The organism is Stenotrophomonas sp. YJH_SMC_123 (assembly GCF_059368215.1).
The window spans coordinates 55,639-111,941 of record NZ_JCAFRM010000009.1 but is presented as its reverse complement, the minus strand read 5'-3'; the positions used below and the strand labels follow the sequence as shown (position 1 = coordinate 111,941).

Annotated in this window: 49 protein-coding genes (2 of these 49 only partly in view); 14 read left to right on the top strand and 35 right to left on the bottom strand. The window is 67.5% G+C overall.

The window, feature by feature from the left end; genetic code table 11:
* Positions 1-269, bottom strand: partial view of a hypothetical protein gene (locus tag AC5P5W_RS18530; protein WP_014648413.1) — the 5' portion only. 67 nt of this gene lie to the left of the window's left edge; only the first 269 of its 336 coding nucleotides appear in the window; it begins with the start codon at positions 267-269; its stop codon lies beyond the left edge, outside the window.
* Positions 266-1,309, bottom strand: coding sequence for a S41 family peptidase (locus tag AC5P5W_RS18525; protein WP_014648414.1), 1,044 nt, complete (start codon positions 1,307-1,309; stop codon positions 266-268). The genes AC5P5W_RS18530 and AC5P5W_RS18525 overlap by 4 nt, the downstream gene beginning before the upstream one ends.
* Positions 1,310-1,717: 408 nt before the next feature.
* Here AC5P5W_RS18525 and AC5P5W_RS18520 point away from each other — a divergent pair, with 408 nt between their 5' ends.
* Together AC5P5W_RS18520 and AC5P5W_RS18515 are read left to right on the top strand one after the other, a co-directional pair.
* Positions 1,718-2,152 (top strand): hypothetical protein, encoded by a 435-nt coding sequence (locus AC5P5W_RS18520; protein WP_164077488.1) that lies wholly within the window; start codon positions 1,718-1,720, stop codon positions 2,150-2,152.
* 31 nt (positions 2,153-2,183) lie between these two features.
* The gene (locus tag AC5P5W_RS18515; RefSeq protein ID WP_197574727.1) at positions 2,184-2,606 is read left to right on the top strand and encodes a hypothetical protein; all 423 of its coding nucleotides are present in this window, start codon (positions 2,184-2,186) and stop codon (positions 2,604-2,606) included.
* Here AC5P5W_RS18515 and AC5P5W_RS18510 read toward each other — a convergent pair.
* The 6 genes from AC5P5W_RS18510 to AC5P5W_RS18485 all read right to left on the bottom strand — a co-directional run bounded on the left by AC5P5W_RS18510 (position 2,525) and on the right by AC5P5W_RS18485 (position 11,456).
* Positions 2,525-5,551 (bottom strand): autotransporter family protein, encoded by a 3,027-nt coding sequence (locus tag AC5P5W_RS18510; RefSeq protein WP_495221355.1) that lies wholly within the window; start codon positions 5,549-5,551, stop codon positions 2,525-2,527. The genes AC5P5W_RS18515 and AC5P5W_RS18510 overlap by 82 nt on opposite strands.
* Positions 5,552-5,808: 257 nt before the next feature.
* Positions 5,809-6,876 carry an acyltransferase family protein gene (locus AC5P5W_RS18505; protein ID WP_111205670.1) on the bottom strand — a complete coding sequence of 356 codons (1,068 nt, stop codon included), beginning with the start codon at positions 6,874-6,876 and terminating at the stop codon, positions 5,809-5,811.
* On the bottom strand, positions 6,876-8,024 hold the full coding sequence (nagA, locus tag AC5P5W_RS18500; protein ID WP_049439947.1) for an N-acetylglucosamine-6-phosphate deacetylase: 1,149 nt from the start codon (positions 8,022-8,024) through the stop codon (positions 6,876-6,878). Before nagA ends, AC5P5W_RS18505 begins: the two co-directional genes overlap by 1 nt.
* The gene (locus AC5P5W_RS18495; protein ID WP_049439950.1) at positions 8,024-9,052 is read right to left on the bottom strand and encodes an SIS domain-containing protein; all 1,029 of its coding nucleotides are present in this window, start codon (positions 9,050-9,052) and stop codon (positions 8,024-8,026) included. The genes nagA and AC5P5W_RS18495 overlap by 1 nt, the downstream gene beginning before the upstream one ends.
* 7 nt (positions 9,053-9,059) lie before the next feature.
* Positions 9,060-10,127, bottom strand: coding sequence for a LacI family DNA-binding transcriptional regulator (locus AC5P5W_RS18490; RefSeq protein WP_005411045.1), 1,068 nt, complete (start codon positions 10,125-10,127; stop codon positions 9,060-9,062).
* Positions 10,128-10,166: 39 nt separating this feature from the next.
* On the bottom strand, positions 10,167-11,456 hold the full coding sequence (locus AC5P5W_RS18485; protein ID WP_014648421.1) for a sugar MFS transporter: 1,290 nt from the start codon (positions 11,454-11,456) through the stop codon (positions 10,167-10,169).
* 376 nt (positions 11,457-11,832) lie between these two features.
* On the opposite strand from AC5P5W_RS18485, the gene AC5P5W_RS18480 reads away from it, so the two are divergent.
* The 3 genes from AC5P5W_RS18480 (at position 11,833) to AC5P5W_RS18470 (ending at position 18,128) form a co-directional block, all read left to right on the top strand.
* Entirely contained in the window at positions 11,833-12,852 is a 1,020-nt protein-coding gene (locus tag AC5P5W_RS18480; RefSeq protein ID WP_049439954.1) for a glucokinase family protein, read from the top strand.
* A 143-nt stretch (positions 12,853-12,995) separates the two neighbouring features.
* On the top strand, positions 12,996-15,659 hold the full coding sequence (locus AC5P5W_RS18475) for a TonB-dependent receptor (protein ID WP_046432541.1): 2,664 nt from the start codon (positions 12,996-12,998) through the stop codon (positions 15,657-15,659).
* Positions 15,660-15,770: 111 nt separating this feature from the next.
* Positions 15,771-18,128: a family 20 glycosylhydrolase gene (locus tag AC5P5W_RS18470; RefSeq protein WP_197574730.1), complete on the top strand. Its 2,358-nt coding sequence runs from the start codon at positions 15,771-15,773 to the stop codon at positions 18,126-18,128.
* Positions 18,129-18,245: 117 nt separating this feature from the next.
* On the opposite strand, the gene AC5P5W_RS18465 is transcribed toward AC5P5W_RS18470, so the two are convergent.
* Complete coding sequence (locus tag AC5P5W_RS18465; protein ID WP_197574731.1) at positions 18,246-18,638, bottom strand: VanZ family protein; 393 nt, start codon at positions 18,636-18,638, stop codon at positions 18,246-18,248.
* The gene (locus AC5P5W_RS18460) at positions 18,635-19,819 is read right to left on the bottom strand and encodes a class I SAM-dependent methyltransferase (RefSeq protein ID WP_014648426.1); all 1,185 of its coding nucleotides are present in this window, start codon (positions 19,817-19,819) and stop codon (positions 18,635-18,637) included. The genes AC5P5W_RS18465 and AC5P5W_RS18460 overlap by 4 nt, the downstream gene beginning before the upstream one ends.
* Before the next feature lie 59 nt (positions 19,820-19,878).
* Between AC5P5W_RS18460 and AC5P5W_RS18455 the strand changes: the two genes are divergently transcribed.
* The gene (locus AC5P5W_RS18455) at positions 19,879-20,616 is read left to right on the top strand and encodes a pteridine reductase (protein WP_014648427.1); all 738 of its coding nucleotides are present in this window, start codon (positions 19,879-19,881) and stop codon (positions 20,614-20,616) included.
* A gap of 65 nt (positions 20,617-20,681) precedes the next feature.
* Here AC5P5W_RS18455 and folK read toward each other — a convergent pair whose 3' ends face one another.
* On the bottom strand, positions 20,682-21,167 hold the full coding sequence (gene folK, locus AC5P5W_RS18450; RefSeq protein WP_014648428.1) for a 2-amino-4-hydroxy-6-hydroxymethyldihydropteridine diphosphokinase: 486 nt from the start codon (positions 21,165-21,167) through the stop codon (positions 20,682-20,684).
* Positions 21,168-21,256: 89 nt separating this feature from the next.
* Here folK and AC5P5W_RS18445 point away from each other — a divergent pair, with 89 nt between their 5' ends.
* The gene (locus AC5P5W_RS18445) at positions 21,257-22,000 is read left to right on the top strand and encodes a proteasome-type protease (protein WP_014648429.1); all 744 of its coding nucleotides are present in this window, start codon (positions 21,257-21,259) and stop codon (positions 21,998-22,000) included.
* 75 nt (positions 22,001-22,075) lie between these two features.
* Here AC5P5W_RS18445 and AC5P5W_RS18440 read toward each other — a convergent pair whose 3' ends face one another.
* From AC5P5W_RS18440 to AC5P5W_RS18425, 4 genes are all read right to left on the bottom strand, one after another.
* Positions 22,076-23,587, bottom strand: coding sequence for an ATP-binding response regulator (locus AC5P5W_RS18440; RefSeq protein ID WP_046432552.1), 1,512 nt, complete (start codon positions 23,585-23,587; stop codon positions 22,076-22,078).
* A 4-nt stretch (positions 23,588-23,591) separates the two neighbouring features.
* On the bottom strand, positions 23,592-24,032 hold the full coding sequence (locus AC5P5W_RS18435; RefSeq protein ID WP_005411057.1) for a response regulator: 441 nt from the start codon (positions 24,030-24,032) through the stop codon (positions 23,592-23,594).
* Positions 24,029-25,846 (bottom strand): sensor histidine kinase, encoded by a 1,818-nt coding sequence (locus AC5P5W_RS18430; RefSeq protein ID WP_046432554.1) that lies wholly within the window; start codon positions 25,844-25,846, stop codon positions 24,029-24,031. The genes AC5P5W_RS18435 and AC5P5W_RS18430 overlap by 4 nt, the downstream gene beginning before the upstream one ends.
* 192 nt (positions 25,847-26,038) lie before the next feature.
* Positions 26,039-26,422 carry a BON domain-containing protein gene (locus AC5P5W_RS18425; RefSeq protein ID WP_014648433.1) on the bottom strand — a complete coding sequence of 128 codons (384 nt, stop codon included), beginning with the start codon at positions 26,420-26,422 and terminating at the stop codon, positions 26,039-26,041.
* Positions 26,423-26,592: 170 nt separating this feature from the next.
* Here AC5P5W_RS18425 and AC5P5W_RS18420 point away from each other — a divergent pair, with 170 nt between their 5' ends.
* Positions 26,593-27,636 carry an oxidoreductase gene (locus tag AC5P5W_RS18420; protein WP_049439961.1) on the top strand — a complete coding sequence of 348 codons (1,044 nt, stop codon included), beginning with the start codon at positions 26,593-26,595 and terminating at the stop codon, positions 27,634-27,636.
* Positions 27,637-27,955: 319 nt separating this feature from the next.
* On the opposite strand, the gene gnd is transcribed toward AC5P5W_RS18420, so the two are convergent.
* From gnd to AC5P5W_RS18385, 7 genes are all read right to left on the bottom strand, one after another.
* Positions 27,956-28,861, bottom strand: coding sequence for a phosphogluconate dehydrogenase (NAD(+)-dependent, decarboxylating) (gnd, locus tag AC5P5W_RS18415; RefSeq protein ID WP_197574936.1), 906 nt, complete (start codon positions 28,859-28,861; stop codon positions 27,956-27,958).
* Between the two features lie 10 nt (positions 28,862-28,871).
* Positions 28,872-30,125, bottom strand: coding sequence for a hypothetical protein (locus AC5P5W_RS18410; RefSeq protein WP_495221352.1), 1,254 nt, complete (start codon positions 30,123-30,125; stop codon positions 28,872-28,874).
* Positions 30,126-30,127: 2 nt separating this feature from the next.
* Complete coding sequence (locus tag AC5P5W_RS18405) at positions 30,128-30,724, bottom strand: DUF2242 domain-containing protein (protein WP_032960208.1); 597 nt, start codon at positions 30,722-30,724, stop codon at positions 30,128-30,130.
* 213 nt (positions 30,725-30,937) lie between these two features.
* The gene (locus AC5P5W_RS18400; RefSeq protein ID WP_014648438.1) at positions 30,938-33,115 is read right to left on the bottom strand and encodes a carboxy terminal-processing peptidase; all 2,178 of its coding nucleotides are present in this window, start codon (positions 33,113-33,115) and stop codon (positions 30,938-30,940) included.
* A gap of 247 nt (positions 33,116-33,362) precedes the next feature.
* Positions 33,363-34,373, bottom strand: a complete 1,011-nt coding sequence (gene lipA, locus AC5P5W_RS18395; RefSeq protein WP_032960206.1) for a lipoyl synthase — start codon at positions 34,371-34,373, stop codon at positions 33,363-33,365.
* Positions 34,374-34,391: 18 nt separating this feature from the next.
* A complete protein-coding gene (lipB, locus tag AC5P5W_RS18390) occupies positions 34,392-35,102 on the bottom strand; it encodes a lipoyl(octanoyl) transferase LipB (protein WP_014648440.1) in 711 nt (236 codons plus the stop codon).
* The gene (locus AC5P5W_RS18385; RefSeq protein WP_005411067.1) at positions 35,090-35,368 is read right to left on the bottom strand and encodes a YbeD family protein; all 279 of its coding nucleotides are present in this window, start codon (positions 35,366-35,368) and stop codon (positions 35,090-35,092) included. The genes lipB and AC5P5W_RS18385 overlap by 13 nt, the downstream gene beginning before the upstream one ends.
* A 352-nt stretch (positions 35,369-35,720) precedes the next feature.
* Between AC5P5W_RS18385 and AC5P5W_RS18380 the strand changes: the two genes are divergently transcribed.
* Complete coding sequence (locus AC5P5W_RS18380; RefSeq protein ID WP_080281880.1) at positions 35,721-36,779, top strand: lipid A deacylase LpxR family protein; 1,059 nt, start codon at positions 35,721-35,723, stop codon at positions 36,777-36,779.
* Positions 36,780-37,026: 247 nt separating this feature from the next.
* Here AC5P5W_RS18380 and AC5P5W_RS18375 read toward each other — a convergent pair whose 3' ends face one another.
* From AC5P5W_RS18375 to mltB, 3 genes are all read right to left on the bottom strand, one after another.
* Positions 37,027-38,247 (bottom strand): D-alanyl-D-alanine carboxypeptidase family protein, encoded by a 1,221-nt coding sequence (locus tag AC5P5W_RS18375; protein WP_014648443.1) that lies wholly within the window; start codon positions 38,245-38,247, stop codon positions 37,027-37,029.
* A 100-nt stretch (positions 38,248-38,347) separates the two neighbouring features.
* The gene (locus AC5P5W_RS18370; protein WP_014648444.1) at positions 38,348-39,616 is read right to left on the bottom strand and encodes a septal ring lytic transglycosylase RlpA family protein; all 1,269 of its coding nucleotides are present in this window, start codon (positions 39,614-39,616) and stop codon (positions 38,348-38,350) included.
* Complete coding sequence (gene mltB / locus AC5P5W_RS18365; protein ID WP_032957863.1) at positions 39,613-40,758, bottom strand: lytic murein transglycosylase B; 1,146 nt, start codon at positions 40,756-40,758, stop codon at positions 39,613-39,615. The genes AC5P5W_RS18370 and mltB overlap by 4 nt, the downstream gene beginning before the upstream one ends.
* 45 nt (positions 40,759-40,803) lie before the next feature.
* On the opposite strand from mltB, the gene AC5P5W_RS18360 reads away from it, so the two are divergent.
* On the top strand, positions 40,804-41,124 hold the full coding sequence (locus tag AC5P5W_RS18360) for a DUF8588 domain-containing protein (RefSeq protein ID WP_401730966.1): 321 nt from the start codon (positions 40,804-40,806) through the stop codon (positions 41,122-41,124).
* 621 nt (positions 41,125-41,745) lie between these two features.
* On the opposite strand, the gene rodA (AC5P5W_RS18355) is transcribed toward AC5P5W_RS18360, so the two are convergent.
* From rodA (AC5P5W_RS18355) to AC5P5W_RS18330, 6 genes are all read right to left on the bottom strand, one after another.
* Positions 41,746-42,840 (bottom strand): rod shape-determining protein RodA, encoded by a 1,095-nt coding sequence (gene rodA / locus AC5P5W_RS18355; protein ID WP_197574935.1) that lies wholly within the window; start codon positions 42,838-42,840, stop codon positions 41,746-41,748.
* Positions 42,841-42,963: 123 nt separating this feature from the next.
* Complete coding sequence (gene rodA / locus AC5P5W_RS18350) at positions 42,964-44,076, bottom strand: rod shape-determining protein RodA (RefSeq protein ID WP_014648447.1); 1,113 nt, start codon at positions 44,074-44,076, stop codon at positions 42,964-42,966.
* Positions 44,073-46,148, bottom strand: coding sequence for a penicillin-binding protein 2 (mrdA, locus tag AC5P5W_RS18345; protein ID WP_053496216.1), 2,076 nt, complete (start codon positions 46,146-46,148; stop codon positions 44,073-44,075). Before mrdA ends, rodA (AC5P5W_RS18350) begins: the two co-directional genes overlap by 4 nt.
* Before the next feature lie 3 nt (positions 46,149-46,151).
* A complete protein-coding gene (gene mreD / locus AC5P5W_RS18340) occupies positions 46,152-46,637 on the bottom strand; it encodes a rod shape-determining protein MreD (RefSeq protein WP_005419400.1) in 486 nt (161 codons plus the stop codon).
* Complete coding sequence (gene mreC / locus AC5P5W_RS18335) at positions 46,634-47,923, bottom strand: rod shape-determining protein MreC (RefSeq protein WP_049439972.1); 1,290 nt, start codon at positions 47,921-47,923, stop codon at positions 46,634-46,636. Before mreC ends, mreD begins: the two co-directional genes overlap by 4 nt.
* A gap of 121 nt (positions 47,924-48,044) precedes the next feature.
* The gene (locus AC5P5W_RS18330; RefSeq protein WP_005419402.1) at positions 48,045-49,091 is read right to left on the bottom strand and encodes a rod shape-determining protein; all 1,047 of its coding nucleotides are present in this window, start codon (positions 49,089-49,091) and stop codon (positions 48,045-48,047) included.
* Between the two features lie 283 nt (positions 49,092-49,374).
* Here AC5P5W_RS18330 and AC5P5W_RS18325 point away from each other — a divergent pair, with 283 nt between their 5' ends.
* Positions 49,375-50,313: a PfkB family carbohydrate kinase gene (locus AC5P5W_RS18325; protein WP_197575551.1), complete on the top strand. Its 939-nt coding sequence runs from the start codon at positions 49,375-49,377 to the stop codon at positions 50,311-50,313.
* A gap of 187 nt (positions 50,314-50,500) precedes the next feature.
* Here the strand turns inward: AC5P5W_RS18325 and AC5P5W_RS18320 are convergent, their stop codons facing one another.
* The 4 genes from AC5P5W_RS18320 to ubiE all read right to left on the bottom strand — a co-directional run bounded on the left by AC5P5W_RS18320 (position 50,501) and on the right by ubiE (position 54,970).
* Positions 50,501-51,121, bottom strand: a complete 621-nt coding sequence (locus AC5P5W_RS18320; protein ID WP_197575553.1) for an HAD family hydrolase — start codon at positions 51,119-51,121, stop codon at positions 50,501-50,503.
* Positions 51,121-51,852 (bottom strand): hypothetical protein, encoded by a 732-nt coding sequence (locus AC5P5W_RS18315; RefSeq protein ID WP_008265071.1) that lies wholly within the window; start codon positions 51,850-51,852, stop codon positions 51,121-51,123. Before AC5P5W_RS18315 ends, AC5P5W_RS18320 begins: the two co-directional genes overlap by 1 nt.
* 127 nt (positions 51,853-51,979) lie before the next feature.
* Entirely contained in the window at positions 51,980-53,908 is a 1,929-nt protein-coding gene (locus AC5P5W_RS18310; protein WP_041863838.1) for a M1 family metallopeptidase, read from the bottom strand.
* 300 nt (positions 53,909-54,208) lie between these two features.
* Positions 54,209-54,970 carry a bifunctional demethylmenaquinone methyltransferase/2-methoxy-6-polyprenyl-1,4-benzoquinol methylase UbiE gene (gene ubiE / locus AC5P5W_RS18305; protein WP_005411082.1) on the bottom strand — a complete coding sequence of 254 codons (762 nt, stop codon included), beginning with the start codon at positions 54,968-54,970 and terminating at the stop codon, positions 54,209-54,211.
* A gap of 80 nt (positions 54,971-55,050) precedes the next feature.
* Between ubiE and AC5P5W_RS18300 the strand changes: the two genes are divergently transcribed.
* From AC5P5W_RS18300 to AC5P5W_RS18290, 3 genes are all read left to right on the top strand, one after another.
* The gene (locus AC5P5W_RS18300) at positions 55,051-55,503 is read left to right on the top strand and encodes a nucleoside deaminase (RefSeq protein ID WP_005419409.1); all 453 of its coding nucleotides are present in this window, start codon (positions 55,051-55,053) and stop codon (positions 55,501-55,503) included.
* 199 nt (positions 55,504-55,702) lie between these two features.
* Positions 55,703-55,963 (top strand): hypothetical protein, encoded by a 261-nt coding sequence (locus AC5P5W_RS18295; protein WP_014648454.1) that lies wholly within the window; start codon positions 55,703-55,705, stop codon positions 55,961-55,963.
* A gap of 75 nt (positions 55,964-56,038) precedes the next feature.
* Positions 56,039-56,303 carry the 5' portion of a hypothetical protein gene (locus AC5P5W_RS18290; protein ID WP_005411085.1) on the top strand. The gene runs 71 nt beyond the window's last position, so only the first 265 of its 336 coding nucleotides appear in the window; it begins with the start codon at positions 56,039-56,041; its stop codon lies beyond the right edge, outside the window.

Here is a 56,303-nt window from a genome sequence, read left to right as displayed (position 1 = left end):
AACGGCAGGCCGAAGCGGTGCCGCCACGGGATCGGCACCCCGCCCAGCTGCTGGTCCATGGTCTCGGTATCGAGCACCCAGCCGTGCTCGCACCGGGTGCAGGCCAGCTCGTAGCGGCGCTGGTAGGTGAAGCCGAACAGCAGGTCGATGCGCGCCATCTTGTAGCGCAGCTGCGGCGCGAACTCGGTTTCCGTCTGGCAGCGCAGGCAGTGGTGCGCTTCGGTGGGGCCGACGATCAGCACCCGTTCCTGTTGGCCGATCAGGATCATGTCCGGTTGCCCTGGCAGGCGGGCTGGGCCAGCAGCCAGGCCTGGGCGGCGGCCACAGTGGCGGCATCACCCTCGACGCGCTGGTCGGGTTCGATCTTCAAGCCATCGCCACGATCATTGCGGTCCCGCATCACGCTGGTGGTCAGCAGCAGGCGACTTCCATCGGCAAGGGTGTGCACGACATTGCCGGTGGAGACACCCGCGGTCGGCTGGCCGAAACTCCGCGCCTGCGGGCGGCCACGCCACGCCAGCACCGAGGCCTCGCCCGAACTGCCGGTGCGGGGCCCGAACAGCACCGCCACCGGTGCGCCAGGCTGCCGCACTACATGGCCGGACTGGCCGAAGTCCAGCAGCGGCCTGCCCGCCAGCTGCACCGCAGTCGCCGTCAACGTCCAGCGCTGCGGCCCTTGCGCGGTTTCGAACGCGCCGACGTCCTCGTTGTTCACCACCGAGGTGCGCAACAGCGGGGCCATGCCCAGCAGCATCGGCCACATGGAGCCGCCACCGTTGTCCCGCAGGTCGACGATCCAGCCACAGCGCGCGCCGTCGTCCTTGCTGCGGATGACCTGCTGCCATCGCGCGGCACGCTGGATGTCCTGGCGGAATTTTTCCTGCGGCGTCGCGCCCGGCGAGGAGGCATAGCCCTCGATGACCACCCAGCCGATGCGCGCATCCACCGCATCAGCGGCCTTGGCCCGGTCCACGGCGGCGGCACCGGCCTGCTGCGCACGCGCGAGGGATTCGCGCTGACGCTGGGTCGTGGTCCACGCACCATGGTGGCCGGTGCTGAGCGCAATGGCTTCGCGCAGAACGGCCAGCCGTTGCGCGGGATCCCCCTGCGCCGATTGCAGGCGGATGCGGATGGCGGGCCAGTCCACCCGGTCGCGATACAGCGCCTGGCGTTCAAGCAGGTTGAGGATCTCAGCCTGGGCCTCCGGCGAGGGCATCTCGACCGCGCCTGGCGTATCGGCCATGGCGCCGGTCGCCAGCAACACGAGCATCAGCGCGCCGATGCGACGCACTCCCTTGCGAACCTGCATGCGACGCTTCCTTGTCGTTGAATCAGGACCGCAGCATAACCGGGGCATGATCGCTTGCGCCACGCGCGAACTGTCGTATCCGGCCCGGTCGCGGGTTGCAGCAAGGCGGCTTGCGTGCGGTCACCACATTGCAACTTTGCCCATGCCATCGCGGCGCACAACGCGCCAAGGTGGCCCCGTCGGCGCTTCCTGCGCTGACCGGGATTGGCGTCCTGAATCAAACATCGAAGCGATCGATTTGCCGCATCAACGGCAATCGCGACAATGCACCGGCTTGCCCATGGTGGGCGGTGCGTGGGGATCCTCGTGATCCGTCGGCTTTTTCGCTTTGATTTTGACCGGCACGCCAACCCGCACCGCCCGCCACCTTGCGCTTCGCAGGTGGCCTTGCCTCGTGAGGTTGCCGCCATGAACACGCCCTACCCCGCCTATCCACGCCTGCAGGCACTGCTCGGCGCTGCACTGCCCGGCCTGCAGCTGTCCAACGCCGCAGCCGAAGCGTTGGAAGATGCGCTCACCGAAGTCGACGAACAGGCGCCGCCCTCCGCATTCTTCGCGCGGCTGCGCGGCATCGCTCACAGCCACGCGGCCGACGGCCAGGCGTGGCGCGAACGGCAACTCAGCGAGGCGCGCGGCCGGCACCTGGCCGAGGCGACGCGCTGCCTGGCGGCGGTGTCTGCGTGTGGGGGCATCTTGTTGGCGGCGCAGTCGGCACGCGAGATGGATGATGCGCAGGCGCAGTGTCCGCCGCAGGTGGAGGAAGGCCTGCTGCATGCGGTGGTGGTGCTGGCCGATCATGCCGGGGCGCTGGTGGAACCGGATGCGTGCGCACCGCTGCTGTAGAGCCGAGCCTATGCTCAGCTGCGCGGAGGTCATGGCGCCGGTGGGATTCGTGCCGACCAAGGTCGGCACCTACCAGAGCAGTGTCATGGCGCCGGTGGGATTCGTGCCGACCAAGGTCGGCACCTACCTGAGCAACGTCATGGCGCCGGTGGGATTCGTGCCGACCAAGGTCGGCACCTACCAGAGCAGCGTCATGGCGCCGGTGGGATTCGTGCCGACCAAGGTCGGCACCTACCAGAGCAGCGTCATGGCGCCGGCGGGATTCGTGCCGACCAAGATCGGCACCTACCTGAGCAACGTCATGGCGCCGGTGGGATTCGTGCCGACCAAGGTCGGCACCTACCAGAGCGGGTCGGACATCTGCACCGGGCGCTACCAGTCCGCGCGCAGGCCGATGTTGCCTTCGATGATGCGGCGCTTCTCGTTGCGGTCGCCGCCCAGTTCGCGCGTGTAGTCGGCCACGGCATAGGCGCTGATCGTTCGGTTGAAACGCCCGACCACACCCACGCCGGCTTCCAGCGCGCGTGAGCGCTGCGAATTGATGATCACGTCGTCGTCGAAACGGATGCGGTCTTCACCAGAACGGCCATGCCAGTAATTGAGCTTGAAATACGGCTGCCAGCCGTTGTCGGCCAACTGGTAATCGCCCGCCAAGCGCAGGCCGATGCGGCCGGTCCAGGCGTTGTCGTTGTCGAAGCGCACGCTCGATACTTCATCGCGACGGTCATCCAGCGAAGTGCGCTGCCAGATCACCTGCACCTGCGGTTCCAGCCACCATGCGGACTGCCCGAAGTGCAGCAGCGGCTTGCCCGCCTCCACCGACACGCTGGTACCGTCGCCGCTCAGGCCGAAGCCGAGCCCACGCGAGGAACGCACGCGGCCGTCGTAGCGGCTCTGCATCGCCACGGCGTCGATGTAACCCCCACTGCTATCGGTGAAGGTCCAGTACAGGCCCACGTGCTTGTCATCCAGGCGGTTCTGGCCTACCTGCACGTTCTCCCAGCCCAGTGCCAGACCCGTGGTCTTGCCCTGCGCGCGGGTGCGGCCAACGAATACGCCGATCTGGTTGCGGTGGTTGTCAGACGCCGCAGCCCACACGTCGAGACCGGCCTGCAGGCCCATCACATCGCCATCGAAGCCCGGCTGCGTATCACCCTTCCAGTGGATCTCGCTGCTCTGCCCCACCAACCGGCCCCAGGCGGTGCGGACTGTGCCCTGGTTGTACAGCAGGCGCTGTTCGCCCTGCCGCTCGTGGAAGGTACCGAGGCTGGCCAGCGAGGTCTCGCGCAGCAGCGGTGGCACCACGGCGTAGGCGGCGGTCTCCACGCGGTACAGCGGCACCACCGCGCCTTCGGCCGGGCGTGCACCCGGCGTTGGCGGGGTGCCGGTACCGGGCAACGCACCGCCGGCCACCGGCACGTCCGGCACCGCCGGGTCGCTGGGCGGCGCCACCGGCGCCGGTTCCGGTGGCGGCGGTGGCGGCGCGGCCTCGCCGGCGGTCAGGTTCGGATCGGTAGCGCCTTCAGGCGGCGGCGGCGGTGCCGGGGTGATCGCCGGCGGCGGTGCGACCGGCGGCGTCAGGGGCGGTGGCGTGGCAGTGCCGCCGCCGTTGGGTGCCGGCGTTGGTCCGGTCACCAGCGTCGATCGCAGGTACCAGTTCTCGCTGGTGCCGGCGCTGACACCACCCTTGAACAGGAAGTACTCGTAGGCACCGGCTGCAACCGGTGCGAACAGCGAGAACGCGCCCGGCGCAGTACGGCCACCATTCAAGGCCTGCACCACCAGGATGCCATCGGCCAGCGTGGCGGCGCCGCTGCCGCCGGCATTGAGCACGCCGATGCCGGTGGTACCGGTGGCGGTTCCGCCATCGATCACCAGGCGGTCGCTGCTGGAATTGTCCGCACCCAGCACGGTACGCAGGTACAGGCCACCGCCGTCACCACGGTAGTTGCCACGCACGGTGAACACGTCGCCTGCGCCGGTGCCGGTCAGGTCGATGCGCCCGGCATTGGCCATCTCCACCAGTGCACCACTGTTGAACGGACGGACTGCATGGCCGCCACTGCCCGCGTAGACGGTGCTGGTGTCGTCCACGGTGAGCGTGCCGGTGCCGGTTCCGCTGTCGCCCAGCACCAGGTCGCCATCAAAGGTCAGCTCGGTGCTGTTGGCCAGGCTGATCGCCTCCCAGTTCTGGAAGCGGCCCACGCCGGCAGTCTTGACGTTGTGGAAGTTGAGCTGGTCGATGCCACCGCCACCGTCGAACAGCGGCACCGCCCCCAGGTTGCCCTGGTTGAGGTTGCCGAGGTTGGCGACGTCGCTGTCCGGCCCCATGTCGATCGCGCCGTAGACGATGCCGCCGCCATTCCAGTTGAAGGTGTCGTTGCCGGTACTGAGCAGTACCTGCCCGCGCACGGTGCCGTCGGTGATGGTCACGCTGTCGTTGCCGCCGCTGACGCTGATGTTGCCGCCGATGTAGGCGGTACCCGAGATGATGATGGTGTCGGTATCGAAGCCGGTCACCACGTTGCCGTCCACGGTGCCGCCGGACTGGTCCCACAGGTTCTTGTCCAGCTTCATGTTGACCCGGCCGATGCGGCCAGCGGTCATCCACGCCTGGTCACCATCCTCGAACGCACCGATGATGCGGCCACCGCTCATGCGGAAGGTATCGATGTTGTCGCCCTGCTGCAGCGCGCCGACCGTGCCGCCACTCATGACGAAATCATCGCGGCCACTGCCCTGCGCCACCACGCCGGTGACGGTGCCGCCGGTGACGGTCATCTGGTCATCGCCACTGCCCTGGTCGACGCTGTCGATCGTACCGTTGTCCAGCAGCAGCGCATCATTGCCATCGCCCTGCAGCACACTGCCGCTGATGCTGCCAGCCTGCATGTCCAGGCGATCATTGCCGGCACCGAACTGCACGCCGGTGCGCCCGCTGATCGTTCCGCGGTTGACCAGCACGCTGTCGCCCGCGCCGACGAACTGCAGGGCGGTGTTGTTGCCGGTGCTGATGCTGCCCGAGTTCTCGACGCGGCTGCCGCCACCGAGCTGCACCGCCACGCCGCCCACCGAACTGATCGTGCCCAGGTTGGACAACAGGTGCCCACCGGCCCCGACAAGCGAAATCGCGCTGCTGCCACCGCTTTGCTGCAGCTGCGCCGTGCTGGCGACAGTGACGGTGATGCCGGCGGCGCCATTGGCGGTGACGGGAACGGTCTGCGGGTTCGGCGCATTGGCATCGCAGGTGACCGTCTGGCCGGCGACGGGGGCGACGCTGTCACAGCCGGCCCAGGCGGCGCTGGCGGTCAACAGCATGACGGAGGGAACAGCCAGGGCCTGCAGTACGGAAACAGTGAGGCGGCGCATACGCACTGCGCGCGGGACGGCACGGGACATACAGCACTCCTGGACAGGGGATCAGGAACTGCGGATATGCGGTACTGTGGGCTCAGTCTGCGCCATGGTGAACCGTTTCGACAGGTGAATTTGCGTGCCGATCATCACAGTTCAGATGCGAACTTGATCGGGCATCACCCCACCTCTACGTGCCTGAAATCGTTCATCTTTGCGGGGTCATGCCCATGCCTGGATGAGGTGGCCTCCCGGGTTGGGTCAGAGCCCTTTCCTGCGGAAAGGGATCCGACCCGGAGCCGTCAGATCTTCAGATAGATCTTCCGCCGGTCCAGCCACCACGCCACGCCCCACCACAGCGCGACGAACGCCAGCGCCTGCAGCATCGACGCCAGCTCGAGCGCGTGCGGCATCGCGGCGGCCAGTTGCTGCCAGATCCAGCCCCACGCGCCGGTCGCCATCAGCGCCACCGACATCACCGACGCGCCAAGATAGGCGGTAATTGCGTTGACCCCGAAACGGCGGCCCAGCGGCGGCCATCGCTTCTGGTCGATCAACACGTGGCCCAGCCACAGCGCCAGCGCGGCCAGGCCGCCGGTCCACAGCACATAGCTGGGCGTCCACAGCTGCTTGTTCAACGGCAGCACCGTGGCCAGCAGCAGCCCCAGCACGGCGGTTGCCACACCCAGGCCAGCCAATGCCGCCGCACGACCGTTGCGCAGCAGGCCACCGGCAATCAGGCCGAGCACGGTACTGGCCAGCGCACCCAGCGTGCTCAGCAATCCTTCCGGGTCATGGCCCAGTCCGGTATCGGCGTGCCACTGGTAGATCCACGGTGCGAACAGCGTGGTGTCCAGGCGGCTGGCCGGGTTGGTCCATGGCGCCAGATCACCGATGCCCAGCAGCAGCACGGTGTAGCCCACCAGCAGCGTGACCAGCACGCCAGCCTGCACGCGCGGCCGCGCATACACCGCCAGAACACCCACCAACGCTGCGCATACCGCAATCCGCTGCAGCACGCCCCAGATGCGGAAGTGATGGGTATGCAGCGCCCACCAGATCAACAGGTGCAGCAACGCGCCGGCGAGCAGGATGCGCAGTGCACGCTCCAGCACCCCGCGCGCCAATGCTGGCCGTGCAGCGGCATCCAGCGCGCGCGGTGCCACGCTGAAGGCCATCGACATACCCACCAGGAACAGGAAGAACGGGAACACCAGGTCGGTGGGCGTGCAGCCATGCCATTCCGAGTGACGCAGCGGCGCGAACACCGCACTCCAGTCGCCCGGATTGTTGACCAGCAGCATCGCCGCCACGGTGATGCCGCGCAGGGCATCGATCGAGCCCAGACGGCGTGGCGGCGTACTGTTCATCAGGCGGCCTCGTACTGTCCGGCAATCCAGGTACCACGCACCTGCAGGGCGTCATCCAGCAGCACCAGGTCGGCCTGGTAGCCCTCGGCGATGTGGCCAAGGCGGTCGTCGACGTTGAGGAACTGCGCCGGATAGGTCGACGCCATGCGCGCCGCTTCGGCCAGCGGTTGGCCGAGCAGCTGCACGGTATTGCGCACGGCGGTGGCCATGTCCAGCGCCGAGCCGGCCAACGAACCGGCGGCATTGCGCACCACGCCATCGATGGCGGTGATGGTTTCGCCATACAGCACGTAGCTGGGATCGTCGGCTCCAACCGGCGGCATCGCATCGGTCACCAGCAGCAGGCGACCGCGCGGCTTGGCCGCCAACGCCACGCGCAGGCTGGCCGGGTGCACATGCACGCCATCGACGATGATGCCGATCCAGCTGTCGCGGTCTTCCAGCGCAGCGCCCACCGCGCCGGGCTCACGCCCTTGCAGCGGCGACATTGCGTTGTACAGATGGGTGAAGCCGCGCACGCCGGCATCCAGGCCGGCGCGGATCTCTTCGTAGGTGCCTGCAGTGTGCCCAGCAGCGACGATCACGCCACGCTCGACCAGCGCACGGATGGTCTCCAGCGGCACGCGCTCCGGCGCCAGCGTCAGCAGGGTCACGCCGTTATCCAGCGACGCGGCCAATGCGATCTCTTCTTCATCCGGCACGCGGAACTTGCTGGCATCGTGCGTACCCTTGCGTGCCGGCGCGATGTACGGGCCTTCCAGGTGGATGCCGATCACGCCCGGCACGCCCTGCGTGATGGCCTCGCGCATCGCACCGATGGCTTCGCGCATCACCGCCACGTCATCGCTGATCAGCGTCGGCAGCATCGCGGTGGTACCGAAGCGGCGGTGCGCCTGCGCGATGGTGCGCAGTGCCGCCACGTCCGGCGTGTTGTTGAACAGCGCGCCGCCGCCGCCATTGACCTGCACATCGATGAAGCCGGGCAGCAGCCAGCCGCCCCCCAGGTCCACCTGCTCGGCCGCGTGGCCCAGCTGCGGTGCTGCGTCGGGCAGCAGCGCGCTGATGCGACCGTCCTCGATCACCACCGCCAGGTCGTCGCGGAACTCATCGCCGGCCAGGATGCGGGCATTGCGCAGCACCGTCACCATCACACCGTCTCCGTAACCTTGTTCAGATGCGGCGGCAGGTCCGGGTTGAAGCCACGGCGTAGCGCCAGCGCATTGATGGCGCGATAGAAGCTCTGCACGGTCAATAGCGGTGCGCACAGCGGATGCGGTGCGGCCGCCACCGGCAGGTTGCCGCCAGCACCGGCCAACCATACCTGCGCGCCGCGTGCGGTGAACTCATCGACCACCGCACGGGTACCGGCGCCGGTTTCGTCCGGCTGGGCGAAGGCCAGCACCGGGAAACCACGATCAACCAGCGCCATCGGGCCGTGCTTCACTTCAGCCGAGCTGTAGGCTTCGGCGTGCAGGCTGCAGGTTTCCTTGAACTTCAGCGCCGCTTCCTGCGCCGCACCCAGGCCCAGGCCGCGGCCGAGCACGAACAGGTTGGTGGCCTCGACCAGGCCCTCGGTCACCGCGCTCCAGTCGCACTGCCAGGCTTCACGCATCGCGTCCGGCAGCAGGTCCAGCGCCGCACGCAGGCTGCTGTCCTGCTTCCAGTACGCGGCCAGCTGCAGCAATGCGGCCAGCGAGGCCAGGTAGCTCTTGGTCGCTGCAACGCTCTTCTCGGGGCCGGCATGCAGCGGGATGACCGTGTCGGCCAACTGCGCCAGCGGTGAATCCTCGACGTTGACCAGCGCGATCACGCGCGCGCCGGCGGCCTTGGCCGCCTCGGCGTTGCGCAGCAGGTCCGGGCTCTTGCCCGACTGCGAAATGACGATGAACAGTGCGCCGCGCAGCTGCAATGGTGCGGCGTAGACCGAGCCCACCGATGGCGAGGCCGACGCGACCACCAGCCCCAGCTGGGTTTCCAGCAGGTACTTGCCATAGGTGGCGGCGTGGTCGGAGCTGCCGCGTGCACAGGTGACCACGAACGGCGGCGGCGCGGCACGCAGGCTGGCGGCCAGGGTTTCCAGGGTGGCGTGGTTTCGCGAGAACTGGCGGGCAACCACGTCGGCCGCTTCAGCGGCCTCGGCGAACATCAGGGTAGCGGTGGGGTCTGACAGCGACATGGCAGGCTCAGGCAGGATCGGAAGGAAGGGGGCGTGCGCCGGCCGGGCGCATCGGCGCGGTCGAACCGCGCACCACCAGCTGCGGCACGAAGCCCTGGTTGTGCAGCGGTGCCGGCGCATCGTCGTAGGCGTCGCTGCGCAGCTGCGCGATCAGCAGGCGCGCGGCATGGCGGGCGATGTCTTCGGTGGCCTGCTTGGCGGTGGTCAGCGGCGGCCACGACTGGCGCGAGAACGGGCTGTCCTCGAAACCGGCAATGGACAGGTCGTAGGGCACGTTCATGCCGGCCGACTTGGCGGCGGCCAGCACGCCGGCAGCGATTTCGTCGTTGGAACCGAAGATGGCGGTAGGCGGTTCGCGCAGCGCCAGCAGGCGGCGCGCGCCACGGAAACCGTCGTCGAAGGTGTAGTCGCCCTGCACCACCAGGTGCTTGTCCACGGTCATGCCGTAGTCCTTCAACGCGGCCTCATAACCGGCATAGCGTTCGCCCGAGGAGCGGTGCGAGCTGCCGCCCCAGAGGAAGCCGATGCGCTGGTGCCCCAGCTGGATCAGGTGTTCGGTGATCTCGTAGGCGGCCTCGCGGTCGTCGACGAACACGCAGGCACCGTCGGCCGGATCTTCGGTGGCCGCAATGATGCGCACCAGCTTGATGCCACGCGCGGTCAGCGCCTGGATCAGGTCGCGGCGCTCGGACATCGGTGCGGTCAGCACCAGCCCGGCCAGGCGCGAACGCTGCACCCAGTCAGCCAGTTCATCGGCCAGCAGCGGCGAACTGGAATCGCAGGGATGGATCTGCAGGCCGAACCCGGTCTCGCGGCAGGCGGCGAGCACGCCGTTCTGCACGCCGATGATGTGGTACGGGTTCGGGTTGTCGTAGACCAGCCCGATCACGAAGGTGGTGCCGCTGCGCAGGTTGCGCGCGGACGGATCGGGTTCGTAATCGAGCTCGGCGATGGCACGCAGCACCCGCGCGCGGGTGGCCTGCATCACCGAGGGCTCGTTGTTGATCACCCGCGAGACCGTCTTCAGCGAGACCTTGGCCTTTTCGGCAACGTCCTTGATGGTCGCTCTGCGCATCGGTTTTTCCTGGGGTTGGCTGCCGTCCATCATCGCCGATCAGCTCCGGTCCTGCGGCAGGCCCACGCGGTGGCCCACCACCGAATAGAACAGGATGTACAGGTAGCAGGGCACCATCAGCAGCACGAAGGTCAGCTGGAAATCGATGTGCTGCTTGAGCAGGGCGAACAGCTGCGGAATGATCGCGCCACCGGCGATGCCCATCACCAGCAGGGCCGAACCGGTTTCGGTGAAGCGCCCCAGGCCGCGGATGGCCAGCGGGAAGATGGCCGGCCACATCATGGCGTTGGCAAAGCCCAGCAGGGCCACGAAGGCCACCGACACATAGCCGTGCGTTGCCCACGCGCCCAGGCAGAACACCACGCCCAGCACCGCCGAAATGGTCAGGTAGCGCGACTGCGACACCACCCGCGGAATCACCAGCAGGCCGACCACGTAACCGACCAGCATCGCGCCCAGGGTGAAGGCGGTGAACATCTTGGTCTCGTCCAGCGGCAGGTTGAAGCCATGGCCGTAGGTGCCGATGGCATCACCGGCCATCACTTCCACGCCCACGTACACGAACAGGCACAGCACGCCCAGCCACAGGTGCGGGAACTGGAAGATGCTGCGGCGCTCGACCGCACCGGCGGCCACCGGCGTAGCGTTGGCTTCGGACGATTTGATTTCCGGCAGCGGCGAGAACAGGATCGCCACCGCCAACACCACCAGCAGCGCCGCCATGGCCAGGTACGGGGCATGGATCTTGGCGGCGAACTGGTTCAGCAGCACGGCTTTGGTCGCGGCATCGGCCGCCTGCACCTGCACGTCCAGATCGCCAATGCCATGCAGCACCACCGTGCCGATCAGGATCGGCGCCAGGATGCCGGCGATCTTGTTGCAGATGCCCATCAACGCGATGCGCCGCGCCGCCGTTTCGATCGGCCCAAGGATCGAGATGTACGGGTTGATGGCCGTCTGCAGCAGGGCCAGGCCGCTGCCAATCACGAACAGGCCGCCCAGTGCGCCGGGGTACCAGCGCTGGGTGGCGAATTCGCCGAACAGTGCCGCGCCACCGGCCATCACCAGCAGGCTCAGGCTCAGGCCCTTCTTCATGCCGGTACGGCGCAGGATCCACGACGAGGGCAGCGCCAGGAAGAAGTAGGACAGGTAGAACACCATCAGCACCAGGAAGGCGCCGACCTCGCTGAGCTCGAAGGCGAGCTTGACGAAGGTGATCAACGGGCCGTTGAGCCAGGTGAAGAAGCCGATCAGGAAGAACAACACGCCGACGATGGCGATGGAGGTGGCCACGTTCGGGCGCGCGCTTGCAGCGGGGACGGCGGACATCAGGAGGGCTCCTGCGGCGACAGCCGCAGAACGCGGCGTCGGAGAGTGGCTGGGAACAACGTTGTCACATTCTTTCGATGGACAACGGCGGTTTGTCAACTTCCGTCCGACGCCCCCTGCGCCTCATGTTGCACTGCGCAAGGCAGTCGTCGTGCATCACGCTGAATGCGCTGAGCGGTTTGAGCCCCATGGCACAACGGTTCCCGCGTGAATCCCGCATTCACGCCATGTAAACGTTTACCACGTGGCGCATTCGTTGCGGCGCAGCAACGAAAGTGTCACGAACTCGTTGACATCGTTGTCAGCGCGGTTACAGACTCCGGCCCAATCGCCGCTCCCGATCCCGGGGCCGGCCCCACCTGCAGCAGGAGCCCGCGTGACCGCCAGCCACCCCGCCCCGGCCCATGTCCTGTCCCGCGTCGCGCCCTCGTTCCTGGCCGCCGACGTCGGTGGCACCCATGTGCGCGTGGCCCGGGTCCAGGCCAGCGGCGATGCCGCCCATCCGGTGCAGGTGCTGGAATACCGCAAGTACCGCAACGCCGACCACGCCGGTCTCAGCGCGATCCTGTCCGACTTCCTGGGCGAAGGCCCACGCCCCACGCACTGCGTGGTTGCCAGCGCCGGCTACGCCCGCGAGGACGGCACGGTGATCACCGCCAACCTGCCGTGGCCACTGTCGGCGCGCCAGGTGGAGGCCGATGTCGGCCTGCAGCGGGTCTACATCGTCAACGACTTCGAAGCGGTGGCCTATGCCGCTGCGCAGGTGGACGCCAGCGGCGTGCTGCACCTGTGCGGGCCGGACACCGGCACGCGTGGCCCGACCCTGGTGGTCGGCCCCGGCACCGGCCTCGGCGCCGCGCTGTGGATCCCCACTGCGCATGGTCCGGTGGTCCTGCCGACGGAAGCCGGCCAGCCGACCCTGGCGGCCAGCACCGAACTGGAAATGGCCATCGTCCGCCACATGCAGCGCGACCGCGCCCACGTGTCGATCGAACATGCGATCTCCGGCCCCGGCCTGATGAACCTGTACCGCGCGGTGTGCGCGCTGCAGGGGCAGGCACCGACGCTGGCCAGCCCCGATGCGGTCACCGCCGCCGCCATGGCCGACACCGATGCGCACGCGCGCCAGGCGCTGGATGTGTTCTGCGGCCTGCTCGGCAGCACCATCGGCGACATGGCCCTGTTCTATGGTGCCCACGGTGGCGTCTACCTGGCCGGCGGCATCCTGCCGCAGATCCGCGAATACCTGCACGCCAGCACCTTCGTCGAACGCTACCTGCAGAAGGGGCCGATGGGCGAAGCACTGGCACGCATCCCGGTGAAGGTCGTCGAACACGGCCAGCTGGGCGTGGTCGGCGCTGCCAGCTGGTACCTGCAGCAGCAGTCGGCCGCCTGACACCGCAACAGGCTTCAACGCAATCGCAGCACGCAGTACGTGGCACGCCAACGCACGGGACTTCGCCGCCGCCCCGCGCATGTCATCGCAACCGTTATCGAACACCGCCGCCGGCATCCAATCGAGTGATGAGGAGAGACATCATGAATACCCGCAAGACCCTGCTTTCGGCCGCCATCGTCAGCTGCATCGCCTTCAGTGCGCACGCGCAGCAGGCTGCCCCGACCGCCACCGACCTGGACACCGTGACCGTTACCGGCATCCGTGGTTCGATGGAAAAATCGCTGGACACCAAGCGCGAAGCCAATGCGCGCGTGGAAGTGGTCACCGCCGAGGACGTGGGCAAGCTGCCGGCGCACAACGTCGCCGACACCCTGCAGCGCCTGCCGGGCGTCAACATCAGCTCGTCCAGCGCCGATGAAGGCGGTTTCGACGAAGCCGACCGTGTCAGCCTGCGCGGCACCAGCCCGAGCCTGACCCAGACCCTGATCAACGGCCACACCGTCGGTTCGGCCGACTGGTTCGTGCTCAGCCAGGGCAACAACGTCGGCCGCAGCGTCAGCTACTCGCTGCTGCCGTCCGAACTGGTCAGCTCGGTGGAAGTGAACAAGTCCTCGCAGGCCAAGCTGCAGGACGGCGGCACCACCGGTACCGTCAACATCATCACCCGCAAGCCACTGGAATTCTCCAAGCCGTTCACCGCGGAAGGCTCGATCGGCCTGGTGCGCTCGGACCAGGCCAAGTCGAACGACCCGCAATATTCGGCGCTGTTCAACTACAAGAACGACGAAGGCACCTTCGGCGTGATGGTGCAGGGCTTCAGCCAGAAGCGCGAACTGCGCCGTGAAGCGCAGGAAATCCCGGGTGGCTTCTTCAAGATCGGCGCAAACGATCCGGTCGCCAGGACCAATCCGGACCTGATCGGCGTCAACGTTCCGGGCCTGCTGGGTTCGACCCTTTTCGAACAGACCCGCGAGCGCAAGGGCGGCCTGGTCTCGCTGCAGTTCAAGCCGAGCGACAGCCTCACCCTCGGCCTCAATGGTTTCAGCTCCGAGCTGAAGGCGAACAACTACAACCGCAACTTCATGATGTTCGGCAACAGCTTCGCCAAGTCGCAGGCGCCGGATCCGGGCTATGTGGTCAAGGACGGCGTGCTGACCAACGCCAACTACAAGGGCGTGCCCGGCACCGACTATGCGGTGTACGACATGATCTACCGCGAGTCGAAGGCCAAGTCGAGCTATGTCACCTTCGATGCCGACTGGCAGATCAGCGACAGCCTGACCGCCAAGTTCCAGGCCGGCAGCACCAAGGGTACCGGCGAGACGCCGCGCCAGTACATCGCCGAGGTCACCCTGGCCAACGGCGGCGGCGCCAGCTGGGCTACCCACGGCAATGGCTCGCCGATCGACTGGAACGTCGGCGGCGACATCTCGCCCAACGGCGTGACCAGCTTCGGCACCTGGGGCAACCAGCAGGTCACCGCTGAAGACAAGGAGAAGTGGGCCACGCTCGACTTCAACCAGTACTTCAACGATGGCGGCGTGCTGAGCTCGATCGACTTCGGCCTGCGTTTCGCCGACCACAAGCGCGAAGCGCTGTCGCCGGAAGGTGCAACCCCGGGTGACATCTGGAGCGCGCTGAAGAACGGTGCGACGGCCAACTATCCCAGCGGCTTTGCCGGTGACATCGGCGGCACCTTCCCGCGCAACCTCTGGTACTTCACCCCGGGCGCGCTGAAGGACGCGGTGACCAACAACTCCACCTGGCTGGCCGGCAATGATGGCCCGACCGGTCGCCACAACTATGGCGCCGAGTGGAAGGTGAAGGAAAAGAACTTCGCCGGCTACGTGCAGGCCAACTTCCGCGGCGACTGGTGGAGCGGCAACGTCGGCCTGCGCTACGTCAACATCAAGCAGGACATCGACACCTACAACGCCGTCAGCAAGGCCGCCGATGCCGATGTCAGCAGCCTGTTCGGCATGTGGGAGCGCCTGGCCTTCCAGAACAAGCGCAACCGCGTATTGCCCAGCGCCAACATCAAGTTCGACCTGGACGACTCGCTGGTGCTGCGCGTCGCCGCCTCGCAGACCCAGACCCTGCCGGACTACTCGGCACTGGGTGCCTCCTCGTACGGTTCGGACCTGAACCGCACCGGCGGCGGTGGCAATCCGAACCTCAAGCCGACCCTGTCGACCAACCTGGACGCCAACCTGGAGTGGTACTTCATGCCGCGCGGCCTGCTGTCGGTGGGCGCGTACCACATGAACCTGAAGGACTACATCGCCTTCGACGTGGTCTCGCGCCAGCTGTACAGCGAACTGACCAACCAGCTTGAGACCTACCAGATCTCCACCCCGATCAATGCCGACGGCAAGGTCACCGGCGTGGAAGTGGCCTACGAACAGCCGATCGGCGAGTACTTCGGCGTCAATGCCAATTACACCTACGCCAACGGCACCACCTCGCACACCTGGTCGGACGGCTCGCACAACCTGCTGGGCACCTCGAAGAACACCTACAACGTGGGTGCCTACTTCGAGAACGAGCGCTTTGGCGCCCGCGTCAGCTATACCCGCCGTTCCTCGTTCCTGATCAGCCTGTCGGGCACCAATCCGTACTACCAGGATGACTTCGGCACGCTGTCGGCGTCGCTGAGCTACAAGGCCACCGACTGGCTGAGCATCACCCTGGATGGCCTGAACCTCAACAACCCGACCTACAAGTACTACCAGACTGCGGCCATCCCGACCTCGTTCTACAGCAACGGTCGCCAGTACTACCTCAACTTCCGCTTCAAGTACTGATCCAGCGGCGGCAACATCGCCGAGTCGTGCACGCACGCCGGGCCTGGGTCATTCCGGGCCCGGCGTTTTTCATGTATAGCGTTCATCGCACCGTTCCAAGGAGTCGTACCGATGGTCAAGCCTTCCCGCGCCCGGATGCGCAGCGCAGTGCTGCTGGGCAGCCTGCTCGCCCTGTTGCCGGCACTGCCGGCACTTGCCGCCGACCCCATGCCGGCCGCTGAGGCACCCGGCCCGCAGCTGCGTGCCGGCAGCCTGATGCTGATTCCCGCCCCCAGCAATGTGCAGCCTGGCCAGGGCAGCGGCATCACCGTGCGCGCCGATACCGTGCTGCAGGCCGAAGGCGAGGCCGCACAGCGCGTCGCCAGCCAGTTCGCCGACCTGCTGGCGCGCAGTGGCGGCCCGCGCCTGGGGCTGGCCAAGGGCAAGGCGGCGGCCAGGACCGGTGGCATCCGCTTCCAGATCGTGCCCACCTTCCGCGACAGCGGCGAGGGCTACACGCTGGAAAGCACCGCACAGGGCGTAGTGGTACAGGCCGGCAACGAAACCGGCCTGTTCTACGGCGCAACCACCCTCGCCCAGCTCGCCACCGGCGGCAGCAACGGCGTGCTGCCAGCGGTGCAGATCCAGGACGCGCCACGCTTCAGCTGGCGCGGTTTCATGCTCGACTCGGCGCGGCATTTCCAGAGCCTGGACGAGATCAAGCGCGTGCTCGACGCAATGGCCGCGCACAAGCTCAACACCTTCCATTGGCACCTGACCGATGACCAGGGTTGGCGCATGGAGATCAAGCGGTATCCGAAGCTGACCGGAGTGGGCAGCTGCCGCCTGCCGGCCGGCGACGGTGGCATCGATCCGGTCACTGGCAAGGAGCATCCGTATTGCGGCTTCTACACGCAGGACCAGATCCGCGAAGTGATTGCCTATGCCGCGAAGCTGCATATCCAGGTGATTCCGGAAATCGATGTGCCGGGGCACGCGACCGCGGCGATTGCCGCATACCCGGAACTGGGTTCGATCAATACCCCGCTGAAGCCGATCAGCGAATGGGGCGTGTTCCCGAACCTGTTCAACGTGGAAGACAGTACTGTCACCTTCCTCGAGAACGTACTGGAGGAAGTGATCGAACTGTTCCCGGCCAAGTACGTGCACGTCGGCGGCGACGAGGCGGTCAAGGACCAGTGGGAAGCCTCCAGGCAGGTGCAGCAGCGCATGCGTGCGCTGGGCATCAAGGATGAAATGGCCATGCAGAGCCACATCATCAAGCGCCTGGAGACCTTCCTGGAGGAGCACGACCGGCGCCTGATCGGCTGGGATGAAATCCTTGAAGGCGGGCTGCCGCCGCAGGCCACGGTGATGTCCTGGCAGGGCACCGAAGGTGGCCTGGCCGCGGCCAGTGCTGGCCATGACGTGGTCATGTCGCCCGTGGGCTACCTCTATCTGGATTACCTGCAGACGGCCTCGCCGAACGAACCGCCGGGCCGCCCGGCCCAGGTCAACCTCGGCAAGCTGTACAACTTCGAGCCCGTGCCGGCCGAGCTGGCCGCTGACAAGCGCGGGCACATCCTCGGCCTGCAGGCCAACATGTTCACCGAACACACGCGCACCTATGCGCGCCTGCAGCACAACCTGTTCCCGCGCCTGGCCGCGGTGGCCGAGACCGGCTGGAGCAGGCCGGAGCATCGCGACTTCCGCGATTTCCTCGCGCGCCTGCCCGCGCAGCTGCAACGCTACCGCGCCTGGGGCCTGGCCTACGCGCAGACCCCGTTCGAAGTGGGCGTGGACTACACCGACAACCGCGCCGCCAACACGGTGACCGTGTCGCTGGCCAACCCGCTGGGCTATGAGGTGCGCTACAGCACCGATGGCCAGCCGGTGACGGCGCAGTCGCCGCTGTACCAGCAGCCGCTGACCAGTACGCTGCCGACCACGGTGCAGGCCGCCGCGTTCTACCAAGGCCAGATGCTGGCGGCGAAGCCGACGGTCGCGGACTTCAGTGCGCAATCGCTGCTCAGCCGCCGCAGTGACGAACTGCTCAGCTGCGTAGGCAAGAAGGGGCTGGTGCTGCGCCTGGAAGACGATGGCCCGCGCGAGGGAAACCGCGCAGTGTTCAACGTGGACATCTTCCAGCCATGCTGGCGCTGGCCACAGGCACAGCTGGACGGCATCGGCAGCGTGGAAGTCCGCGCGGGGCGTATTCCGTACTACTTCCAGCTGGCCCACGACGAGCCCAAGCGTCGCTTCGAGAAGGCCAAGCGTGCGCATGGCGAGATGCTGGTGCGTCGCGGCGACTGCAGCGGCAAGGTGCTGGCCGAAGTGCCGCTGCCGGCCACGCCGGATGCCGATGGCTTCGTGACGCTGCGTGCGACGCTGCCGAAGGGCTCCCAGGGCACCGGTGACCTGTGCATCAACTTCACCGGCGACACGCGCCCGGCGATGTGGGTGCTGGATGAGGTCACGCTGGGGAAGTGACCCCAAGCCTGTCCTGGCGCAATCGATCCACGCATGGCGTGGATCTACTGTAGAGCCGAGCCCATGCTCGGCTGCCTTTGGGAGGAAGCCGAGCATGGGCTCGGCTCTACAGGAACTTTACCCGCGCCAGCGCAGCAGCAGATCGCGCAGCGGGGTCAGTGCCGTAGCCATGCCGGCCAGCACGCCGATCGTGTTGGCCAGCGCGTCCATCGGATCGGCCATGCGGTCATCGGTCAATGCGCCCTGCGCGAACTCGATGCCGATCCCCATCAGCACCAGGCCCACGCCCACCCACAGCAGCGGACGTCCGCGCCGGAACAGCTGTACCGCGCTGCCAGCCAGGATGAAATAGGCGAGGAAGTGCTCACCCTTGTCGCCGTTTTCCGGCAACGGAATCGGTGGCGGTGGGATCAGGCAGACCACGATCACCAGCAGCACCGCGCTGAACCACAGTGCGGCCCACAGCCGCGGCCGCCGCAGCGGCTTGATCAGCGGCAGTGCATCGCTCACAGGCGCCAGCTCAGGTCACCCAGCTCGAAGGCGGGCTCGAAGTCGACGCCGCGCTGCAGGCCGATCGCCTGGAAGCGCTCCCCCATCTCGGTCGGCAGGGTCAGCTTCTTCACCTGGTCGCGCAGCTGGATACGGCCGACTTCATCGGTGCGCTCCTCGGCCAGCGACAGCACCTGGTCCAGGCCGTTGCCGAGCAGGAAGCTGGCCTGGCTGCAGTAGCCCGCCAGCTCGAAACCGCCGTGCATGCCGGCCTCGGCCATCGCGGTGAAATCCACCGACGCGGTGATGTCCTGCAGTCCCGGCCAGCGGTGCACGTCGTTGTGCACGTGGTGGCGGTAGAACGCGCGTACGGTGCCCTCATCGCGGTCGTGCTGGTAGAACTCGCCACGGTTGTAACCGTAGTCGATGAACAGCATCGCACCGCGCTGCAGGCCGCCCGCCACCGCCTGCAACCAGTACGGCAGCTGCGGCAGCACCTCGGAACGGTAGCCCTCGGCGAAGGGGCGCTCCAGGTAGCGCTCGATGTGGCGCACCGCACCGTTGAGCAGGATGTCGGCCGGCTGCGCACCACGGATGAAGTTGCCTTCGGCGTCCAGTTCCACGGTTTCCTCGTAGACCTCGCCATCCCGGATCAGGAAGCGCGGCGTCGGCAGCGCGTCGATCACTTCGTTGGCAAACACCACGCCCTCCCAGTCCTCTTCGAACGGGCGATCGACCCAGTCCACGCGTGCGGCCAGCTCGGCCGGCAGGTTCTGCTGCAGGCGCTGTTGCTGGCGCTCGCGCAGGTCGGCGCTGGGTTCGAGGATGGCGTAGCGCGACGGCAGCGCGTCCAGCTCGGCCAGGCGCAGCAGCACCGCTTCGGCGAAGGCGCCGGTACCACCGCCCAGTTCCAGCATCCGCGCCTGCGTACCCAGCTGGGCGAACACCGGCGCCAGCGCGTTGGCCACGCTGCCGGCGAACAGGCTGCCGAGCTCGGGCGCGGTGGTGAAGTCGCCACTGCCGCCGAATTTGCTGGCGCCGGCGCTGTAATAGCCCCAGCCGGGGGTGTACAGGCACAGCTCCATGAAGCGGGAGAACGGCATTGCCCCGCCCTGCGCAAGGATTTCGGCGCGCAGGGCAGCGGCCAGCTGGTCGCTGTGGGCCAGGGCATCGGCTTCGGGCAGGGGGAAGGTGGGCTGCATGGCGTCTTCGAATGCGGTGACAATGGTGCACAGGATAGCCGAGCCTTGGAGGACCCTCGATGAGCGATACCCACCCCGTGGTCCTGATCACCGGCAGCGCGCGCCGGATCGGTGCGGCCATCGCCCGCCAGTTCCACGCCTGTGGCTGGTCGGTGGTGCTGCACGCCAACACCTCCAGCGCCGAGCTGCAGCAGGCTGCGTTCGATTTCGACAACGTGCGCCCGGGCAGCGTGCTGGCCCTGCAGGCCGACCTGCGTGACGCCGACGCCCTGGCCGATCTGGTCGAACAGGCCGTCACCCACTTCGGCCGCCTGGACGCGCTGGTCAACAACGCCTCCAACTTCTTCCCCACCCCGCTCGGCCAGGTCACCGCCGAGGCGATGGACGCGCTGTATGCGGTCAATGCACGCGCGCCGCTGCTGCTGTCACAGGCGGCAGCGCCCTACCTGCGCCGCCAGCAGGGCTGCATCGTCAACCTCACCGACCTGCACGGCACCGACCCGATGCGTGACCACATCGCCTACACCATGGCCAAGGCCGCGCTGGAGATGGCAACGCGCGCGCTGGCGCTGGAGCTGGCGCCGAAGGTGCGGGTCAATGCAGTAGCGCCGGGGGCGATCCTGTGGCCGGAACAGGGCAAGGATGATTTCGCCCGCGAGGCGCTGCTGGCACGCACGCCTTTGGCGCGGATCGGCACCGTCGAGGAGATCGCCGAGGCGGTGTACTGGCTGGTGGCCGAGGCCAGCTTCGTCACCGGCCACACCCTGCGCGTGGATGGCGGGCGTACGGTCAGCTGAAAGGTTGCCGGGGTCCACAACGGGGTCAGATCCCTTTTCCCGGCGGGAAAAGGGATCTGACCCCGTCACTCCAGATCCACCACCTCGAATGCCTCGCCAAACTGCGGGTGCGCGCGCCACAGCGTGGCCAGGTCCTGGCCGCTGACCGGGTCGATGAAGCCCGGCGCGATGTCGGCCAGCGGCTTCAGCACGAACGCGTGCTTCAGCTCCGGCCGCGGGATGCGCAGGTGCCCCGGGCCTTCCAGCACCAGGTCGCCATAGAACACCACGTCGATGTCCAGGGTCCGGTCGGAGAAGCGCGGCCCGCTGCGGTCGCGACCGTGCGCGTCTTCCAGCGCGTGCAGCCAGTCGTCCAGTTCCTGCAGCGGCAGGTCGGTCTCGATCGCCACCGCATTGTTGAGGAAGGCCGGGCCATCGAAGCCGACCGCGGCGGTACGGTAGGCCGGCGATACCTGCAGCGCGCCGAAGCGCTCGCGCAGGGCCGCCACCGCGGCGTGGAGGTAGCGGCGGGGCTGGACATTGCTGCCCAGGCTCAGGAGCACGGTCGTCATGCGGTTCAGGTGGCAGCAATGGGGGCGTGGACATGCCGTCGTCACGGCGGCCTGCCTACAATCCGGGATGCACATGATAGGGCACCGACATGACCTATTGCGTTGGAATCGAGGTGGACGAGGGCCTGGTCTTCGCTGCCGACACCCGGACCAATGCCTCGCTGGACGATGTGCGCGTGCATCGCAAGCTGCACGTGTTCGAGTATCCCGGCCAGGCAGCCTACGTGCTGATGGCGGCTGGCAACCTGGCCACCACCCAGCTGCTGGTGTCGCGCCTGGGGCGCGATGCCGACGAACGGCGCGCGCCCAACCTGCGCGACATGACCCACCTGTTCGAAGCCGCCGAGTACGTCGGCCAGCTGCTGGTGGACAGCCAGGTGCACAGCAACCACAGCGAACATGGCCACGATGGGGTCAATACCCAGGCCACGCTGATCTTCGGCGGGCAGATCGCCGGCGAGCGCCCCGGGCTGTACATGATCTATCCGCTCGGCAACGCCATCGCCGCCTCGCCGGAGACGCCCTACCTGCAGATCGGTGAATCCAAGTACGGCAAGCCGATCCTCGACCGCATCCTCAGCCCGGCCACGCGTCTGGAGGATGCCGCACGCACGGCGATCGTCTCGTTGGACTCCACCATCCGTTCCAACCTGTCGGTGGGCCTGCCGATCGACCTGGCGCTGCTGCGCGACGGCGAACTGCGCATCGGCCAGCAGCTGCGGCTGGGTGCGGATTCCACGCTGTATGCGGACATCCACCAGAACTGGTCGCGGCGGCTGGAACAGGCAGTGGACGCCCTGCCGCGCTTCCCCTGGGAAACCAACGGACGGTAGTGCCGGCCGCTGGCCGGCAACCGCGTTGATCCCACCACACAGGGATGCCGGCCAGCGGCCGGCACTACCGCGACATCAGCCCAGCGCTTCGGACACCGCGCGGAACACCTGCTGCATCTGCAGCGGCTTGCGCAGCACGTGCACCTGCACGCCAGCGGGAAATGCATCGGCCGCCACCTCCACCGCTGCGTCTTCCAGCACCAGCGCCGGGCCGCGATAGCCCAGCGTGGCCATCTCGCCCAGCAGCTGGCTGGCCGGCAACAACTTCGAGCCGGCGTCGGCAATCACCAGCGCCGGCATTGCCTCCTGCTGCATCCAGCGCAGCGCCGCCGGGCCATCGGAGGCCAGCTGCAGCTGATATCCCTGGCTTGACAGCGCATTGCCGAGCAACGACAGGCGCGTGGCCTCGCCATCGACCACCAGGATCGACTGGCCACTGCCCAGGGCCACCAGCTGCTCGATCGGCTCACTACCGTCGCTGGCTTCGTGCATCGGCAAGTGCAGTTCGAAGCAGGTGCCCTGCCCCGGCTGGCTGCTGACATGGATGCTGCCGCCGGCACCTTCGACGATGCGCTTGCAGGAAATCAGGCCCAGGCCGGTGCCGTCGGCCTTGGTGGTGAAGAACGGATTGAACAGGTGCGACAGCGTGTCTGCATCCATGCCGATGCCTTCATCGGCCACGCAGATCCGCATCCAGTCCACGCCATCGCGCTGGCCGGCATGGCTGGCGGTCAGGCTCAGGCGACCGCCGTTGGGCATCGCCTGGATCGCGTTGAGCGCCAGGTTCAACATCACCTGCTGCAGCTCGGTGTAGTTGGCATCGACCACCAGGCCTTCGTCCTGCACCTGCAGTTCCAGGCGCACGGCATCGGGCACGTTGCTGCGCAACAGCAGTGCAACCGCATCGAACAGGCCATCGATCTCGATGCGCTCGCTCGGCTTGCGCGAACCGCGCACGAACGACAGCATCGATTCGGCCATCTCATGGCCACGGCGACCGCACTCGGCGATGACATCGGCCAGGTGGTGCAGCTGCGGATCCTCGGTGCGCGCCTTCAGCAGGTCCGGCATGATCAGCAATGGCTGCAGGATGTTGCGCAGGTCATGGCTGAGGCCGGCAGCAAGCAGCGACAGGCTTTCCAGGCGCTGCGCGCGCATCAGCTCGGTTTCCACCCGTGCACGCTCCACCGCGCTGCGTGCATCGCGGATCGCACGCGCCACCGCCGACGGCAGGCGCGCCGGCAGATGCTTGATGATGTAGTCATTGGCGCCCTTCTGCAGCGCCGCCACCGCGTTCTCCTCACCCATCGTGCCGGAGACGAAGATGAAGGGCACGTCCGGCGAGGTCTCGCGCACGATGCGCAGCGCGTCATCACCGGAGAACCCCGGCATGCTCAGGTCGGACAGCACGATGTCCGGCTGGAACGCAGCCAGTGCCTGGCGCAGTTCCGCCTCGCTCTCGACACGCTCGAAGCGGGCGTCCAGGCCCGCGTCGAGCATCTGTTCGGACATCAGCTCGGCATCCTCTGGTGAGTCTTCCACCAGCAGGATGCGCAGCGCCCCCAGGGCGGGACCGGTCAGGGGCATGGGCTCACTCGAGTTCCGGTGCCTGGTTGATCAACGCCCAGAACTTGCCCAGGGTCTGCACCGCGCCGAAGAACTGGTCCACGTCCACCGGCTTGACCACGTAGGCGTTCACGCCCATGTCCCAGCTGCGGGCCAGATCGCTTTCCTCGCGCGAGGACGACAGGATCACCACCGGCAGGCGCTTGAGTTCTTCATGCTCGCGGATCTGCCGAAGCACTTCCAGGCCATCCATGCGCGGCATCTTGATGTCCAGCAGCAGCACCGCCGGCAGGCCTTCCTCGCGATTGGCGAAGGCGCCGCGGCGCAGCAGGTAGTCCATCACTTCCACGCCGTCTTCGACGTGCACGATGGGATTGGCCAGACGCGCCTCTTCCAGGGCATCGATCGCCATTTCGGCATCCGCCGGGCTGTCTTCGGCGAGAAGAATGGTGCGCAGAGTGGTCATGCAGAAGGCCCTTGTTTGTCCGCGTCGATCGCGGGAGGCAGGTAGAAGTGGAAGGTGGCGCCGACGTCCGGTTCGGCCTCGGCCCAGATACGGCCGCCATGGCGGGTCAGCACGCGGCGCACGCTGGCCAGGCCGATGCCGGTACCCGGGTAGTCGCTGGCCTTGTGCAGGCGCTGGAATACACCAAACAGCTTGCCGGCGTAGGCCATGTCAAAGCCTGCACCATTGTCGCTGACCGTGAACTGATGGCCGCCATCGGGCTGCGGCTGGTAGTCCACGCGGATCTTCGCCGGCTCGCGGTTGCCCGAGTACTTCACCGCGTTGCCGAGCAGGTTCAGCCAGACCTGGCGGATCATGTTCTCGTCGCCCACCACGATCGGCAGCGGCGCGATGCTCCACTCCACGTGGTGCGCATGGCCGCTGTTCTCGGCCTCGGCCTGCAGGTTGGCATCGAGCATGGCGCGGGTATCGGCCACCAGCGACTGCATGTCCACCGCCTGCTGGCGCATCGCCGCGCGGCCCAGCCGCGAATAGACCAGCAGGTCGTCGATCAGCGCCGCCATGCGCCGGGCCGAACTGGAGATCACCTCCAGGTAATGCCGGCTCTTGTCATCGGCGGCGTCGCCGAGGTGGCGCGACAGCTTGTCGGAGAATCCGGCCACGTGGCGAAGCGGCGCACGCAGGTCATGCGAAACCGAGTAGCTGAAGGCTTCCAGCTCGCGGTTGACCTCGGACACCTGCGCGACCTTGCCCTCCAACTGGCGGTTCAGCTCCTCCACGCGCAGCTGCACTGCGCGCTGCATGGTGACGTCGCTGATGGTCAGCAGCACCACTTCGTCATCGGTGTCGGGCAGCGGCATGCGCCGTGCGTTGAGCAGCATGTAGCGCACCATGCCATCGGCGGTACGCTGCTCATGCTCGAAGTCCCACAGTTCGCGGCCACGCGACAGCACATCGGCCAGGCGCTGGCGCACCACCGGATCCCGCCAGGCGCCGTCGCCGATGTTTTCCAGCAGCAGGCCATCGGCGCGCTCGTCCTGCAGGTCATACAGTTCGGCGAACGCCGGGTTGTGCAGCTGCACGCGCAGGTCGCGGTCGAGCAGCACGATCGGTTCGCGCACGGTCTGCAGCACCGACGCCGCGCGTGCGGCCGAGCGCAGCGATTGCCGTTCCGCATGCAGGCGGCGGCCGATCTGCCGCTGCAGCAGCCACAGCACCAGGCCGAGCAGGGCCAGCTGGATCGCCAGCGAACTCCACGACACCAGTTCGGTCTGCTTGCGCTGGCGCGCGGCCTGCTGGGCGCGCAGTGCCAGCAGATTCTGCTCGCTGGCCTGCAGCTCCTCCACCAGGCCACGGATCGGATAACGCGTGCTCAGGTCCTGCACCAGCTCACGCTGGTCGGAGTTCGGTTCGGACCGGGCCAGCTCGCGGGCAAGCGCCATGCGGCCTTCGAGCATCGATTCGATCCGACCAATGCGGATCAGCTGATCGGGATTGTCGCGGGTCATCCGGCCAAGTTCGGCCAGGCGCCCGGGGATCTCGTTGGCCTTGGCCATCCGCTCGCGCAGGCCGGGCGCATCCACGCCCTTGGACAGGGTCAGCGCGGCGGATTCGACGTCGCGCACATCGGCCTGCAGCTGTTGCAGCGCCACGCCAACGGACTGGGTATGGTTGACCCAGGCCATCGCCTCTTCGCTGTCCTGCTGCAGTTTGCGCAGGGTCAACCACGGCACCACGATGATCGCGGCAGCCGCCAGCGCCAGGGCCGGCAACCGCCAGCGGTCCCAGATGTCGTCACTGAAAACCAGCGCCATAGTTCCTCGTCAGCACGGCCGCGGAGCGGGACCCGGGACGAGCCCGGCTGCGGCGGAACCGGCAATATAGCGCAGGCGGTCACAACTCTGGAGCCCAAAGCGCGGCAGGCTGAACGGGCCCCCGCAGCCGGCCCCATACGCGAGTGGGCGCCCCCTTCGGGGCGCCCACCCTGTTCAACGCGCGGTGGATGCTCAGCGCTTGGCAGCGGCGCTGACCTTAAGCGCGGCGGCATCGACGCGGGTCACGCCCTTGATGCCCTTGGCGGTGTTGACCGCCTTGTCCTTCTCCGCCTGCGTAGCGACGGCACCGCTCAGGCTGACCACGCCGTTCACGGTTTCCACCTTGATCTCGGTGCCCGGAACGTTGCTGCTGGCCAGCAGATCGGCCTTCACCTTGGTGGTGATCCAGGTATCGGTCACCGGCTCATTGGAGTCGTGACGATCGGCATGGGTCGTCGGATGGGTGCTGGTCGGCGGGCTCTTCGCGGCCGGGTCCTTGGCGAATGCGGCCGAGGAGGACAGCGCCAGGCCCAGGGTCAGGGCGGAAGCAATCAGCGTGCGGGTGGTATTGCTCATCGTGTCGTACTCCTTCGGAATGTGCTGCCAGTCTGGACAACCCACCGTAGAGCAGGCGTGGCGTTGCGGTCATGCCGCCGTGAATCGAAACGTTTCCAATGGCAACCGTTCAGTTTTGGACGGCCAGCACCCGTCGTTTACCCTGCCCTTCCCACTGCCGGAGCCCTGCCATGCGCCCCGACCTGCAACTGGCCCTGATCGGCTACGGCCTCGCCGGCCGCGTCTTCCATGCACCGCTGATCCAGCACACCCCCGGGCTGGCGCTGCACAGCATCGTCAGTTCACAACGCGACACCCTGCTGCGGACGTTCAGCGATGTGCACGTGCGTGCCACGCCGCAGCAGGTATTCGATGATCCGGCCGTGGATGCCGTAGTGATCGCCACGCCGAACGAACAGCACGCGCCACTGGCCATCACGGCGCTGGCGGCAGGCAAGCATGTGCTGGTCGACAAGCCGTTCGCGCTGGATGTGGCCGAAGCGGAAACGGTGCTGGCTGCGGCACGCGATGCCGGGCGCATCGCCACCGTGTTCCAGAACCGGCGTTTCGATGCCGACTTCCTCACCCTGCAGTCGCTGCTGGCCGAAGGCAGCTTGGGCGACGTGGCCGAGTGCCACGCGCACTTCGACCGTTACCGTCCGCAGGTGCGCGACCGCTGGCGCGAACAGGACGGGCCCGGCAGTGGCCTGTGGTACGACCTCGGTCCGCACCTGCTGGACCAGATGCTGGTGCTGTTCGGCTGGCCCGAGGCAATCGATGCCGACCTGGCCGTGCAGCGCGAAGGTGGCGGCGGCATCGATTACTTCCACGCGATACTGCACTACCCACGGCATCGGGCGATCGTCCACGCCGGTTCCCTGGTGGCAGCGCAGACGCCGCACTTCAGTGTGCATGGCAGCGCCGCCAGCTGGATCAAGCACGGCCTGGACGTGCAGGAGGCGCAGCTGCGCCGCGGCGTGGCGCCGGGCGCACCAGGCTGGGGCCTCGATCCGCGGCATGGCGAGCTGGTGCGCTGCGATACCGAAGACAACGTGCAACGCAGCACCGTCGACAACCTGCCCGGCGACTATCGCCGGTTGTATGCGCAGTTCGCAGCGGCGATGCACGGCGAGGGCGAAGCCACGGTCAGCCCGGTGCAGGCGCTGCAGCTGATGCGGTTGCTGCAGGCCGGCATGGACAGCGCGCGCGAAGGGCGCCGGATCGCGTTGGGGTGATCGGCAGGGCTGCGCCCTGCACCCGCAGAAACGGTAGTGCCGGCCGCTGGCCGGCAACCTCAACAGCAACGGCAAAAAACGGCTACCCGTGAGATGGCGGCCCCCCCGCCTTCGACAGTTATCCGCGCCCGACGGTAGGTGTCGACCTTGGTCGACACGTCAACGTGGAAGCGATCGGAGCAGGCTTCTGTAGAGTCGAGCCATGCTCGATTGGCTGCATGGGGTCAGAGCCCGTTCCGGCGGAAAGGGATCCGACCCCGATCTGCCTGGGGCCGGATCCCTTCGGCAACGCCGAAGGGCTCTGACGCCACCGCAGTGCTTACGACTTCTTGATGGCGTGGCCACCGAATTCATTGCGCATCGCCGACAGCAGGCGGTCGGTGAACGAATTCGATTCGCGCGAGCGCAGGCGTTCCAGCAGCGACAGCGTGATCACCGGCGCCGGCACATCCAGCGCGATGGCTTCGGCCACGGTCCAGCGGCCTTCGCCGGAATCCTCCACATACGGGGCAATGCCATCCAGCGAAGGATTGCGCTTGAGGGCTTCCGTGCTCAGGTCCAGCAGCCACGAACGCACCACGCTGCCGTGGCGCCACACCTCGGCCACCTGGGCCAGGTCCAGTTCCATCTCCTGCTTGCGCTCCATCAGCGCGAAGCCTTCGGCATAGGCCTGCATCATTCCGTACTCGATGCCGTTGTGGACCATCTTGGTGAAGTGGCCGGCACCGGACGGGCCGACGCGCCCCCAGCCACGATCTTCGGCCGGGGCCAGCGTGCGCAGCAACGGTGCGATCTGCTCCACCACCGACGCTTCGCCACCGACCATCAGGCTGTAGCCTTCCTGCAGGCCCCACACGCCACCGCTGGTGCCGCAGTCGACGTAGCCCAGATCATCCTCGGCCAGCGCCTTGGCGCGGCGGATCGAGTCCTGGTAGTTGGAGTTGCCGCCGTCGATGACGATGTCACCCTCGGCCAGGTGCGGGGTCAGCTGGCCCAGCGTCTGGTCGACGGTTTCGCCGGCCGGTACCATCAGCCACACCGCGCGCGGCACCGGCAGCGCGGCCACGGCGGCGGCCAGCGAATCAACCACCTCCAGGCCGGCCTCGGCGGCGCGCTGGCGGGCGCCTTCGCCCGGGTCGTAGCCGACCACGCGGTGGCCGCCGCGATGCAGGCGCTGGGCCATGTTGGCGCCCATGCGGCCGAGGCCGATCATTGCAATATCCATTGTTTCACCTTCAGTTGGGGTCTAGGGTCAGGCTGCCTGGCCTGCCGGTAGCCGCGCAGTGGCGCAGCTGCGCCTCGCGCCAACGCCGGTAGAGCGTGGTATGCAGATTGTGCACCGCCAGGTCGATTGAAAACGGGGTTCGCGGGTTGCGATCGAGCAGGCGGGCGACGTGGTAGCCGATGGGACGTATACCGCGTGGATGCACATAGATCACGAACTGCTGGTAGAACGGATCGTCCAGCAGCTGGTCCATGCGCGCGAGCGTGTCGTGGTAGCGCGGCGCCAGCCGTGCGCGCAACTGCGGATCGCGCTCGAACAGCAGGCGCTCGAAGTAGCGCTGGCCGATGCGCGGGATGTCCTGCGCCAGGTTCCAGAGTTCGGCATTGCGCTGGTCGTACCAGGCCAGGCCGCCGTGCTGCGCCAGGGCCTGCGCAGCGCCCTCGCCCACAGTGACGACCACGAAGTTCTCGGCCTGGTTGCTCAGGTCATCCAGCGTACCGTTGTCGTACACATGTTCGATGAAGCCGGGCACACCCACGAACGCCTGCCGCCCCATCGCCGAGGTGCGCACCGCCTTGCCATCGGCGAAGAACTCGCCCGCGTGCGCGCCAAGCAGGATGCTGTCGGTGGCGTGCAGCGCGAGGAAGGTGCCGATCGACAGTTCATCCGCTGCGAACTCTGTATCGAACGCAGCATCGCCATACAGCTCGCGCTGGGTGGCCAGCTGCGCGACCTGGCGGCCGACACCGCACTCGGCGCGCACGGCACCGCTGTAGAACGCCTGCAGCGCATGGCTGTTGCCCGCACTGGGCACGAAGCCACGGCCGAAACTGCGCGTACGCTGCCAGCCCTGTGCCGGCGCGCCGCGCAGACCAAAGCCGATCCAGCCCAGTTGCGGGCCGGAGAAGCGGAACGTGGCATTGCCCTGCAATGCCGAGGTCGCGCGCCGCGTGGCCGCCCCCAGCTCGAAGGCATAGGCGCAGACCGTAGCAGGGTCTTCCAGCAGCTGCTGCAGCAGTGCCTGTCGTTCGCCTGCAGGCAGATCCGCCGACCAGCGTACGCGCAGGTCACCCGCTGCCTGTGCCGCGGCGAGCGAGGAACGCGTACACACCGGGCCCTTGTGTACCTGCGGTGCACGCAGCCCGGCATCCTCGAAGCGCCACCCCAACCGCTGCAGCAGGCCCTGCGTACAGCCCGGGGATGGCGCTGCGACGACCCACGCGGGCGCCAGCAGCAGGGCTGCAATCAGCCACCTGCCGCGCACGCTCAGCCCTGGTCCGTGACCGCCGGTGCGGGTGCGGGCTCCGGTGCCGCTGCCGGCGATGGCGACGGCTTGCCCGCCGCGGCCGGCAGGTACTGCTGCAGGCGCTGGAAGAAGCGACGATAGAACTCGGCATCGGTGACCGTGCTGCTGGCCACCTTCACCAGCGAGTCGTCGTTGCTGCCGAAGGGCAGCGATACCGAACCCAGCGCTCCCACACCGACACTGGCCGAGGTCGGGCTCTTCTTCAGCGCGTAGCGATCCTGCACTGCGCTGACGAACACCAGCGTCTGGCCGCCACGCGGGGCGCAGGAGATGCGCAGCACCAGCTGCTCATGGTCATCCTCGCGCGGCTGGAAGTTCTTGTTGCCTTCCACCTGTGCATCGTCGGAACGGGCGATGGCATAGCCCTGGCTGAGCAGCGTGCGGCGCGCCGCTTCGCAGGCTTCGCCCGGGCGCCCATCGACCGTGCGCGAGAAGGTATCGCCGGAGTCGAAGGACTCGCGCAACACGGTGCTGTCGGCGGCACGGCCACCGCAGGCCGAGAGGATCAGGGCGCTGGTGAGCGCCACGGCGGCGCTGGAAAGACGGGAGGCCCGCATGGGTACTCCTGCGAGAACGGAAGCACCAAGGGTAGTCCCACCCCCGTGTGCGGCAGGTCGACATACCCTCCCACGTTGCTCCCGGTTCATGCACGAAAAAGGGACGGAGGGAATTAAGTCGTTTGTGCCACAAACGACTTAATTCCCTCCGTCCCCTTTTACGACGAGGGGCCGGCAATGCCGGCCCCTGAGGTGTCACATGCCGTGGCCGGCTCAGTCCGCCCAGCGCCCCGCGCCGGTGGACTGCGGCAGCACCTGGGCCGACAGCGGGCGGTCATTGGCCAGCAGATTGACCGCGTCAGCGAGGATCGAGGCCGACTCGCGCAGCAGCGGGTCCGGACGCTTTTCAGCGGCCTTCTCACGGGCGGCATCCTTGACGATGTCGCGCTCGTTGCCGGTCAGGCCATCGTCGCTGCTGTCGTCGGCCAGCGGGTCCAGGGCCAGGCCCAGTTCCTTGCGCTGCACCTGGCGCTCCTTGCGCTGGGCGTCCTGGCGCTCGCGCTCGGCACGACGGGTCGCCTCGTTGAGCGAGATGTACTTCTTCGCGGCCTCGGTGCGGAACTGCTCCACGTCCTCGTTCCACCACTGGAATTCCTTGTCAGTGGCGATGCGCGCGTCGTGACGGGTCTCCAGCTTCGGCAGCAGCGGCGCGAAGTTGCCGTACTGGGTGTGCGGCACGGCGGCGATGCGGGTCCACGGCAGGGCGTTGTCGTAGGTGCTTTCGCCGAATTCGGTGGCATCGACGCTGGCCGGGAAGGCCAGGTCCGGCACCACACCCTTGTGCTGGGTGCTGCTGCCGCTGATGCGGAAGAACTGGGCGATGGTCAGCTTGACCTGGCCGAAGCGCTGGGTCTCGCCGCTCGGCCAGCGATCGAGGTCGACGATGTTCTGCACGGTGCCCTTGCCGAAGCTGGTTTCACCGATCACCAGGCCACGGCCGTAGTCCTGGATGGCACCGGCGAAGATCTCCGAGGCCGAGGCCGAACCGCGGTTGATCAGCACCGCCAGCGGGCCATCCCACGCCACGCCCTGGTTGCGGTCGCTGTTGACGGTAACGCGGCCACCGGACTCGCGCACCTGCACCACCGGGCCCTGTTCAATGAACAGGCCGGTCAGTTCGATCGCCTCATCCAGCGAGCCCCCCCCGTTGTTGCGCAGGTCCAGCACCACGCCATCCAGCTTGTCGTTCTTGAAGCCGGCCAGCAGCTTGGCGACGTCGCGGGTGGCCGAGGCGTAGTCAGCGGCATTGCGGCGACGGCCTTCGAAGTCCTGGTAGAAGGTCGGCAGCTTGATCACGCCGATCCTGCGCGCCGGTTCGCCGTTGGCGGCCGGGATGCTCATGGTCTCGCCCTTGGCGGCCTGTTCGGCCAGGCGCACCTTCTGGCGGGTCAGGACCAGCGTGTGGTGCTTGCCGTCCACGCCCTCGGCGGCCGGGATGAATTCCAGCTTGACCTGGGTATCCTTGGCACCGCGGATCTTGGCCACGACGTCGTCGATGCGCCAGCCGATCACATCCTCGACCAGGCCGGACTTGCCCTGGCCAACGCCGACGATGCGGTCCCCCGGCTTCAGGGTGCCGTCCACTGCGGCCGGACCACCGGCGATGATCTCGCGGATCACCACCATGTCGTCCTGCCGCTGCAGCTGCGCACCGATGCCTTCCAGCGACAGCGACATCGCCTGGTTGAAGTTCTCGGCGGTGCGCGGGGTGAAGTAGTCAGTGTGCGGATCAACCGCGCTGGTGTAGGCGTTCATGAAGAACTGGAAGACGTCTTCGCCCTTCAGCTCGTTGACCGACTTCTCCAGCGTCGCGTAGCGCTTGTCCAGCGTCTTGCGGATGTCGTCCGGCTTCTTGCCCGCCAGCTTCAGGCGCAGCCAGTCGTTCTTCACCGACTTGCGCCACAGCTCATCCAGTTCGGCACTGCTGGCCGCCCACGGAACCTTCTTGCGGTCGTATTCGAAGCGCTCGTCGGTGGTGAAGTCCGGCTCCTGCTTGAGCAGCTTGCGCGCATAGGCCACGCGCTCGCCGACGCGCTGCTTGTAGACCGCGAACACCTGGAACGCCGGCTCCAGCTCGCCGCCACGGATGGCCGAAGAGATGTTGGCTTCGAACGGCGCGAAGCGCGCCACGTCGGCCTGGGTGAAGTACTGCTTGCCGCCGTCCAGGGTCTCCAGGTAACGCTTGAACACGTCCTTGGAGGTGGCCTCGTCCAGCGCGCGCGGGCGGTAGGCGTAGCGGCTGTCGGACAACAGGCCGTACACCAGCTTGGAGGTGGTCACCTGATCGGCGGTGGCCGCCGCGGGCAATGCGGGCGAGTCGGCCTTGGCCGCCAGCGCCAGCGGCGCGACCAGCGCCAGGGCCATCAGGAATGCGGGGGCTTTGAATTTCATTGACGTGCTCGAAGGCGCCTTGCCAAGGGGGAGACTGCAGGGTGTTCAGACACCACGACAGTGCCGAAAGTTGCCGGGTTTGTCATCCGGCCGCGCTCGGTGGAAAACCAGCCTAGCCGGGCCGGTGTAGCAAATTGTGAATGCATGCAGAGCCGAGCCCATGCTCGGCTGGCCGGCAGCAAGCAGCCGAGCATGGGCTCGGCTCTGCGGCAGGCAGAGGTATGCGGACCAACGGTCCGCACCCACCTCAAGAGATGCCGGCGCCCTTGGCCTGCACGTCAGCGTGGTACGACGAGCGCACCATCGGGCCGGACGCCACGTGGCTGAAGCCCAGCGCGTAGCCGTAGTCTTCCAGCGCCTTGTAGTCCTCGGGGGTCCAGTACTTCAGTACCGGGTGGTGATGCGCGGTCGGCTGCAGGTACTGGCCGATGGTGATCATGTCCACATCGTGCGCGCGCAGGTCGCGCATGGTGGCCTTGATCTGTTCGAAGTCTTCGCCCAGGCCCAGCATGATGCCGCTCTTGGTCGGCACGTCCGGGTGCTGTGCCTTGAAGTTCTTCAGCAGGTTCAGCGACCACTGGTAGTCCGCACCCGGGCGCACGTTGCGGTACAGGTCCGGCACGGTCTCGATGTTGTGGTTGAACACATCCGGCGGGTTCTGCGCCAGGATCTCCAGCGCGCGCTCCATGCGGCCCTTGCCACGGAAGTCCGGGGTCAGCACTTCGATGCGGGTACCCGGCGACTTTTCGCGGATGGCGGTGATGCAGTCGACGAAGTGCTGGGCACCGCCGTCACGCAGGTCATCGCGGTCGACGCTGGTCACCACCACGTACTTCAGGCCCATGTCGGCCACGGTCTGGCCGAGGCTGGCCGGTTCGTTGGCATCCGGCGGCTTCGGGCGGCCATGGGCCACGTCGCAGAACGAGCAGCGGCGGGTGCAGACCTCGCCGAGGATCATGAAGGTGGCGGTGCCATGGCCGAAGCATTCGTGGATGTTCGGGCAGCTGGCTTCCTCGCACACCGTCACCAGGCGGTTCTCGCGAAGCTTGGCCTTGAGGTTCTGCACGGCGTTGCCCGAGGGAATGCGCACGCGGATCCACGACGGCTTGCGCAGCACCGGCGCGTCGGCGAACTGCACCGGCGAACGGTTGATCTTGTCACCGCCCAGCTGCTTGACCCCGGCCTGCAACGGCGCGGCGGACGGAGAGTCGCCCTGCACGATCTGCAGGGGAATGGAACGGGCGGTGGTTTCAGTCATGGCAGTTCCGGGGGGCGGTCAGGCGGCCGCAGAAAGATCGGGCAGTTCCGGCGTGTGCTGCAGCAGCAGGCCGAACTGGCGGGCCAGGTGGTCCAGCAGCACCGGCTTGACGGCATCCAGCCCGGAGGGGCCGCCCAAGTCTACCACCGAGGTCACCTGCAACCCCTGATAGCCACAGGGGTTGATGCGATGGAAGGGTTCCAGGTCCATGGCCACGTTGAAGGCCAGGCCATGGAAGGTGCAGCCGCGGCGCACGCGGATGCCAAGCGCAGCGATCTTGGCGCCACCGACGTAGACGCCCGGGGCGCCCTCGCGGCGTTCGGCGCCGATGTTCCACTCGGCCAGGGTATCGATGAGGGCCTGCTCGATGCGGCACACGTAGTCGCGCACACCGATGCCCAGCCGCGGCAGGCGCAACAGCGGGTAGACCACGATCTGGCCGGGCCCGTGATAGGTCACCTGGCCGCCACGGTCCACGTGCAGCACGGGGATGTCACCCGGCGCCAGCACGTGCTCATCCTTGCCGGCCTGGCCCAGGGTGAACACCGGATCGTGCTCGACTACCCACAGTTCGTCGGCGTCGGCGTCGCTGCGCTGGTCGGTGAAGCGCTGCATGGCGCGCCACACCGGCTCGTACGCCTGGCGGCCGAGGTCGCGGACCACCGCCGGACGCGGCGCGCGGTCTTCCGGGGCGGCTTCGGCCGGGCAGCTGTCGGCTACAGCGTCCACTTCACTTCCGGGTGGTCGCGCAGTGCCTGGTGCGCCAGGTCGTACTGCTCGCGGCTCTCGGCCTTGAACACGATGCGGACGGACACGTACTTGCCGTTGGACGAATGCTTCCAGCTGATGCGTTCGTTCACCACATCGATGCCGGCAGCCAGCAGCAGACGGGGAAGCTCATGCTCCAGGCCGCGGTTGGCCGGGCCCATGGCGCTGAGCTCGAACTGGCCGGGGAACTGGAAGCCGTGGTCGGGGTTGTCGGACTTGATTTCCATGGCCCCATTATCGGGCCGCAGGGCAACAAACCCAAGAGTATTCATCAACGTCAAAGACAGCACTGGCGGCCTGCTGCGTTGCAGCTGGCCCAAAAGCGCGGGCGCAGAGCCCAACGGCAGCTGACTGGTTCTTTCGGCCCCTCACTGACCGGGGCATCGTGCGCGCGGCCTGCAGTCGCCTTCACGCCAGGCCTGCGGCGCGTGCGCGGGTAACGAATTGTGTCCGCCGGACAATGTTGTTTTCGGAACAGACAAGTGATCCCAACGTGCTCGTTCCGGCGCGCGGGCACGAGTACCGTAGCGTTGCAGAAAACGACAGAAAACCGCCCCCTTCCCCATGAGCATTCCATCCATGCGTAGTGTCGCAGCCCTCGGGCTGGCCGGCCTGCTGGCCTCTGCCCTCCCCTTTGCCGCCCAGGCGGCCGAACAATGTGGCCCGGACGCGATGCGCGATCACCCGCCGCAGGTCAATTTCCGCGTCGACAACGACCTGTTCGGCGGCCGCCACCAGGACCAGGGCTATACCAACGGTGCGCTGTTGACCCTGGTCTCGCCCAATCTGGTCGATTACACCGACGACCCGTGCCTTCCGCGCATGGCGCGCTGGGTGAACCAGTACCTGGAAGGCCTGCATCCGGGCAGGTTCGAACAGCAGAACATGATCTTCAGCATCGGCCAGGGCATCTTCACCCCGACCGATTTCAGCCGCAGGGACCTGATCGAGGACGACCGCCCTTACGCGGGCGTACTGATCGCAAATTTCGGTTTCAATGCGCGCAGCGGCGACCGCCTGCAGACCACCCAGCTGACGTTGGGCGTAGTTGGCCCGTGGGCACAGGGCAAGCAGGTGCAGAATGCCGTGCACGAAGTGCTGGGCGACGAGAAATTCAAGGGCTGGGACAACCAGCTGCACAACGAGCCGCTGTTCATGCTGACCCATGAGCGCATGCGCCGCTGGCCGGGTGATGCCAGCATCAATGCCGACGGCTGGGGTTGGGACGCGATCAGCCACTACGGCGGCTCGATCGGCAACCTGGAAACCAAGGCCAACCTCGGCGGTGAAGTGCGCTTCGGCTGGAAGCTGCCGGACGACTTCGGCAGCACGCCGTTGCGCCCGGCCGGTGAGAACACGGCACCGACCCGCAGCGGCCGTCCCAATGGCTGGTCCTGGCACCTGTTCGCGACCTCGGACGCGGCCTGGGTGATCCGCGACATTACGCTGGATGGCAACACGTTCCGCAACAGTCACAGCGTGGACAAGCGCCATGTGGTGGCCTACGGCGGCTATGGCGTGGCCGTGATGTACGGACGCTGGAAGTTCGCCGCTGCGCGTTACCACAGCACGCGAGAGTTCAACGGCCAGCGCCAATCGCCGGTGTTCGGCAGTTTCACCATCAGCCGCTCGCTGTAGGCGAGGGGCTGAGGGTGAAGCGGGTAGGTGCCGACCGTTGGTCGGCACACCGGTTACCGCATCGCTCGCTGCAAGTCAGGCGCTGCAGGTGGTGCCGGCCGCTGGCCGGATGCCGGCAGTTCCGGATGAGTTGCTGGGGAGCCGGCCAGCGCCCGGCTCTACCCCCCGCGTGCGGGGGGAAGCGGCCTTCCGAAACAGAAAAGGCCGGCATTGGCCGGCCTTTTCGTTCACCACGCAAAGGCGTGGATCATTCCGATTCCCACCACATCCAGAAGCTGTCCCACAGGCGCTTGAAGAAGCCGGCCTGCTCGACGGCGGCCACGGCCACCAGCGGTGCCTCGGCGATGACCTTGCCATCCAGCGTGACCTTCACGGTGCCGATCTGCTGGCCGGCAGTGAACGGTGCTTCCAGGGTCTTGGGCACGTCGATGCTCGGCTTCAGGTCGTTGTAGCGGCCGCGCGGCACGCTCACCAGCATCGGCTGGGCCACGCCCAGCTGTACCTTGTCGGTGGTGCCCTTCCAGACCTTGTGCTCGGCCACGGCCTTGCCCGGTTCGTACAGGCGGTGGGTCTCGAAGAAGCGGAAGCCCCAGTTCAGCAGGGCCAGGCTGTCGTCGGCACGCTGCTTCTCCGACGCACCACCCAGCACTACGGCGATCAGGCGCTGGTCGCCACGCTGGGCCGAGCTCATCAGGCAGTAGCCGGCTTCGGACGTGTGGCCGGTCTTGATGCCATCCACGCTGCCATCGCGCCACAGCAGCAGGTTGCGGTTCGGCTGCTTGATGTTGCCGACCTGGAATTCCTTGATCTTGTTGTACGCGTAGGTTTCCGGGTAATCACGCACCATCGCGCGGCCCAGCAGCGCCAGGTCGTAGGCGGTGCTGTGGTGGCCCTGTGCGGTCAGGCCGTGGGCGTTGACGAAGTGCGAGTCCTTCATGCCGATCTTGGCGGCGTAGCTGTTCATCAGCGACGCAAAGGCTTCTTCGCTGCCGGCCACATGCTCGGCCAGGGCGATCGCGGCGTCATTGCCGGACTGGATCGCCATGCCCTTTTCCATGTCTTCCAGGCGTGCGGTCTGGTTGACCGGGAAGCCGCTGTAGCTGCCGTCGGTACCGGCGCCACCTTCGCGCCAGGCGCGCTCGCTCATCATCACCTGGTCATCTGCACGGACCTTGCCGTTCTTGACCTCGGCGGCAACCACGTACGACGTCATCACCTTGGTGATGCTGGCCGGGGCCAGCTGCTCGTGGATGTTCTCGCCGGCCAGCACCTGGCCGGTGGCGTAGTCCATCAGGACCCAGGCCTTGGACACGCTCGGGGCCGGGGCCGGCGGGGTCGCGACGGTGGCCGGGGCGGCAGCGGCGGCGGCAGGCGCCGGCGTGGCCGGGGTCGGCAGCGGCGTCTGGGCGGAAGCCAGGCCCACCACCAGGGTGGCGGCCAGGGCGGTGGCGGCGGAACGGAAATTCATTGGACAGCAGGCTCCAGGGGACGGCCGGGAATGGAGGGTGGAACGTAACGGCCATTGTAAGGCCGGGGGAGCCTGGGCCGGCAGCACCGGCCCGGGCGGATCAATCCTTGACGATCTGCGGCGAACCCAGGCCCAGACCGGCGATGCGGCCGGCAAGTTCCGCGGCACTGGCATGGTCGGTGGCAGGAACGCGCAGACGGAACAGGGTGCGGCCACCGGCGGCGATGTCGCTGATGGTCGCGCCGACGATGCCGGCAGCGTTGAGCTGGCCCATCGCACGGTTGGCGTTGTCGCGACTGGAGAAGCTGGCGACCTGCACCATCACCGCGCCCACCACCTGCTGCGACAGGCTGGGTGCCGCCGGCGTGGCGGCGACGGTGCGCACGGGTGCCGGCGCGACGGCGCGCGGCGCGGCGCTGGCGACTGCAACCGGCGCCGGTGCGGTGCTGCGCAGCGGTGCACTCGGCGGCAGGCTGCTGACCGCCACCTCCGGCACGGTGCTGGCCACGCCCTGGGTGGTGGCCGGCTGGCCGCGTGCCGGCATGCCATCGGCCGGCAGGCGCTTGACCAGGCGATCGATATCGCTGTCGGCAGTGGCGCGCGCGGTCGCTGCCGGGCGTGCACTGGCCACCGCAGCTGCCGCTTCGGCGGCACGACGCTCGCGGCGGGACGGCTTCTGCGCCAGCAGGTTGCTCTCGCCCGGCTGCAGCGCGCGCACTTCCACGTTGCCGGTACCGCGCTGGGTGATGCCCAGGCGCACGGCGGCGGCATAACTGAGATCGACCACGCGACCATCGTGGAACGGGCCGCGGTCGTTGACGCGCACGATCACCGACTCGCCATTGTCGAGGTTGGTCACGCGGGCGAAGCTGGGCAGCGGCAGCGTCTTGTGCGCGGCGGTAAACTGGTACATGTCGTAGACCTCGCGGTTGGAGGTCAGGCGGCCATGGAACTTGGCGCCGTAGTACGACGCGGTACCGCGCTCGACATAGTCGTGGGTATCGTCGAGCACCTTGTACGACTTCCCCAGCACCACGTACGGCGACTTGTTGCCGATCGCCGAGCGCTCCTCGGCGGTCACTTCCGGCTCGGGAATGCAGGCCACGTTGGGAATGTAATCCGGCGTGCTGTCACGCACGCCCGGCTTGTACAGGCCACCGGCGGTGTAGTTGCCGCGGGTGCTCAGGTCTTCCTTGGCCGCCGCGTACGGTGACCCTTCCGGGCAGTGTGCCGGGCGCGAGCCACGCCCCTGCACCAGCGTGCCGCCGGACTTGCCACCATGGCCGGCCGTGGCCGGCTTCTTCGGCGCGCTGCTGCAGGCAGCCAGCGCGAGGACGATCAAGCCTGGGACCAGCCATCTGATGTTCATGCCGGGGGCAGCTCCTGTCCGGCGATGGCCTGGGACAACTGGAACACGGCCATCGCGTACATCTTCGAGAGGTTGTAGCGGGTGATCGCGTAGTAGTTCTGGAAGCCCAGCCAGTACTGCTTGCCGGTGCTGCCTTCAAGCGTGATCGGCGTGGCGGTGGCGCCCGGCTGCACCGGCGCGCCCGGCTGGTAGCCGCGCTGCGCCAGGTCGGCCATGGTCCAGGTCGGCATCCATTCGGTCGGGTTGAACTCCTCGCGGCCCGGCGCCAGCGTGGCCGGCACGGCCACCTGCCCGCCACGCACCCAGCCGCCCTTCTTCACGAAGTAGTTGGCGATGGACGAGAACACGTCGTCGTAGCTGGTGAACAGGTCGCGGCGGCCATCACCGTTTCCGTCCACGGCGTAGTCGAGATAGCTGGACGGCATGAACTGGCCCATGCCCATCGCACCGGCATAACTGCCCTTGAGCGTGGTGATATCCAGTTTCTCTTCGTGGCCCAACTCGAACAGCTTGGCCAGCTCATCGCGGAAGAACAGCTCGCGGCGCACTTCGCGTTCCAGCTTGGCCGGGTCGCCGCTGCGCGGGTAATAGAACGCCAGCGTGTACAGCGCATCGAGCACGCGATGGCTGCCAGCATTCCTGCCGTAGCTGGTTTCCACACCGATGATCGCGACGATCACTTCGGCCGGCACGCCGGTGCGCTGCTGCACGCGATCCAGTTCGGCGCGGTGTTCGGCCAGGAACGCGCGGCCGCCATCGATGCGCGCCTTGCTGATGAACATCGGCCGGTACTCATTCCACGGCTTGACCCGTTCGGCCGGGCGCGACATCGCGGCGATGATCGGCTGGCGCACCTGCGCCTGGTCGAGCACGCTGCTGATCTGCTCCGGCTTCAGGCCATAGCGCTTGGCGGTATCGGCAATGAAGCGGGCCCGTGCGACCTCGAACGGCACCGGGGTGAGATCGACCGGCGCCGCGGTGGCGGCGGTGGCTTCAGGCGCGGCCTCGGCCGGGCCATGGGCCTTGGCGGCGGGCTGGCGCGGCGTACTGCTGGCCTGGGGCGAAGACGGTGGGGACTTCGGCTGGGTCGCGCATGCGACCAGGCCGAGGGTGAGCATGCAGGCCAGAGTGCGTCGAATCATCGTCGCAGGTTAGCAGGTCATGGATGAATTAAAACCCCTAACACCATGAATCACAACGATTTGCCTGCGACCAGCGGGAAATGTGAAGGCATCGTGATCGCCCTTCCCCATTCAGATAGAGGTTGCCGGTTGCGTCCCCATCCCCGCAGACGCAACCGGCGACCGGATCCGGTCGGTACCTGCGCGGCTGCCGCTCCCCAGTGGCAGTACCCCGCGCTCCCTGTACCCGTTGGATCAGTACTGCTTCCCGCCCGACGCCCCCTCGCGCTGCAACGATTGACGGCGCGCCGTGCCGAACGGGCCGCCATTGTGCAGGCCGATTACGACAAGTCCATTGATCAAGATCAACGCGGTGTAAAAGTGTGAACCAGCTAACGTTTTTTGCGGACTTTCGTCAGCGGGCGTGCTGTCGTGCATCGGTGTGAGAACGCTTCCACAACGGGCGTTGCGCAGTCAGGAGTTTCCAGCCAACGGCGCAGCCCCTCGTGGGTGGCCGCGAAAAGCAGTTCATGGTGGGGCCGGGTAGACGGGCTGCGCAGGGGCCGCTGCAAGTACGTCCATGTAAGCTCGGTCGCCGCATCCATGCGGCTCACGCCCCTGCGCAGCCCGTCTACCCGGCCACGGACAGGTTCCGTGCGCGTCTACCCACGGCGAAGTAAAGAGAAGATCAAAAGCAGAGGCGGCCTGGCGGGTCGCTTCATTGCCGTGTGTAGAGCCGAGCCATGCTCGGCTCACGAGCAAGCGCAGCGTCGCGATCGGCTTTTGATCTTCTTTTTCTTCTCCGTGGGTGGCAGACCTCCGAAATCTGTCAGAAGCCGGTCGGGTTGGGTACGCGGGGGTGTCAGCCGCATGGATGCGGCTGCCAAGCCTCCAGGGACGGATTCACGGCGTCCCCGCGTACCCAACCCGACCGGCCCACCCGCGGCTTCTGCTTTCCGCAGCCACCCAGACACCACCCACGAGGCGCTGCGCCGTTGGCTGGAAACCCTATCCCCCGTGCACGGGCCGGTGCCCGCGTACCGCCATCACCAACCCGATGCCGGCCAACAGCGAAACCGCCGATGTCCCGCCGTAGCTGATCAGCGGCATCGGAATGCCCACCACCGGCAGCAGGCCGGAAATCATTCCGCCGTTCACCAGCACGTAGACGAAGAACGCCAGCCCCAGGCTGCCGGCCAGCAACCGTGCATGCGTGTCGCGCGCGTGCACGGCAATCCACAGGCAACGCCCGACCACGAACAGGTACAGCGCGAACAGCGTCGCCACGCCGATCCAGCCGAACTCTTCGGCCAGCACCGAAAACGCGAAGTCGGTGGTGTATTCGGGGAGGAAATCCAGCGTGGCCTGGGTGCCCTGCCCCCAGCCGCGTCCCTGCCATCCCCCGGAGCCGATCGCGATGCGTGACTGCAGGATGTTCCAGCCGGTGCCCAGGGGGTCGGCCGCCGGGTCGAGGAAGGTCAACACACGATCCTTCTGGTACTGACGCAGCAGACCGAACCACGCCAGCGGCGCGGCCACTGCCAGCCCCGCCGCGCCGGTCGCCACCCAGCCCCAGTGCAGGCCCGCCAGCAACAACGCGAACACGCCGCTGGCGGTGACCAGCGTGGCGGTGCCGAGGTTGGGCTGCATCAGGATCAACATCGCCGGCGCGCCGATCAGCACCGCGGCGGTCAGTACCGTGCGCGGCGACGGCGGCAGCGGTTGCCGGTGCAGGTACCAGGCCATCATCAACGGCAGGCTGAGCTTGAGCAGCTCCGACGGTTGCAGGTAGAACACGCCGAGGTTGAGCCAGCGCTGCCCATATTTGCCGGTGCCGATCACATACACCGCCATCAGCGGCAGCATCGACAGCGCGTACAACGCTGGTGTCCACGCGCGCAGGCGCAGCAGCGAAACACGTGACAGCAGCCACATCGCCAGCAGTCCACCCGCAAAGCGCGCCGCCTGCCCGGCCACCGGCCCGGACACACTGTGCAGCACCGCCAGGCCCGCGCCCATCAGGATCAGCAATGCGACCAGCAACGGCAGATCGATCGTGCGCACTGCCTCACGGCAGCCGCCAAACAGTCGTTTCCATTCCACGCGCAGCACGCTAGCAACGGGCGCTTGCGTGAAGCTGTCAGGGTGCTTCTGATCTCCGTAGCCGGGCTGTGGGGTCAGATCCCTTTTCCCTGTGGAAAAAGGGATCTGACCCCGACGCCGTACTCAGCCGTAGCCGCCGTGCACCGGGTTGTGACTGCGCACCGCCATCACCAATCCGAAGCCGGCCAGCAGTGACACCGCCGAGGTACCGCCGTAGCTGATCAGCGGCATCGGCACGCCCACCACCGGCAGCAGGCCGGAAATCATCCCGCCGTTCACCAGCACATAGACGAAGAACGCCAGGCCGGTGGCGCCGGCCAGCAGGCGCGAATACGAATCGCGCGACTGGCTGGCGATCCACAGGCAGCGCCCGATCACCACCAGGTACAGCGCCAGCACGGTGGCCACGCCGATCCAGCCGAACTCCTCGCTCAGCACCGAGAACGCGAAGTCGGTGGTCTGTTCGGGAATGAAGTTCAGGTGCGACTGCGAGCCCTCGCCCCAGCCCTTGCCATCGAAGCCGCCGGAACCGATCGCGATCTTCGACTGGATGATGTTCCACCCGGCCCCCAGCGCATCCATCTCCGGGTCCAGGAACATCATGATGCGGTCCTTCTGGTACGGCCGCAGCAACCAGAACCAGGCCACCGGCGCGACCGCGGCCACGCCACCCACGCCCAGGCCGACCCACCACCACGGCAGGCCGGCCAACAACAGCACGAACACGCCACTGGCAGCGATCAGCACACCAGTACCGAAGTCCGGCTGCAGCATCACCAGGCCGGTGGGCACGCCGATGATGACCAGGGCCACGAGCACGGTGTTGAAGCGCGGCGGCAGCGGCATCTTGTGCAGGTACCAGGCCACCATCATCGGCAGGCTGACCTTCAGCAGCTCGGCCGGCTGCAGGTAGAAGAACTTCAGGTCCAGCCACTGCCGGCCGTACTTGCCGGTGCCCAGCACGAACACCGCCAGCAACGGGATCATCGAGATCGCGTAGATCATCGGCGTAGCCGAGCGGATGCGCAGGATCGGCACCCGCGAGATGCCCCACAGCGCGGCCATGCCCACGGCGAAGCGCGCGCCCTGGGCCATCACCAGGCTGTCGCCACCGGCGCTCTTCAGGGTGGCCAGGCCGATCACCATCAGCGTCCCCAGGGCCAGGCACAGCACCCAGTCCAGCGTGCTGAAGAAGCGGCGCAGCATGTCGCCGGCCCAGCGCAGGAACACTCTCATCGTACGGGCTCCGCGACGGTCGGGCGTGGCGTGGCGGGCAACGCGGCGGCGGCCGGCGTACCCGGCTGCGGTGCGGGTACAGGTTCCGGCGCCGGCACGCCGACCAGCACCGGATGTTCACCCAGCTGCGCCGCGGCGAGGTCGCCAGCCTGGCGCGCGCCGGCATCTTCGTTGTCGAACGCGGTGGCGCCGATGGCGGTGGTGCCGCGCTCGCTGTCCAGTGGCTGCATGCCTTCGGGCATCTTGCCCAGCAGGTAGGCGTCGAACACCTTGCGTGCGATCGGCGCGGCCGCCGAACCACCATAGCCGCCGCCTTCCACGGCCACCGCGATCGCGATCACCGGGTTTTCCACCGGTGCGAAGCCGACGAACAGCGCGCGATGGCGCAGGTGCATCGGCAGGCTCTTCGGATTCACTGCCGCCGTGCCCTTTCGGCTGATGACCTGCGCGGTACCGGTCTTGCCGGCCATCACGTACGGCGCACCCACTGCCACGCGCCAGCCGCTGCCGCCGGGCCGCATGGTCGCCATCATGCCCTCGCGCACGGCCTGCACGTTGGCGGGGTTGGGGCTGACCGGCTTGCTCTCGCCAGCCGGCATCGCCGACCAGTCGCTGTCGAAACCCTCGCGCTGCTGGATCACCAGGTGCGGGGTGCGCAGCTGGCCATCGGCCAGACCGCTGACGCCGCGCGCCAGCTGCAGCGGGGTGACCTTCCAGTCACCCTGGCCGATGCTGATGTTGACCGTATCACCGGGGTACCAGGCTTCCTTGCGGCTCTTCCGCTTGTAGGCCGGCGACGGCAGGATGCCGCCGATCTCGCCGGTGAGGTCGATGCCGGTCGGCTGGCCGAAGCCGTAGTACTCCATGTAATGGTCGAAGCGCTCGATGCCCAGGTCCAGCGCCAGCTTGTAGTAGTAGGTGTTGACCGATTCGGCGATGGACTTGCGCAGGTCGGTCCAGCCATGGCCGCCACGGTGGGCGTCACCCCAGCCGCGGGAAGTGCCCGGCAGATAGAACATGCCGGTGGACAGCACCTTGTCTTCCGGGCGTCGAACGCCCGAATCCAGGCCGGCCAGGCCGATCAGCGGCTTCAGCGTGGAACCGGGGGCGACGCCACCGAGCACCAGGCGGTTGAACTGCGGCCGCGACGGGTTTTCGTTCAGCGCCTTGAAGTCGGCATGCGAGATGCCGTTGACGAACAGGTTGGGGTCGTAGGACGGCAGGCTGACCATCGCCAGCACTTCGCCGGTGCGCGGGTCCATCGCCACCGCCGAGCCTTCCTGGTCGCCGAAGGCGGCCACCATGGCGCGCTGCAGGTCGGCGTCGATCGACAGCCGCAGGTCGGCGCCGGACTGCGCGGCGACGCGGCCGATGGTGCGGATCGCGCGCCCCTGCACGTTGGTCTCGACCTGCTCGTAGCCGACCTTGCCGCGCAGCTGCTGCTCGTAGTAACGCTCCAGGCCGGACTTGCCGATGTGGGTCAGCGCGGCATTGCCTTCGCCGAGGATCTCCAGATCCTTGTCATCAACGCGGCCAACGTAGCCGATGATGTGCGCGAACAGATCGCCGTAGGGGTAGCGGCGGGTCAGGTAGGGCTCCAGCTCGACGCCGGGGAAGCGCCAGCGGTCGACCGCGAAGCGCGCCATCTCCTCGTCGCTCATGCGCAGCTTCAGCGTGACCGGCAGGAACTTGCGGCGCGCCTTGCGCGACTTGTTGAACGCTTCCAGCTCTTCCGGGCTGATGTTGATGATCTTCGCCAGCCCTTCCAGGGTGGCGTCCATGTCCTTGACCTTGTCCGGGGTCACGTCCAGGCGGAAGGCCGGCACGTTCTCGGCCAGCAGGCGGCCATTGCGGTCGTAGATCATGCCGCGCCCGGGCACCACCGGCCGCGGCTTGATGCGGTTGGCTTCCGAGCGCGTGGCATAGACGTCGTGGTCCAGCACCTGCAGCTTGAAGTACCAGCCGCCCAGGCCCAGCAGGCAGACCAGCACGCCCAGGAAGCCCAGCGCCGCGCGGCGGCGGAACTGTTCGGCTTCGGCGTGCGGGTTCTTGACCTGGCGGCGCGGGATCATGGCTCAGCGCCCGCGCTTGCCGAAGCGCACCGCGTCCAGCAGCACGAACACCAGCGGCCACAGGCCCATGCCCAGCAGCGGTGCCCACCAGTACGACCACGGCAGGGTCGGCTCATCCACCACGATGTGGACCAGCGCGCTGACGATGCGGTCGTTGAACAGCAGGCCGCCGATGGCCAGCATCTGCTGGGACATCGGGAAGAAGCGGATGCGGGCGCGGAAGCGCTGCAGGATGAAGGCCAGCATCACCAGCCGCAGCGCCTGTTCGCCCAGCACGCCGCCGTACAGCAGGTCGGCAACCACGCCGCTGGCGAAGGCGATGCCCAGGCCGACGCGCTCGGGGGCTTCGATGACCCAGTACGCCAGCACCAGCGCCAGCCAGTACGGGCGCAGCGGCTGCAGCAGCGCCGGCAACGGCAGCAGGCCCAGCAGCAGCGCCACCACCAGGCTGGCCGGCAGCACCCACGGGTTGTCGCGCAGGCGGCTCATCGCTGGGCCTCCGGCGTGGTCGGTTGCCGGCCAGCGGCCGGCACTACCGTGGACCCGGCTGGGGTGGAGCCCCCCTCTTGTTGAGGGGGGCGCGCCAACGGCGCGGGGGTAAGGGAGGATGCGCGGGCCGGTTGCACCGAAGGTGCAGTCGGCTGAGGGGGGCGCGCCGAAGGCGCGGGGGTAAGGGAGGATGCGCGGGCCGGTTGCGCCGAAGGTGCAGTCGGCTGAGGGGGGCGCGCCGAAGGCGCGGGGGTAAGGGAGGATGCGGGGGCAACAGTCCTCGTTTGCGACGAGGGCTGTTGCCGGCCAGCGGCCGGCACTACCGGGGAGCTGGCCGGAGCCGGCGTCGTTGCCGCTGGCGCGGCTCCCGCAGGCACGCTGGCGCCGGTGGCCGGCCCCCCCGGGGCGGTTTCTTCCAGCTGCAGGCGCAGTTCCGGCGGAATGCGGATCGCCGCGCCCGGGCGCAGCAGCAGCACGTCGCGGCCGCGGTCGAGCTGGGCCGCCGGCTTCAGTTCGCCGACCAGGAAGGCGTGGGTGTCGTCCGGGCGCAGGCCGGTGATGGTGCCGACCGGGAAGCCGGCCGGGAAGCGCCCGCCGAGGCCGGAGGTAACGATCTCATCGCCCACTTCCACGCCGGCGCTGAGCGGAATGTCGCGCAGCTCCAGCGTGTCGCCGCGGCCGTAGACGATCAGGCGCACGCCGTTGCGGGCCACGGTAACGGGCACCGCGTGGTCGGGGTCGGTCAGCAGCAGCACGGTGGAGGTGCCGCCGGTGACGCTGATCACCTGCCCCATCAAGCCGCCGGCATCGATCACCGCCTGGCCGACGTGCACGCCTTCGCGGGTGCCGGCGTCGAGCACCAGGCGCTGCTTCACCGGGTCCAGGTCGATGTCCAGGATCGGCGCCAGCTGCACGTCCAGGCCGCTGCGCTCGGCCACGTTCAGCAGTTCGCGCAGCTGGGCATTGTCCAGCGCGGCGGTCTGCAGGCGGGTCAGGCGCGCGTTGGCCAGCAGCAGCTGGTTGCGCAGTTCGCGATTCTCGGTCACCAGCTGGGTATGGCTGGCGGCGGAATCCTTGACCTGGTTGCCGAGCTTGCCGGGCAGGCCGGCCAGCGCCCATACCGGCTGCACCAGGCTGTTGGCCTGCTCGCGCAGGCGCGCGAGCCAGCCGGCCTGGTCATCGAGCACGATCAGGGTGATGGCCAACGCGAGATAGGCCAGCAACCGCAGGGGGCTGGCGGCATCACCGGATCGGGAGGCAACGGGAGGACCGGCGTAGGGCGGCACGGCAACGATTCAACTGGCAGAAGGCGAAAGGGAAACACGCGGGCGCCCCGCCGGTGCCGGCCCGCCATCACGGCGGGCCGCACCCCGGAAGGGCGCGGCGGGCAGGAACGGCCGGGACGGCTTATTCCGGCGCAAAGAACTCGTTGCCGTGCATGTCCACCAGCTCCAGCGCACGGCCGCCACCGCGGGCCACGCAGGTCAGCGGATCGTCGGCCACCTGCACGTGCAGGCCGGTTTCCTCGGAGATCAGGCGGTCCAGGTCGCGCAGCAGGGCGCCACCACCGGTCAGCACGATGCCGCGCTCGGCGACGTCGGCGCACAGTTCCGGCGGGGTCTGCTCCAGCGCCAGCTTGACCGCGCTGACGATGCCCGACAGCGGCTCGTGCAGGGCCTCGAGCACCTCGTTGGAGCTGATCTTGATCATCTTCGGCACGCCCTCGGCGAGGTTGCGGCCGGAGATTTCCATCTCGATCACTTCCGCCTGCGGGTAGGCGCAGCCCAGCTCGACCTTGATGCGCTCGGCGGTGGCTTCACCGATCAGCATGCCGTGGTTGCGGCGCACGTAGTTGGTGATCGACTCGTCGAAGCGGTCGCCGCCGATGCGGACCGAGGCCGAATAGACGATGCCGTTGAGCGAGATCACCGCCACTTCGGTGGTGCCGCCGCCGATGTCGATGACCATCGAGCCACGGGCCTCGGTGACCGGCATGCCGGCGCCGATCGCGGCCGCCATCGGTTCTTCGATCAGGAACACGTCACGGGCACCGGCTTCCTCGGCCGATTCCTTGATCGCGCGGCGCTCGACCTGGGTCGAGCCGGCCGGCACGCAGACCAGCACGCGCGGGCTCGGGCGCAGCACGCGCGATTTGTGCACCTTCTTGATGAAGTGCTTGAGCATCGCTTCGGTGTAGGTGAAGTCGGCGATGACGCCGTCCTTCATCGGGCGGATGGTGGTGATGTGACCCGGGGTACGGCCCAGCATCTGCTTGGCTTCGGCGCCCACGGCTGCCACCGAGCGGGTGCCACCGATGGCACGGTCCTGGCGCACGGCCACGACCGACGGCTCGTTCAGCACGATCCCCTGCCCGCGCACGTAGATGAGGGTGTTGGCCGTGCCCAGGTCGATGGACAGGTCGTTGGAGAACATGCCACGGAGTTTCTTGAACATCTGAGGAAGGAGTCCTGAGGGGTGTCGTGCCCGCCGCGGGATGGCGAAAAAATGGGCAGAAATCGAGGCCGACAAGCCTAGCAACCCGCCTGCCGCCGAGCAAGGAAAAAACTAGCTGAACCCGCGTCTTCACAGGCTTTCGGCCTGATCGGGCATCACCCGGTTCTGGCCCTGAGCGGCACCAGCGGGTAACCTTTGCGCCGTCGGGCGCCCAAGGGCGCCGTTTGCTTGCCCGCTGAACCGGGCTGGCCCACCCCAAAATTCACCGCATAGGCTTACATCGATGTCCGCTCTGATCTGTGGTTCTCTTGCCTTCGACACCATCATGGTGTTTCCGGACCAGTTCAAGAATCACATCCTGCCGGACAAGGTGCACATCCTGAACGTGTCCTTCCTGGTGCCGCGCATGCGCCGCGAGTTCGGCGGCTGCGCCGGCAACATCACCTACAACCTGCACCTGCTGGGCGGCCAGCCGATCCCGATGGGCACCGTGGGCTCGGACTTCGGCCCGTACCGCGAGTATTTCGAAGGCCTGGGCATCGACCTGTCGCGCGTGCGCGTGATCGATGAGCTGTTCACCCCGCAGGCGTTCATCACCACCGACCACGACAACAACCAGATCACCGCCTTCCACCCGGGCGCGATGATGCGTTCCTACGAGAACCATGTGCGCGGCGTGCCGGGCGTGACCCTGGGCCTGGTCGGCCCGGATGGCCGCGAAGGCATGATCCAGAACGCGCAGGAATTCCACGAGGACGGCATCCCGTTCATCTTCGACCCGGGCCAGGCCATGCCGCTGTTCAACGGCCCCGAGCTGCGCGCCTTCATCGACCAGGCCGACTACGTGGTGGTCAACGACTACGAGTCGAACCTGCTGCAGGAACGCACCGGCTGGGACGAGAAGGAGATCGTCAGCCGGGTCAAGGCCTACATCACCACCCGCGGCCCGAAGGGCGCGGTCATCCACACCCCGGAAAAGAGCTACGACATCCCGCCGGCGCACGAGCGCCGCGTGGTCGACCCGACCGGCTGTGGCGACGCCTTCCGCGCCGGCCTGATCTACGGCATCCAGAAGGGCTACGACTGGCTGACCATCGGCCGCATGGGCAACCTGATGGGCGCACTGAAGGTCGAGCACCCGGGCACGCAGAACCAGCGCTTCACCTTCGATGAGTTCAACGAGCAGTTCAAGCAGCAGTTCGGTTACGCGCTGGGCGCGTAAACCGAACTGCCCGCGCATCGCTCGGTGGGTGTCGACCTGGGTCGACACTGCCGGCCGACGGCCGGCACTACCGGAACTTCCGACCGACACGTTGCCTGCTCTCTGTAGAGCCGAGCCCATGCTCGGCTTGCGCGCGCCTGCGCGATCTGACCGCAGAGCAGCCGAGCGTGGGCTCGGCTCTACACGGTCATGCGGCCTGCCAGGCCGCCAACAGCGCGCGGCAATCGGCGAAATGCCAGTCGGCGCTGCCGGGCCACGGGTTCTCCGGCAGATTGACCAGCACGGTGTGGGCGCCCGCGGCGCGGCCGCACTCCAGGTCGTAGGCGTGGTCGCCGACCATCACCGCCTCCCTCGCTGCAATGCCCCAGCGCCGCAGGTGCTGCTGCAGGCCATCCGGCGAGGGCTTGGGCACCGCTTCATCACGGCCGACGATGTCGGCATCATCGAACAGTTCCCCGACCCCGATCGCGTCCAGCGTCAGCTTCGCCAGCGCATGATCGTTGCGGGTCAGGATGCCCAGCCGGCAACCGTCGGCTGCCAGCGCACGCAGCAGCGTCACCGCACCCGGCGCCGGCAGCGCCTCCTCGGCCAGCACACGTTCGTGATCCAGCAGCCACTCACGCTTGGCCTGCGCCGGCGCATCCGGCAACGCTGCGATATGGTCCAGGATGTCCTCCTCGGCCGCGATCTGCAGCGCACGGCGGATCGCGGCGAAATCATGCACGGCGACGGTCAGCGTGCCATCCATGTCGAAGACCCAGTGCCGGATCGCGGACAACGCGTGCACTGCGCTGCCCGTCGCGATCATCACTGCCACCACTGCGGCATGCGACTGGCGTCGACACCGCCGGTCTCGAACACGGCCGTACGCGTGCCGCCAGCCTTGACCGGGAACTCGATGCTGATCGACTTGCCCTTGCGCGCCAGCTTCCACAACGCCTTCTGGTCGGTGATGAACAGGGCGATGGCTTCATCGGTCTTCGGGCGCCAGGCCGCCATCGACACCGGCTTGCCATCGTCCACGGTCACCTTCACCGTGCACTGCGGGCAGCGGAAATCGCCGGCCTGCAGCACCAGGTAAGCGTGCCGCTTCCACTCCGGGTGATCGCGGAACACCAGCTGCACCGGCTTGGCGCCGCTGCCATCCACGTCCACCCGTTCCTTGCTGTAGATCTGCGCCGAAACCTGGTTGCCCTTGTTGCCCACCGGGATCTGGTTGTACTGCCACAGCGCCTGCATGCGGCGCAGGTCGCGCGCGGCATCGCCCTTGGCCTTGACCTCGTCGAAGCCCGCGGCGATGCGCTCGGCGGCGGCGGTGTCCTTGTACTGGTCCAGCAGCGAGGCGCCATGCAGGCGCGCGCGTTCCCAGTCCTGCGCGGCCACGGCCATGTCGTACTGCTTGGCCACGTCCTCGGCCTTGGCTTCCTTCTGCGCCTGCACGGCGGCCGCGGCGGCTTCCTGCGCCTTGCGCTCTTCCTCGGGGTTGCTGCAGGCGGCCAGGGCCAGGGTGCAGGCGGTGAGCAGGATCAGTCGTTTCATGGCGGAGGTCCTATGCGAGTGCATCCCGATTCTATCGGCAGCGAAAAGCGGATACAGCAACGGCGGGTTTCCCCGCCGTAGCTGGTGAAGCAGTGACCGGTTGCCGGCCAGCGGCCGGCACCACCGGTTACTTGGCTTCAGCCTTGGCCAGCATGTCCTGGACCGAGGCCGTGGTGATCGGGTGGTAGCCCGGCTTGGCCTTTTCAAAGGCCTGCTTGGCCAGCTCCAGCCCCTTCGGGGTCTTCACCAGTTCGGCGTAGATCGGCAGGATCAGCTTGCGACGGCCGACGCGCTCGATGAACGCGGCAGCACCTTCATTGGCCTGCTCGTAGCCACTGCGGATCGCCAGCGGGTACCAGCGCATGGCGATCTCGCCATTCGGGGTGCCGGTGAAGTGGAAGGCCTTGTCCAGCGTGGCCAGCTTGTCCAGCGGCTGGGTCGCACCCAGGCCGTCGATGAAGCGCACCCATTCCTGCGTGCTCCAGTCGGCGATGACCTGGCTGCTCGGCACGGTGCCGGCGCTGGCGAAGGCAATGCGCGCGGTATCGACGCTGCTGAAGTTGCGCGACTGCGCCTTGGCCGCGAACGCCGGAATGCCCGGCTCGTCCAGCCACGCCTTCAGTTCGGCCTCGGTCACTGCCGACGGATTCTTCGGCAGCAGGTTCTTCTTCATGTACGCGACGAACTGGTCGGTGTTCGCGCTCTGGAAGGCATGGTCATCGAACCAGCCGCGCAGGAACGGATCGAAGGTCTCGCGGCCGAAGCGCTGCTCCAGGAATTCCAGGAACCACGAACCCTTGACGTAGGCGACCTGGCTGAGGGCTTCGTCGGGGTCACGCTCGTTCAGCGGCGGCAGCGCCAGCGCCTGGTCGGCCGGGCTCATGTCCTTCACTTCGGCCAGCAGGTCGGTCTGGTCGATCTGCTTCTCCATCTCGGCCATCTCCTTGCCGTACAGGGCTTCGGTGATGCGGCCCTGGACGTAGGTGGTGAAGCCTTCATTGAGCCAGATGTCCTTCCAGCTGGCGTTGGTCACCAGGTTGCCCGACCAGCTGTGCGCCAGTTCATGGGCGACCAGCGAGACCAGCGACTTGTCACCGACGATCACGGTCGGGGTGGCGAAGGTCAGGCGCGGATTCTCCATGCCGCCGAACGGGAACGACGGCGGCAGCACCAGCATGTCGTAGCGGCCCCAGCGGTATTCGCCGTACAGCTTCTCGGCGGCACCGATCATCTTCTCGGTGTCTTCGAATTCCTTGGCCGCCTTGTTGACCATGGTCGGCTCGGCCCAGACACCGGAGCGGCCGGAGATCGGCTCGAACACCAGGTCGCCGGCGGCGATGGCCAGCAGGTAGGACGGAATCGGCTGCGGCATCTTGAAGGTGTAGTCACCGTCACGCGCGGCCTTCGGATCGTTGTCGGCGCTCATCAGCACCATCACGTCCGGGCGCGAGACCACGTGCGCGCTGTAGGTGAAACGCACGCTCGGGGTGTCCTGCAGCGGCACCCAGGAGCGGGCGTGGATGGCCTGCGACTGGCTGAACATGAAGGGCAGCTTCTTGCCTTCGGTCATCGACGGCGCCAGCCACTGCAGGCCCGAGGCGGTCGGTGCGGTGTGGTAGGTCACTTCCACCTTGGCCGGCTGTTCCGGGGTCTCGATGGTCAGCTTGCTGCCGAACACCTTGTCGACCGGGGCCAGCGCGAACTGCAGCGGGCTGCGCGCGCCATCGGCACCGACGGCCTCGACCTTGGACACGGTCAGCTCGCGGGTGTCGAGCACCAGCTGCCTGGCGTCCTTCTGCTTCCATTCCAGGGTGTAGGTGGCGGTTCCGCCGATCTGCTTCTGGTCGAAGTCCAGCTTCAGATCCAGCGCGATGTCCTTGATGACGACCTTGTCCGGCTCGGCATACGAGCTTTCGTCGTGGCTGCGGTTCTCGGCGTTCACGGGGGCGGCGGGGGCCTTTGCGGCAGTCGGGGCGGCGGCGGGCGCGGCCGCCTCCTGGGAGCAGCCGGCGGCCAGGGCCACGGCCAGCGGAAGGAGCATCAGCGGATTACGCATGAATCGGGACCGTTACGGGGATCAAACCCCAATGGTACCTCCCTCCGGCCGCGCAGGCGTTGCGCGGTGCGGGGTAATGCAGGCCGGGGCCGTTCCTGCGCCTCCGGCGCATGCCAACCAAGGTTGGCATCTACAGGTAGGTGCCAACCTTGGCTGGCATCTACAGGCAGGTGCCCACCTTGGTTGGCACGGATTCATCAACGCACGCGGCAGGCCCGTGCCGACCAAGGTCGGCACCTACCAGAGCGGATGACCGCAGCGGGCGAGTGCCAACCAAGTTGGCACCCACCAGAGCAGGGCTTACAGCTTGTAGCCGGAGTGGATCGAGACGATGCCGCCGGTCAGGTTCTTGTAGTGGCAGCGCTCGAAGCCGGCCTGCCCCATCATCGCCTTCAGTTCGTCCTGCGGCGGGTGCTTGCGGATGCTCTCGGCCAGGTACTGGTAGCTGTCCGAATCGTTGGCGAACAGCTTGCCCAGCTTGGGCAGGATCTTGAACGAGTGGAAGTCGTAGATCGGCTTGAACCAGTCCGCGGTGACTTCGGAGAATTCCAGCACGCGGGCCTGGCCGCCCACCTTCAGCACGCGGTACATCTCGCGCAGGCCAGCGTCCTTGTCGGTCACGTTGCGCAGGCCGAAGGCAATGGTGACCAGATCGAAGCTGTTGTCCGGGAACGGCAGGGCTTCGGCGTTGCACTGCACGTAGTCCAGGCCGAGCACGAGGCCGCGGTTGGTCAGGCGGTCACGGCCGACCGACAGCATGCCGGCGTTGATGTCGCCCAGCACCACCGAGCCCTCGGCGCCGACGCGCTCCTTCAGCAGGGCGGCGATGTCGCCGGTGCCGCCGGCCAGGTCGAGCACGCGGTCGCCCGGCTTCACCTGCGCGGTGGCCACGTAGTAGCGCTTCCACGCCCGGTGCACGCCCAGGCTCATCAGGTCGTTCATCAGGTCGTAGTTGCGCGCGACCGAGGTGAACACCTGGCCGACCAGCTTCTGCTTGTCCTTGGCGGCGACGTCGCGGAACCCGAAATGGGTGGTACCGGCTTTGTAGGGGGATTCGCTCATGGCCCCGATTATCGCACCGCCGGGGGCCAGCGGCACCCCCTGCCCGTATGATGGCGGGCCACGACTTACCGGAGCCCCGCATGATCACCACGCCCGACTACCAGGCCCTGCTGCAGACCGCCATCGCCGAAGCCCGCCAGGGCCTGGCCGAGGGCGGCGTGCCGATCGGCGCGGCGCTGTACCACAACGACGGCCGCCTGCTCGGCTGCGGCCACAACCGCCGCGTGCAGGAAGGCGACCCGTCGGTGCATGGGGAAACCGACGCCTTCCGCAAGGCCGGCCGCCAGCGCCGTTACCAGGACACCATCATGGTCACCACCCTGGCCCCGTGCTGGTACTGCTCGGGCCTGGTGCGCCAGTTCAACATCGGCACCGTGGTGGTGGGCGAATCGCGCACCTTCCAGGGCGGCATCGACTGGCTGCGCGAAAACGGCGTCAACGTGATCGACCTGGACAACCAGGAATGCGTGGACCTGCTGGGCGATTTCATCAGCCGTCATCCCGACATCTGGAACGAGGACATCGGCGAATGAGCCACGCGCGCTCGTCTCTGCAACACATTTAATGAACGCTTCAGCGCCGGTGCGCCCTTGTGCCGGCGGCCTTTGCGGGCATCGGCGTGACCGCGCGCACAGTCAGCCAGGTCACGCGCACACATTGCGGTAACACCCCACGCGGCTGACACGCCTACGGTGGGTTCACCGGGGCTCCCTTTCCCCGGCGGAGCCAGCCATGTGCGCGCACGCCGTACGCCCTACGACAGACCCGATCCTCGATCCGATCCGCGAACGCTTGCAGCAGCAATATGCGCTGCACCGGCGCGGCGCGCCGTTCTGGACTGCCTATCAGCACATGCAACTGGAGCTGGTCCGCCGCCACCCGCTCGACCACGAACGCCTGTGCAATGCGATGGCCACTCTGGCCGAAGACCTCGGTGCGGTCGAACATGCGCAGTTGATCGGCCATGCCAACGCAGGCTCCACATCCCGCTGACGCGGCATGCACCGCCATATACGCCACACTCGGATGAACCCCCACTCCCTTTCCACTCAACCGAACTGGATTGTCATGCACGCTGAAGTCCCCACCATTCCTCCGGTCATCAACGTTGACGCCGAGCTTGACCACTGGCGCCGCCAACATGCCGAAGGCGCACTGCCGCACAACTCGTTCGGCTCGTACGTGCCGTGGATCAAGTTCGCCTGTGATTCGCTGATCACCCAGCCGCGCGCCAGCGAGGCCGAACGTGACGAGATGTTCCAGACCCAATACGCCCTGCAGATCATGCCGCGGCTGAGCGAAGCCCAGGCCCGTGAGTTCGTCGACCGTTGCT

What these genes read in the sequence shown, in the direction of transcription:
- AC5P5W_RS18485 (WP_014648421.1), bottom strand. Translation starts at nt 11,456, where the DNA reads ATGTCCGCCGTCCCCGCTGCAAGCGCGCGCCCGAACGTGGCCACCTCC.
- AC5P5W_RS18490 (WP_005411045.1), bottom strand. Translation starts at nt 10,127, where the DNA reads ATGCGCAGAGCGACCATCAAGGACGTTGCCGAAAAGGCCAAGGTCTCG.
- AC5P5W_RS18420 (WP_049439961.1), top strand. Translation starts at nt 26,593, where the DNA reads ATGCGCCCCGACCTGCAACTGGCCCTGATCGGCTACGGCCTCGCCGGC.
- AC5P5W_RS18380 (WP_080281880.1), top strand. Translation starts at nt 35,721, where the DNA reads ATGCGTAGTGTCGCAGCCCTCGGGCTGGCCGGCCTGCTGGCCTCTGCC.
- mrdA (WP_053496216.1), bottom strand. Translation starts at nt 46,148, where the DNA reads ATGATCCCGCGCCGCCAGGTCAAGAACCCGCACGCCGAAGCCGAACAG.
- lipA (WP_032960206.1), bottom strand. Translation starts at nt 34,373, where the DNA reads ATGACTGAAACCACCGCCCGTTCCATTCCCCTGCAGATCGTGCAGGGC.
- nagA (WP_049439947.1), bottom strand. Translation starts at nt 8,024, where the DNA reads ATGGTGACGGTGCTGCGCAATGCCCGCATCCTGGCCGGCGATGAGTTC.
- AC5P5W_RS18445 (WP_014648429.1), top strand. Translation starts at nt 21,257, where the DNA reads ATGACCTATTGCGTTGGAATCGAGGTGGACGAGGGCCTGGTCTTCGCT.
- AC5P5W_RS18315 (WP_008265071.1), bottom strand. Translation starts at nt 51,852, where the DNA reads ATGAAACGACTGATCCTGCTCACCGCCTGCACCCTGGCCCTGGCCGCC.
- AC5P5W_RS18360 (WP_401730966.1), top strand. Translation starts at nt 40,804, where the DNA reads ATGAATCACAACGATTTGCCTGCGACCAGCGGGAAATGTGAAGGCATC.
- AC5P5W_RS18330 (WP_005419402.1), bottom strand. Translation starts at nt 49,091, where the DNA reads ATGTTCAAGAAACTCCGTGGCATGTTCTCCAACGACCTGTCCATCGAC.
- mltB (WP_032957863.1), bottom strand. Translation starts at nt 40,758, where the DNA reads ATGATTCGACGCACTCTGGCCTGCATGCTCACCCTCGGCCTGGTCGCA.
- AC5P5W_RS18475 (WP_046432541.1), top strand. Translation starts at nt 12,996, where the DNA reads ATGAATACCCGCAAGACCCTGCTTTCGGCCGCCATCGTCAGCTGCATC.
- AC5P5W_RS18495 (WP_049439950.1), bottom strand. Translation starts at nt 9,052, where the DNA reads ATGTCGCTGTCAGACCCCACCGCTACCCTGATGTTCGCCGAGGCCGCT.
- AC5P5W_RS18310 (WP_041863838.1), bottom strand. Translation starts at nt 53,908, where the DNA reads ATGCGTAATCCGCTGATGCTCCTTCCGCTGGCCGTGGCCCTGGCCGCC.
- AC5P5W_RS18515 (WP_197574727.1), top strand. Translation starts at nt 2,184, where the DNA reads ATGGCGCCGGTGGGATTCGTGCCGACCAAGGTCGGCACCTACCAGAGC.
- AC5P5W_RS18370 (WP_014648444.1), bottom strand. Translation starts at nt 39,616, where the DNA reads ATGAACATCAGATGGCTGGTCCCAGGCTTGATCGTCCTCGCGCTGGCT.
- AC5P5W_RS18520 (WP_164077488.1), top strand. Translation starts at nt 1,718, where the DNA reads ATGAACACGCCCTACCCCGCCTATCCACGCCTGCAGGCACTGCTCGGC.
- AC5P5W_RS18430 (WP_046432554.1), bottom strand. Translation starts at nt 25,846, where the DNA reads ATGGCGCTGGTTTTCAGTGACGACATCTGGGACCGCTGGCGGTTGCCG.
- AC5P5W_RS18425 (WP_014648433.1), bottom strand. Translation starts at nt 26,422, where the DNA reads ATGAGCAATACCACCCGCACGCTGATTGCTTCCGCCCTGACCCTGGGC.
- AC5P5W_RS18505 (WP_111205670.1), bottom strand. Translation starts at nt 6,876, where the DNA reads ATGAACAGTACGCCGCCACGCCGTCTGGGCTCGATCGATGCCCTGCGC.
- rodA (WP_014648447.1), bottom strand. Translation starts at nt 44,076, where the DNA reads ATGAGAGTGTTCCTGCGCTGGGCCGGCGACATGCTGCGCCGCTTCTTC.
- AC5P5W_RS18405 (WP_032960208.1), bottom strand. Translation starts at nt 30,724, where the DNA reads ATGCGGGCCTCCCGTCTTTCCAGCGCCGCCGTGGCGCTCACCAGCGCC.
- gnd (WP_197574936.1), bottom strand. Translation starts at nt 28,861, where the DNA reads ATGGATATTGCAATGATCGGCCTCGGCCGCATGGGCGCCAACATGGCC.
- AC5P5W_RS18460 (WP_014648426.1), bottom strand. Translation starts at nt 19,819, where the DNA reads ATGCAGCCCACCTTCCCCCTGCCCGAAGCCGATGCCCTGGCCCACAGC.
- AC5P5W_RS18385 (WP_005411067.1), bottom strand. Translation starts at nt 35,368, where the DNA reads ATGGAAATCAAGTCCGACAACCCCGACCACGGCTTCCAGTTCCCCGGC.
- AC5P5W_RS18440 (WP_046432552.1), bottom strand. Translation starts at nt 23,587, where the DNA reads ATGCCCCTGACCGGTCCCGCCCTGGGGGCGCTGCGCATCCTGCTGGTG.
- AC5P5W_RS18455 (WP_014648427.1), top strand. Translation starts at nt 19,879, where the DNA reads ATGAGCGATACCCACCCCGTGGTCCTGATCACCGGCAGCGCGCGCCGG.
- AC5P5W_RS18510 (WP_495221355.1), bottom strand. Translation starts at nt 5,551, where the DNA reads ATGTCCCGTGCCGTCCCGCGCGCAGTGCGTATGCGCCGCCTCACTGTT.
- AC5P5W_RS18325 (WP_197575551.1), top strand. Translation starts at nt 49,375, where the DNA reads ATGTCCGCTCTGATCTGTGGTTCTCTTGCCTTCGACACCATCATGGTG.
- mreD (WP_005419400.1), bottom strand. Translation starts at nt 46,637, where the DNA reads ATGAGCCGCCTGCGCGACAACCCGTGGGTGCTGCCGGCCAGCCTGGTG.
- AC5P5W_RS18470 (WP_197574730.1), top strand. Translation starts at nt 15,771, where the DNA reads ATGGTCAAGCCTTCCCGCGCCCGGATGCGCAGCGCAGTGCTGCTGGGC.
- folK (WP_014648428.1), bottom strand. Translation starts at nt 21,167, where the DNA reads ATGACGACCGTGCTCCTGAGCCTGGGCAGCAATGTCCAGCCCCGCCGC.
- AC5P5W_RS18320 (WP_197575553.1), bottom strand. Translation starts at nt 51,121, where the DNA reads ATGATCGCGACGGGCAGCGCAGTGCACGCGTTGTCCGCGATCCGGCAC.
- AC5P5W_RS18525 (WP_014648414.1), bottom strand. Translation starts at nt 1,309, where the DNA reads ATGCAGGTTCGCAAGGGAGTGCGTCGCATCGGCGCGCTGATGCTCGTG.
- AC5P5W_RS18295 (WP_014648454.1), top strand. Translation starts at nt 55,703, where the DNA reads ATGTGCGCGCACGCCGTACGCCCTACGACAGACCCGATCCTCGATCCG.
- AC5P5W_RS18375 (WP_014648443.1), bottom strand. Translation starts at nt 38,247, where the DNA reads ATGAATTTCCGTTCCGCCGCCACCGCCCTGGCCGCCACCCTGGTGGTG.
- ubiE (WP_005411082.1), bottom strand. Translation starts at nt 54,970, where the DNA reads ATGAGCGAATCCCCCTACAAAGCCGGTACCACCCATTTCGGGTTCCGC.
- AC5P5W_RS18300 (WP_005419409.1), top strand. Translation starts at nt 55,051, where the DNA reads ATGATCACCACGCCCGACTACCAGGCCCTGCTGCAGACCGCCATCGCC.
- AC5P5W_RS18400 (WP_014648438.1), bottom strand. Translation starts at nt 33,115, where the DNA reads ATGAAATTCAAAGCCCCCGCATTCCTGATGGCCCTGGCGCTGGTCGCG.
- AC5P5W_RS18435 (WP_005411057.1), bottom strand. Translation starts at nt 24,032, where the DNA reads ATGACCACTCTGCGCACCATTCTTCTCGCCGAAGACAGCCCGGCGGAT.